Source organism: Mesorhizobium sp. ES1-3, from assembly GCF_020164795.1.
Lineage (GTDB): Bacteria > Pseudomonadota > Alphaproteobacteria > Rhizobiales > Rhizobiaceae > Mesorhizobium.
In genome coordinates, this window is record NZ_JAIUGW010000029.1 from 1 (window position 1) to 55807 (window position 55807).

General features: G+C 62.5%; 60 protein-coding genes and 1 tRNA gene (1 of these 61 cut by a window edge). 29 read left to right on the top strand and 32 right to left on the bottom strand.

Annotated elements, in window-relative coordinates; all coding sequences use genetic code 11:
• From LB536_RS27140 to LB536_RS27170, 7 genes are all read left to right on the top strand, one after another.
• Positions 1-102, top strand: a 102-nt coding sequence (locus LB536_RS27140; RefSeq protein ID WP_224595185.1) for a 2-oxo acid dehydrogenase subunit E2, incomplete at its 5' end; no start/stop codon positions are given.
• Positions 103-116: 14 nt separating this feature from the next.
• The gene (locus LB536_RS27145; protein WP_140758637.1) at positions 117-530 is read left to right on the top strand and encodes a hypothetical protein; all 414 of its coding nucleotides are present in this window, start codon (positions 117-119) and stop codon (positions 528-530) included.
• Between the two features lie 4 nt (positions 531-534).
• Complete coding sequence (locus LB536_RS27150) at positions 535-1170, top strand: SGNH/GDSL hydrolase family protein (RefSeq protein WP_140758638.1); 636 nt, start codon at positions 535-537, stop codon at positions 1168-1170.
• A gap of 17 nt (positions 1171-1187) precedes the next feature.
• On the top strand, positions 1188-2636 hold the full coding sequence (gene lpdA, locus LB536_RS27155) for a dihydrolipoyl dehydrogenase (protein ID WP_224598008.1): 1449 nt from the start codon (positions 1188-1190) through the stop codon (positions 2634-2636).
• Between the two features lie 99 nt (positions 2637-2735).
• Positions 2736-2993 (top strand): GlsB/YeaQ/YmgE family stress response membrane protein, encoded by a 258-nt coding sequence (locus tag LB536_RS27160; RefSeq protein ID WP_140758640.1) that lies wholly within the window; start codon positions 2736-2738, stop codon positions 2991-2993.
• A gap of 136 nt (positions 2994-3129) precedes the next feature.
• Complete coding sequence (lipA, locus tag LB536_RS27165; RefSeq protein ID WP_140758641.1) at positions 3130-4095, top strand: lipoyl synthase; 966 nt, start codon at positions 3130-3132, stop codon at positions 4093-4095.
• Between the two features lie 36 nt (positions 4096-4131).
• On the top strand, positions 4132-4590 hold the full coding sequence (locus LB536_RS27170; RefSeq protein ID WP_140758642.1) for a type II toxin-antitoxin system RatA family toxin: 459 nt from the start codon (positions 4132-4134) through the stop codon (positions 4588-4590).
• On the opposite strand, the gene LB536_RS27175 is transcribed toward LB536_RS27170, so the two are convergent.
• The gene (locus tag LB536_RS27175; RefSeq protein WP_224598009.1) at positions 4566-5075 is read right to left on the bottom strand and encodes a CinA family protein; all 510 of its coding nucleotides are present in this window, start codon (positions 5073-5075) and stop codon (positions 4566-4568) included. The genes LB536_RS27170 and LB536_RS27175 overlap by 25 nt on opposite strands.
• Positions 5072-6301 (bottom strand): bifunctional 2-C-methyl-D-erythritol 4-phosphate cytidylyltransferase/2-C-methyl-D-erythritol 2,4-cyclodiphosphate synthase, encoded by a 1230-nt coding sequence (locus LB536_RS27180; RefSeq protein WP_140758644.1) that lies wholly within the window; start codon positions 6299-6301, stop codon positions 5072-5074. Before LB536_RS27180 ends, LB536_RS27175 begins: the two co-directional genes overlap by 4 nt.
• A gap of 140 nt (positions 6302-6441) precedes the next feature.
• Between LB536_RS27180 and dusB the strand changes: the two genes are divergently transcribed.
• The 8 genes from dusB to hflX all read left to right on the top strand — a co-directional run bounded on the left by dusB (position 6442) and on the right by hflX (position 16577).
• Positions 6442-7470, top strand: a complete 1029-nt coding sequence (dusB, locus tag LB536_RS27185; protein WP_224598011.1) for a tRNA dihydrouridine synthase DusB — start codon at positions 6442-6444, stop codon at positions 7468-7470.
• Positions 7467-8609, top strand: a complete 1143-nt coding sequence (locus LB536_RS27190; protein ID WP_224598014.1) for a two-component system sensor histidine kinase NtrB — start codon at positions 7467-7469, stop codon at positions 8607-8609. Before dusB ends, LB536_RS27190 begins: the two co-directional genes overlap by 4 nt.
• A complete protein-coding gene (ntrC, locus tag LB536_RS27195; RefSeq protein ID WP_140758647.1) occupies positions 8606-10066 on the top strand; it encodes a nitrogen regulation protein NR(I) in 1461 nt (486 codons plus the stop codon). The genes LB536_RS27190 and ntrC overlap by 4 nt, the downstream gene beginning before the upstream one ends.
• 85 nt (positions 10067-10151) lie before the next feature.
• Positions 10152-12482, top strand: coding sequence for an ATP-binding protein (locus LB536_RS27200; RefSeq protein WP_411966597.1), 2331 nt, complete (start codon positions 10152-10154; stop codon positions 12480-12482).
• Entirely contained in the window at positions 12472-13833 is a 1362-nt protein-coding gene (locus LB536_RS27205; RefSeq protein ID WP_140758649.1) for a sigma-54-dependent transcriptional regulator, read from the top strand. Before LB536_RS27200 ends, LB536_RS27205 begins: the two co-directional genes overlap by 11 nt.
• 98 nt (positions 13834-13931) lie before the next feature.
• Positions 13932-14795 carry a D-amino-acid transaminase gene (locus LB536_RS27210; protein ID WP_224598016.1) on the top strand — a complete coding sequence of 288 codons (864 nt, stop codon included), beginning with the start codon at positions 13932-13934 and terminating at the stop codon, positions 14793-14795.
• Positions 14796-14939: 144 nt separating this feature from the next.
• The gene (gene hfq, locus LB536_RS27215; protein WP_006202172.1) at positions 14940-15185 is read left to right on the top strand and encodes an RNA chaperone Hfq; all 246 of its coding nucleotides are present in this window, start codon (positions 14940-14942) and stop codon (positions 15183-15185) included.
• On the top strand, positions 15186-16577 hold the full coding sequence (gene hflX, locus LB536_RS27220) for a GTPase HflX (RefSeq protein ID WP_224598018.1): 1392 nt from the start codon (positions 15186-15188) through the stop codon (positions 16575-16577).
• A gap of 24 nt (positions 16578-16601) precedes the next feature.
• Here the strand turns inward: hflX and mazG are convergent, their stop codons facing one another.
• A complete protein-coding gene (gene mazG / locus LB536_RS27225; RefSeq protein WP_224598021.1) occupies positions 16602-17426 on the bottom strand; it encodes a nucleoside triphosphate pyrophosphohydrolase in 825 nt (274 codons plus the stop codon).
• Positions 17427-17515: 89 nt separating this feature from the next.
• Positions 17516-18700, bottom strand: a complete 1185-nt coding sequence (locus LB536_RS27230; RefSeq protein ID WP_224598124.1) for an aromatic amino acid transaminase — start codon at positions 18698-18700, stop codon at positions 17516-17518.
• A 147-nt stretch (positions 18701-18847) separates the two neighbouring features.
• Here LB536_RS27230 and LB536_RS27235 point away from each other — a divergent pair, with 147 nt between their 5' ends.
• The 5 genes from LB536_RS27235 (at position 18848) to LB536_RS27255 (ending at position 22627) form a co-directional block, all read left to right on the top strand.
• On the top strand, positions 18848-19423 hold the full coding sequence (locus LB536_RS27235) for a histidine phosphatase family protein (RefSeq protein WP_411966598.1): 576 nt from the start codon (positions 18848-18850) through the stop codon (positions 19421-19423).
• An 87-nt stretch (positions 19424-19510) separates the two neighbouring features.
• Positions 19511-20029, top strand: coding sequence for a sigma-70 family RNA polymerase sigma factor (locus LB536_RS27240; protein ID WP_246682433.1), 519 nt, complete (start codon positions 19511-19513; stop codon positions 20027-20029).
• Entirely contained in the window at positions 20026-20799 is a 774-nt protein-coding gene (locus tag LB536_RS27245) for an anti-sigma factor family protein (RefSeq protein ID WP_224598026.1), read from the top strand. The genes LB536_RS27240 and LB536_RS27245 overlap by 4 nt, the downstream gene beginning before the upstream one ends.
• A 24-nt stretch (positions 20800-20823) precedes the next feature.
• Positions 20824-21540 (top strand): Bax inhibitor-1/YccA family protein, encoded by a 717-nt coding sequence (locus tag LB536_RS27250; protein ID WP_224598028.1) that lies wholly within the window; start codon positions 20824-20826, stop codon positions 21538-21540.
• A gap of 202 nt (positions 21541-21742) precedes the next feature.
• Positions 21743-22627, top strand: coding sequence for an aldose 1-epimerase family protein (locus tag LB536_RS27255; RefSeq protein WP_224598030.1), 885 nt, complete (start codon positions 21743-21745; stop codon positions 22625-22627).
• Between the two features lie 48 nt (positions 22628-22675).
• Here LB536_RS27255 and LB536_RS27260 read toward each other — a convergent pair whose 3' ends face one another.
• From LB536_RS27260 to LB536_RS27300, 9 genes are all read right to left on the bottom strand, one after another.
• A complete protein-coding gene (locus LB536_RS27260; protein WP_224598032.1) occupies positions 22676-23587 on the bottom strand; it encodes an agmatinase in 912 nt (303 codons plus the stop codon).
• 154 nt (positions 23588-23741) lie between these two features.
• Complete coding sequence (locus LB536_RS27265; protein ID WP_224598033.1) at positions 23742-24266, bottom strand: dihydrofolate reductase family protein; 525 nt, start codon at positions 24264-24266, stop codon at positions 23742-23744.
• Positions 24267-24608: 342 nt separating this feature from the next.
• The gene (locus LB536_RS27270; protein ID WP_224598034.1) at positions 24609-25430 is read right to left on the bottom strand and encodes an MBL fold metallo-hydrolase; all 822 of its coding nucleotides are present in this window, start codon (positions 25428-25430) and stop codon (positions 24609-24611) included.
• Positions 25427-26227: a TatD family hydrolase gene (locus LB536_RS27275; RefSeq protein ID WP_224598035.1), complete on the bottom strand. Its 801-nt coding sequence runs from the start codon at positions 26225-26227 to the stop codon at positions 25427-25429. Before LB536_RS27275 ends, LB536_RS27270 begins: the two co-directional genes overlap by 4 nt.
• Positions 26227-27780: a methionine--tRNA ligase gene (metG, locus tag LB536_RS27280; protein ID WP_224598036.1), complete on the bottom strand. Its 1554-nt coding sequence runs from the start codon at positions 27778-27780 to the stop codon at positions 26227-26229. The genes LB536_RS27275 and metG overlap by 1 nt, the downstream gene beginning before the upstream one ends.
• Positions 27781-27919: 139 nt before the next feature.
• Complete coding sequence (locus tag LB536_RS27285; protein ID WP_224598037.1) at positions 27920-28975, bottom strand: DNA polymerase III subunit delta'; 1056 nt, start codon at positions 28973-28975, stop codon at positions 27920-27922.
• Positions 28972-29646 carry a dTMP kinase gene (gene tmk, locus LB536_RS27290; RefSeq protein ID WP_181183048.1) on the bottom strand — a complete coding sequence of 225 codons (675 nt, stop codon included), beginning with the start codon at positions 29644-29646 and terminating at the stop codon, positions 28972-28974. Before tmk ends, LB536_RS27285 begins: the two co-directional genes overlap by 4 nt.
• 81 nt (positions 29647-29727) lie before the next feature.
• Positions 29728-30891, bottom strand: coding sequence for a D-alanyl-D-alanine carboxypeptidase family protein (locus LB536_RS27295; RefSeq protein WP_224598038.1), 1164 nt, complete (start codon positions 30889-30891; stop codon positions 29728-29730).
• A 94-nt stretch (positions 30892-30985) separates the two neighbouring features.
• On the bottom strand, positions 30986-32206 hold the full coding sequence (locus LB536_RS27300; RefSeq protein ID WP_224598039.1) for a septal ring lytic transglycosylase RlpA family protein: 1221 nt from the start codon (positions 32204-32206) through the stop codon (positions 30986-30988).
• Positions 32207-32473: 267 nt separating this feature from the next.
• Between LB536_RS27300 and LB536_RS27305 the strand changes: the two genes are divergently transcribed.
• Positions 32474-32563 (top strand) — tRNA-Ser (locus LB536_RS27305).
• A gap of 98 nt (positions 32564-32661) precedes the next feature.
• On the opposite strand, the gene LB536_RS27310 is transcribed toward LB536_RS27305, so the two are convergent.
• The 16 genes from LB536_RS27310 to LB536_RS27385 form a co-directional block, all read right to left on the bottom strand.
• Positions 32662-32874: a hypothetical protein gene (locus tag LB536_RS27310; protein WP_224598040.1), complete on the bottom strand. Its 213-nt coding sequence runs from the start codon at positions 32872-32874 to the stop codon at positions 32662-32664.
• On the bottom strand, positions 32871-33089 hold the full coding sequence (locus LB536_RS27315) for a hypothetical protein (protein WP_224598043.1): 219 nt from the start codon (positions 33087-33089) through the stop codon (positions 32871-32873). Before LB536_RS27315 ends, LB536_RS27310 begins: the two co-directional genes overlap by 4 nt.
• Positions 33082-33258: a hypothetical protein gene (locus LB536_RS27320; protein WP_224598047.1), complete on the bottom strand. Its 177-nt coding sequence runs from the start codon at positions 33256-33258 to the stop codon at positions 33082-33084. The genes LB536_RS27315 and LB536_RS27320 overlap by 8 nt, the downstream gene beginning before the upstream one ends.
• A gap of 194 nt (positions 33259-33452) precedes the next feature.
• Positions 33453-35876, bottom strand: coding sequence for a hypothetical protein (locus LB536_RS27325; protein WP_224598049.1), 2424 nt, complete (start codon positions 35874-35876; stop codon positions 33453-33455).
• Positions 35876-36262, bottom strand: coding sequence for a hypothetical protein (locus LB536_RS27330; protein ID WP_224598052.1), 387 nt, complete (start codon positions 36260-36262; stop codon positions 35876-35878). Before LB536_RS27330 ends, LB536_RS27325 begins: the two co-directional genes overlap by 1 nt.
• On the bottom strand, positions 36252-39482 hold the full coding sequence (locus LB536_RS27335) for a hypothetical protein (protein WP_224598055.1): 3231 nt from the start codon (positions 39480-39482) through the stop codon (positions 36252-36254). The genes LB536_RS27330 and LB536_RS27335 overlap by 11 nt, the downstream gene beginning before the upstream one ends.
• A gap of 111 nt (positions 39483-39593) precedes the next feature.
• Positions 39594-40307: a hypothetical protein gene (locus LB536_RS27340; RefSeq protein WP_224598057.1), complete on the bottom strand. Its 714-nt coding sequence runs from the start codon at positions 40305-40307 to the stop codon at positions 39594-39596.
• Positions 40308-40337: 30 nt separating this feature from the next.
• Positions 40338-41054, bottom strand: coding sequence for a hypothetical protein (locus tag LB536_RS27345; RefSeq protein ID WP_224598060.1), 717 nt, complete (start codon positions 41052-41054; stop codon positions 40338-40340).
• The gene (locus tag LB536_RS27350) at positions 41048-41794 is read right to left on the bottom strand and encodes a terminase large subunit domain-containing protein (protein ID WP_224598062.1); all 747 of its coding nucleotides are present in this window, start codon (positions 41792-41794) and stop codon (positions 41048-41050) included. Before LB536_RS27350 ends, LB536_RS27345 begins: the two co-directional genes overlap by 7 nt.
• The gene (locus LB536_RS27355; protein ID WP_224598064.1) at positions 41791-42279 is read right to left on the bottom strand and encodes a hypothetical protein; all 489 of its coding nucleotides are present in this window, start codon (positions 42277-42279) and stop codon (positions 41791-41793) included. Before LB536_RS27355 ends, LB536_RS27350 begins: the two co-directional genes overlap by 4 nt.
• Positions 42280-42758: 479 nt before the next feature.
• Positions 42759-43826, bottom strand: a complete 1068-nt coding sequence (locus tag LB536_RS27360; protein ID WP_224598066.1) for an AAA family ATPase — start codon at positions 43824-43826, stop codon at positions 42759-42761.
• Positions 43823-44029 (bottom strand): hypothetical protein, encoded by a 207-nt coding sequence (locus LB536_RS27365; RefSeq protein WP_224598068.1) that lies wholly within the window; start codon positions 44027-44029, stop codon positions 43823-43825. The genes LB536_RS27360 and LB536_RS27365 overlap by 4 nt, the downstream gene beginning before the upstream one ends.
• A gap of 154 nt (positions 44030-44183) precedes the next feature.
• Positions 44184-44687 carry a hypothetical protein gene (locus tag LB536_RS27370; protein WP_224598070.1) on the bottom strand — a complete coding sequence of 168 codons (504 nt, stop codon included), beginning with the start codon at positions 44685-44687 and terminating at the stop codon, positions 44184-44186.
• A complete protein-coding gene (locus tag LB536_RS27375; RefSeq protein ID WP_224598073.1) occupies positions 44687-44914 on the bottom strand; it encodes a helix-turn-helix transcriptional regulator in 228 nt (75 codons plus the stop codon). The genes LB536_RS27370 and LB536_RS27375 overlap by 1 nt, the downstream gene beginning before the upstream one ends.
• A gap of 97 nt (positions 44915-45011) precedes the next feature.
• A complete protein-coding gene (locus LB536_RS27380) occupies positions 45012-45545 on the bottom strand; it encodes a hypothetical protein (RefSeq protein WP_224598076.1) in 534 nt (177 codons plus the stop codon).
• Entirely contained in the window at positions 45542-46807 is a 1266-nt protein-coding gene (locus LB536_RS27385) for a tyrosine-type recombinase/integrase (protein WP_224598079.1), read from the bottom strand. Before LB536_RS27385 ends, LB536_RS27380 begins: the two co-directional genes overlap by 4 nt.
• 707 nt (positions 46808-47514) lie before the next feature.
• Between LB536_RS27385 and LB536_RS27390 the strand changes: the two genes are divergently transcribed.
• A complete protein-coding gene (locus tag LB536_RS27390; protein WP_224598082.1) occupies positions 47515-47691 on the top strand; it encodes a hypothetical protein in 177 nt (58 codons plus the stop codon).
• Between the two features lie 139 nt (positions 47692-47830).
• On the opposite strand, the gene LB536_RS27395 is transcribed toward LB536_RS27390, so the two are convergent.
• Entirely contained in the window at positions 47831-48682 is an 852-nt protein-coding gene (locus tag LB536_RS27395; RefSeq protein WP_224598084.1) for an SDR family NAD(P)-dependent oxidoreductase, read from the bottom strand.
• On the opposite strand from LB536_RS27395, the gene LB536_RS27400 reads away from it, so the two are divergent.
• The gene (locus LB536_RS27400; RefSeq protein WP_224598085.1) at positions 48681-49610 is read left to right on the top strand and encodes a LysR family transcriptional regulator; all 930 of its coding nucleotides are present in this window, start codon (positions 48681-48683) and stop codon (positions 49608-49610) included. The genes LB536_RS27395 and LB536_RS27400 overlap by 2 nt on opposite strands.
• 54 nt (positions 49611-49664) lie before the next feature.
• Here the strand turns inward: LB536_RS27400 and LB536_RS27405 are convergent, their stop codons facing one another.
• The gene (locus tag LB536_RS27405) at positions 49665-49898 is read right to left on the bottom strand and encodes a hypothetical protein (RefSeq protein WP_224598087.1); all 234 of its coding nucleotides are present in this window, start codon (positions 49896-49898) and stop codon (positions 49665-49667) included.
• Between the two features lie 322 nt (positions 49899-50220).
• Here LB536_RS27405 and LB536_RS27410 point away from each other — a divergent pair, with 322 nt between their 5' ends.
• From LB536_RS27410 to rimO, 6 genes are all read left to right on the top strand, one after another.
• Positions 50221-51087 (top strand): sterol desaturase family protein, encoded by an 867-nt coding sequence (locus tag LB536_RS27410; RefSeq protein ID WP_224598127.1) that lies wholly within the window; start codon positions 50221-50223, stop codon positions 51085-51087.
• A 121-nt stretch (positions 51088-51208) separates the two neighbouring features.
• Complete coding sequence (locus LB536_RS27415) at positions 51209-52015, top strand: alpha/beta fold hydrolase (RefSeq protein WP_224598089.1); 807 nt, start codon at positions 51209-51211, stop codon at positions 52013-52015.
• A 101-nt stretch (positions 52016-52116) separates the two neighbouring features.
• The gene (locus LB536_RS27420) at positions 52117-52830 is read left to right on the top strand and encodes a DUF2161 domain-containing phosphodiesterase (protein WP_224598091.1); all 714 of its coding nucleotides are present in this window, start codon (positions 52117-52119) and stop codon (positions 52828-52830) included.
• Between the two features lie 31 nt (positions 52831-52861).
• Complete coding sequence (locus LB536_RS27425; protein WP_041163455.1) at positions 52862-53269, top strand: DUF930 domain-containing protein; 408 nt, start codon at positions 52862-52864, stop codon at positions 53267-53269.
• A gap of 184 nt (positions 53270-53453) precedes the next feature.
• Complete coding sequence (locus LB536_RS27430) at positions 53454-54140, top strand: TerC family protein (RefSeq protein ID WP_140758675.1); 687 nt, start codon at positions 53454-53456, stop codon at positions 54138-54140.
• 158 nt (positions 54141-54298) lie between these two features.
• Entirely contained in the window at positions 54299-55612 is a 1314-nt protein-coding gene (gene rimO / locus LB536_RS27435; RefSeq protein WP_224598093.1) for a 30S ribosomal protein S12 methylthiotransferase RimO, read from the top strand.
• 78 nt (positions 55613-55690) lie between these two features.
• Here the strand turns inward: rimO and LB536_RS27440 are convergent, their stop codons facing one another.
• Positions 55691-55807: the 3' end of a BMP family ABC transporter substrate-binding protein gene (locus LB536_RS27440; protein WP_224598094.1), read on the bottom strand. The gene runs 951 nt beyond the window's last position; only the last 117 of its 1068 coding nucleotides appear in the window; its start codon lies off the right edge, out of view; it ends in the stop codon at positions 55691-55693.

Consider the following 55807-nt stretch of genomic DNA (forward strand, 5'->3'; position numbering starts at 1 on the left):
ACGCTGTCGACCGATCATCGCGCCGTCGACGGTGCGCTGGGGGCCGAACTGCTGGTCGCCTTCAAGAAGCTGATCGAGAACCCGATGGGCATGCTGGTGTAGGAAAGGAAAAGGCTGTGCGGATATTCTTCACCAGCCTTTTTGCCTTTCTCATTTCCGGGTTGGCCGGCGGGCTGATCGCGCAATGGTTGGCCGTCGCCACCGGCGCCGAGGAAGAATACATCATCGTCTTCATGTTCTCGGTGCTGGTGACTTTTGTCGTCACCTTCGTCTTCTTCGTCGCGCAATTGACGAACGATCCGGTCGCGGCCGTGGCGACGGCGGGAAAGTGGACGCTGATTGTATTTGTGGCGCTGCTTCTCCTCTTGGTCGCGCTGATCCTCTACAGCGACAGCAGCGCCGCAGTGGTCAGGAGAGACATGCCGGTGGTTGCCGGTCTTGGTCTGCCGGGCCTGGTGACGATCATCATCCATTGGTTGTTCGTGCGCTGGCGCGTGAAGCGCGGTGTGGCCGACACAAAAGCAGGTTGAACGGATGAAAACGGTTCTTTGTTACGGCGACTCCTTGACATGGGGCTACAATGCCGAAGGCGGGCGTCATGCGCTCGAGGATCGCTGGCCAAGCGTGCTGCAAGCTGGCCTTGGCGAACGCGTTCAGGTTATCGCCGACGGCCTCAACGGCCGCACCACCGCCTTCGACGATCATCTGGCCGGGGCCGACCGCAACGGTGCACGGCTGCTGCCGACGGTGCTGACGACGCATGCGCCGATCGACCTGATCGTCATCATGCTCGGCGCCAACGACATGAAGCCGTGGATCCATGGCAACCCGGTTGCGGCCAAGCAAGGTATCCAGCGGCTGATCGACATCGTGCGTGGCCACGATTATCCGTTCGACTGGCCGGCGCCGCGGATTCTGATCGTTTCGCCGCCTCTTGTCAGTCGCACCGAAAATGCCGACTTCAAGGAGATGTTCGCCGGCGGGGATGACGCCTCGAAGCAGCTTGCACCGCAATACGCAGCACTCGCCGACGAAGTCGGTTGCGGCTTCTTCGACGCTGGCACGGTGGCGCAAACAACACCTCTCGACGGTGTCCACCTCGACGCCGAAAACACGCGAAACATCGGCAAGGCGCTGACGTCGGTCGTGCGCGTCTTGCTGGAATTGTGATTGAAGGAGAAAAACCCGTGGCTGAGAACTACGACGTCATCATCATCGGCTCCGGTCCCGGCGGCTATGTCACTGCGGTGCGTTCCGCCCAGCTCGGCTTCAAGACGGCCATCGTCGAGCGCGAGCATCTGGGCGGCATCTGCCTGAACTGGGGCTGCATTCCGACCAAGGCGCTGCTGCGCTCGGCCGAGATCATGCACTATTCGGATCACCTGAAGGATTATGGCCTGAAGCTCGACGGCGGCAAGATCAGTGCCGATACCGCGGCCGTCGTCGATCGGTCGCGAAAAGTGTCGCTCAGGCTCAATGGCGGCGTCGCCTTCCTGATGAAGAAGAACAAGGTCGATGTCATCTGGGGCGAGGCCAAGTTGTCGAAGCCCGGCGAGATCGTGGTCTCCAAGACGGCCAAGAAGCCGATGGAGCCGCAGCCGCCGGTGCCGAAGGGCATCAAGGGCGAGGGCACCTACACCGCCAAGCACATCATCCTGGCGACTGGCGCGCGGCCGCGCGCGCTGCCCGGCATCGAGCCGGATGGCAAGCTGATCTGGACCTATTTCGAGGCCATGGTGCCCAAGGAGATGCCGAAATCTCTGCTGGTAATGGGCTCGGGCGCAATCGGTATCGAATTCGCCTCCTTCTACCGCACAATGGGCGCCGACGTGACCGTGGTCGAGCTGCTGCCGGCTGTGATGCCTGTCGAGGATGCCGAAGTCTCGAAATTCGCGCAAAAGCAGTTCGAGAAGCAAGGCATGAAGATCATCCTCGAGGCCAAGGTGACCAAGGTCGAGAAGGGGGCGAACTCGGTCACCGCGCATGTCGAGATGAAGGACGGCAAGGTCGAGAAGATATCAGCCGACCGCATGATTTCGGCCGTCGGCGTCCAGGGCAATATCGAGAATCTCGGCCTTGAGGCGCTCGGCGTGAAGACGGACCGTGGCTGCGTTGTCGTCGATGGTTACGGCAAGACCAATGTGCCTGGCATTTACGCCATCGGCGATGTCGCCGGCCCGCCGATGCTTGCCCACAAGGCCGAGCATGAGGGCGTCGTGTGCGTCGAGAAGATTGCGAACTTCCCCGGTGTTCACGCCATCGACAAGCTCAAGATCCCCGGTTGCACCTACTGCAATCCACAGGTCGCCTCGGTTGGCTTGACGGAAGCCAAGGCCAAGGCCGAAGGCTGGGATATTCGCGTCGGCCGCTTCCAGTTCGCGGCCAACGGCAAGGCCATCGCGCTTGGCGAAGACCAGGGCTTCATCAAGACCATCTTCGACAAGAAGACCGGTCAGTTGCTCGGCGCGCACATGGTCGGCGCCGAAGTCACCGAATTGATCCAGGGCTTTGTCGTGGCGATGAACCTCGAAACGACCGAGGAAGAGCTGATGCACACGATTTTCCCGCACCCGACGCTGTCGGAGATGATGAAGGAAAGCGTGCTCGACGCCTATGGCCGCGTCTTGAACGCATGATAGATTCGCCGCGGGAGACTCAGCTTCGAAAGCCGCATGGTCGCGACGGCGAGGCGGTTCGTTTCCGGATGCATTTTTACTGGCGCAAGGAGAAGGCATATGCACTTGAACGGCGTGGGCTGGATCGCAGCCATCATCATCGGCGGCCTGGCAGGCTGGTTGGCCGAAATGGTCATGAAGAGCAACACCGGCATATTCATGAACATTATCATGGGGATCCTTGGCGCTGTGGTGCTGAACGCCATCCTGCAGGCGCTCAACATCGGCGTGTTCGGCGTCGGCTGGACCGCCTATCTGATCACCGGCTTCATCGGTGCCTGCCTGTTGATCTGGGTCGGTCGTCTGGTGCGCCGCTAGTCGATATCGCTCCGGCTATGCGAAAACGGTTGTGGCGGCATGCGCCGCTGCAGCCTTTTTCTTTGAGCTGAAATGTCCTAGATGACGTGAAAGTGACGATCGCCGACGGCGGTCGCGAGAAAAAGCCAGGGTTCAGATGGTCACTGTCCTCGACACGATCGCCAACGCGCCGCGGCTGCGGCACCCCGAGAAAGCGCACAAGCCCGACCAGGAGGTGTTGCGCAAGCCGGACTGGATCCGCGTCAAGGCGCCGGTCTCGAAGGGCTATGCCGAGACGCGCGAGATCGTCAAATCCCACAAGCTGGTGACCGTGTGCGAAGAGGCCGGTTGCCCGAACATCGGTGAGTGCTGGGAAAAGAAGCACGCCACCTTCATGATAATGGGCGAGATCTGCACGCGCGCATGCGCCTTCTGCAATGTCGCCACCGGCATTCCGACCGCACTCGATCCCGATGAACCGGCCCGCGTCGCGCATGCCGTCAAGCAGATGGGCCTTACACATGTCGTCATCACCTCAGTCGACCGCGACGATCTCGCCGATGGCGGCGCGCAGCACTTCGCCGATGTCATCCGTGAGATTCGGGCGGCAACGCCTCTGACGACGATCGAAATCCTGACGCCGGATTTCCTGCGCAAGGACGGCGCGCTGGAGATCGTCGTGGCGGCCAGGCCCGACGTCTTCAACCACAATCTCGAAACCGTGCCGTCGAATTATCTGAAGGTCCGGCCGGGCGCCCGCTATTTCCACTCGATCCGGCTGCTGCAGCGGGTCAAGGAACTTGATCCGTCGATCTTCACCAAGTCCGGCATCATGGTGGGTCTGGGCGAAGAGCGGAACGAAATCCTGCAGTTGATGGATGATCTGCGCTCGGCCAATGTCGACTTCATGACCATCGGCCAATACCTGCAGCCATCGAAAAAGCACCATCCGGTGATCCGCTTCGTCACGCCCGAGGAGTTCAAGTCCTTCGAGACGATCGGCAAGACCAAGGGCTTCCTGCTGGTGGCGTCTAGCCCGCTGACGCGCTCGTCGCATCACGCCGGCGACGATTTCGCCAGGCTGCGCGCGGCGCGCGAAGCGCAGCTCGCGAAATCGCTCTGATGCGTCTTCGACGCGACGCGCTCTAGAGCCGGGTTCATGCCGAAATTCGAAGCCACCCGCCACGTTGCCCATACGCCTGAGCAAATGTTCGCGCTGGTCGCCGACATCGAGACTTATCCGCAATTCCTGCCGCTTTGCGAAGCGCTGACGGTCCGCTCGCGCAAGGAGCGTGACGGACGCACCATCCTCGTCGCCGACATGAGCATTGGCTACAAGGCGATCCGCGAGACCTTCACCACGCAGGTGCTGCTGAAGCCCGACGAGAACGCCATCGATGTGAAATACATCGATGGCCCGTTCAAATATCTGAGCAATGTCTGGCGTTTCGAGCCAGACGGTGCCGGCTGTGTCGTGCGCTTCTTCATCGACTACGAATTCAAGAGCCGCATCTTGGGCGCGCTGATGGGCACGATGTTCGACCGTGCCTTCCGAATGTTCGCCGAGGCTTTCGAAAAGCGCGCCGACGTCATCTACGGCAAGACACCGGCGGCCTGACTCTCGCCAAGCGTCTGCAAGCCGAGCTTGAGCGCATGGTCGACCGTTTCCCGGCGGATGAAGTCACGGCCATTGTCGGCAAACAGCTTGTATTCGGCCGTCACGGGCTGGCCGTTCACCGCAACGCCGAACCAGACCAGGCCGACAGGCTTTTCCGCAGAACCGCCACCTGGACCGGCAATGCCGGTAACGGCCAGGGTCAGCCCGGCGCGTGAACGGGTGAGCGCGCCCTTTGCCATCTCGATGGCTGTCTCGCGGGAAACCGCGCCATGCGCGTCGAGCGTGGTTCTTCGCACGCCGAGCATGTCCATCTTAGCTTCATTGGAATAGGTGATGAAGCCGCGATCGACCACGGCCGAAGAACCGGCGATGTCGGTCAGCGCGGCGATGATCATGCCGCCGGTGCAGCTTTCGGCGGTCGCCAGCATGATGCCGCGCTCGCGGCAGGCCTCGAGCAGGGCGATTGCCGGGCCGCTGTCGGTCATTCCGGAACCTCGCCGGGAAACACCACGCTGGCGGTGGCGATCGCCGCAATGCCTTCCTCGCGGCCGACGAAGCCGAGCTTCTCGTTGGTTGTCGCCTTGATCGAGATTCGGTCGGCGGAAATGCCCAGCATCAGGGAAAGAACCGCCGTCATCGCCTCGCGGTGCGGGCCGACACGCGGTGCCTCGCAGATCAGCGTGATGTCGGCATTGGCGATGCGCCCGCCGCGCTCCCGCACCAGTCTTGCCGCATGTTCGACGAATATCCGCGACGCAGCGCCTTTCCACTGCGGATCGGACGGCGGGAAGTGCGTGCCGATGTCGCCGGCCCCGCAGGTCGCTAGCAGCGCGTCGGTCAGGGCGTGCAGGCCGACATCGGCGTCGGAATGGCCCGACAATTTCCTGTCGTGCGGAATGGCGACGCCGCAGAGCGTGACATGGTCTCCCGGCTCGAAGGCATGGACGTCATAGCCGTTGCCGGTGCGGATATCGGGGAAGTGTGCCCGCTCGCTGGAAAGTCGCTGGTGCGCCATGGCGATGTCCCGTGCCCATGTGAGTTTGATATTGTCCGGCGAGCCGGGAACGAGCTTCACCGGCATTTGCATCCATTCGGCAATCGACGCGTCGTCGGTAAAGTCGGTTTTGCCTCGGTTATAGGCTTCTTCATGCATCGTCATGATCGCGAGGAAGGGAAAGCCTTGCGGCGTTTGCGCCGCGTGCAGCCCGTTTCTGGGGACTGTTTCGCCAACCATGCCGCTGGCCGATTCGCGTTTCAGCGTGTCGGCAACGGGCAGGGCGGGAAGCGCGCCTTCACGCTCGCCGATGGCCGCGATGGTGCGGTCGATGAGATCCATGTCGACAAAAGGGCGCGCGGCGTCGTGGATGAGGACCTTGTCCGGCGCGTAGCTTCTTAACGCGTGCAGCCCGAGCCGAACCGAATCCTGCCTAGTCGCGCCACCGGCGATTGCCGTCACCCGATCGGCATCGGTGCCCACCGCCTGCCGAAAAAGCTCCTGGTCCTCGGCATGAATGGCCACGACGATCCGGCCGATGAGCGGGTGCGCCAGAAAAATATCGATGACACGAGCGATGACGGCGCGGCCGGCAATTCGTTGATATTGCTTCGGGCCATCGGCCTGTCCGGCGCGCGCGCCGCGGCCGGCCGCGACGATAACCACCGCGACTTTGCCACCCGGATCCGAAGCCTGATTTTCAGTTGCGCCAATCATTCAGTCTGGTCCTAGTCGCGGCCAAGGCCGAAGGCCAGCATTTTCCCAATTGCGCCTTAATGTGGCGTCATTCCGCGTTGCACATTTCTCTCGATCTGGCTAGAGAATGTGCAGCGAATGGACATGCTTGGTTTTTGTGCATGGTTAACTTGATCAGATTGGCCGCGCCTCTCGACGTCGGCGGTGTGAGAATCCGCAACCGCGTCTTCCTCGCGCCGATGTCTGGGATTACCGACGAGGCGTTCAGGCAGCGCGCCCATGCGCATGGCGCCGGCCTAGTCGTGTCCGAAATGGTGGCCAGCGGCGAACTCGCCAAGGGCAGGGCCGGCTGCGACCTGCGCATACGTCATTCCGGCCTGCCCGTCCATATGGTGCAGCTTGCCGGCCGCGAGGCGATCCATATGGCCGAAGGCGCACGGATCGCCGCCGGCGAGGGCGCCGACATCATCGACATCAACATGGGCTGCCCGGCCAAGAAGGTCACCGGTGGCTATGCCGGTTCGGCATTGATGCTGGACCTCGACCACGCGCTCTCGCTGATCGAGGCCGTGGTCGGCGCGGTCAAGGTGCCGGTCACGGTCAAGATGCGGCTGGGTTGGGACGAGGCGGCACTCAACGCTCCCGTCCTGGCGCGCCGTGCCGAGCAGGCGGGCGTCAAGATGGTCACGGTCCATGGCCGCACACGCTGCCAGTTCTACCAAGGCAAGGCGGATTGGCGCGCCATCGCTCGCGTCAAGGAGGCCGTATCCATCCCGGTCGTCGCCAATGGCGATGTCTGCTCCCCAGCTGAAGCCTCGGTCATTCTCGAACAGTCCGGCGCCGACGCAGTGATGGTCGGCCGCGCCCACTATGGCGCGCCGTGGGTCGCCGGCAACATCGCTGCGGCTGCCGCCGGGGCATTTTCGCCCGGCATTCCCGAGACCCCGCAAGCACTCGCCGACTATGTCGTTGCCCATTACGAGGACATGCTGGCGCTTTACGGCACCGAGAGCGGCCTGCGCCAGGCCCGCAAGCATCTGGGCTGGTATCTCGATCGACATGCCGGGGGCGTCGCTGGCGACAGTAGAAAGGCGATAATGACCGCGTTCGAACCAGCCCGTGTCATCGCCTTACTGCGCGATGTGTTTTCGCGCGATCCGCAAACCATGAACCTGCGGAGTGCCGCATGACCGCCACCGCTAGCCAGAGCGTTGAAATGGCGGATGCCGCCCAGATCGTACTGAATACGATCCGCCGCCCGGTGATCATGATCAGCGAGGAAGGCTTCATCACCTTCGCCAACGCCGATGCTGAGGATTTCTTTCGCTCCAGCGCGACCATGCTGGCGCGCAACACCCTGTCCAAGCTCATACCCTTCGGCAGCCCGTTGCTGACGCTGGTCGACCAGGTGCGCGAGCGCCGCGCGCCCGTCAACGAGTATCGCGTCGACGTCTCGTCGCCCCGCCTCGGCATCGAGAAGGTCGTCGATCTCTATGTCGCGCCGGTGCCGGAGTTTCCGGGCTCCGTCGTGGTCATGTTTCAGGAGCGGTCGATGGCCGACAAGATCGACCGGCAGATGACGCATCGCGGCGCGGCGCGCTCGGTGACCGGCCTGGCGGCGATGCTGGCGCATGAGATCAAGAACCCGCTTTCCGGCATCAGGGGGGCGGCCCAACTGCTCGAACTGTCCGCCTCCGATGAGGATCGCGCGCTGACGCGGCTGATCACCGACGAAACGGACCGTATCGTGTCGCTGGTCGATCGTATGGAGGTGTTTTCCGACGAGCGGCCGATCGATCGCTATCCCGTCAACATCCACGTCGTGCTCGATCACGTGAAGGCAATCGCAAAGAACGGTTTCGCGAAGAAAATCAAGATATTGGAGGATTATGATCCATCATTGCCTCCAGTATTCGCGAACCGCGACCAACTGATCCAGGTGTTCCTCAACCTGATCAAGAACGCCGCCGAGGCAATCGGCAGCGATCCGCAGGGCGAAATCATGCTGTCCACCGCCTTCCGGCCCGGTATTCGGGTTTCGGTCCCGGGCACGCAGGATCGTGTATCGCTGCCGCTGGAGTTCTGCGTGCGCGACAATGGTTCCGGCGTCTCGGAAGATATCCTGCCGATCCTATTCGATCCCTTCATCACCACCAAGCCGAACGGCTCGGGTCTCGGGCTGGCGCTGGTCGCCAAGATCGTCGGTGAGCATGGCGGCATCATCGAGTGCGATTCGACGCCGCGCGCGACAACGTTCCGGGTCCTGATGCCGGCCTGGAAGGAAACGGCGCTGGGCGCCGATCAAGACGGCGAAGGAGACCGCAAATGACCGTTCGCGGCAATATTCTCGTCGCCGACGACGACGCGGCGATCCGCACCGTACTCAATCAGGCGCTGTCGCGTGTCGGTCACGAGGTGCGCGTGACCTCCAACGCCTCGACGCTGTGGCGCTGGGTGGCCGCCGGCGAGGGTGACCTCGTCATCACCGACGTCGTGATGCCGGACGAGAACGCTTTCGACATGCTGCCGCGCATCAAGAAGGCGCGGCCGGAACTGCCCGTCATCGTCATGAGCGCCCAGAATACGTTCATGACGGCGATCCGCGCTTCCGAAACCGGCGCCTACGAATATCTGCCGAAGCCTTTCGACCTCACCGAACTCCTCAACATCGTCAACCGAGCGCTGTCCGAGCCCCGGCGGCCCAAGATCGATGCCCGGCAGGAAGAGCAGCCCGAAACGATGCCGCTGGTCGGCCGTTCGGCGGCCATGCAGGACATCTACCGTATGCTGGCGCGCATGATGCAAACCGACCTGACGGTCATGATCTCGGGCGAATCGGGCACTGGCAAGGAACTGGTGGCGCGCGCGCTGCATGAATATGGACGCCGTCGTGGCGGTCCGTTCGTTGCCATCAACATGGCGGCGATCCCGCGCGACCTGATCGAATCGGAATTGTTCGGCCACGAGAAGGGCGCCTTCACCGGCGCGCAGAACCGCTCGACCGGCCGCTTCGAGCAGGCAGAGGGCGGCACGCTGTTCCTCGACGAGATCGGCGACATGCCGATGGAGGCGCAGACGCGCCTGCTGCGCGTCCTGCAGCAGGGCGAGTACACGACGGTTGGCGGCCGTACGCCGATTAAGACCGATGTGCGCATCGTCGCTGCCACCAACAAGGACCTGCGCACGCTGATCAACCAGGGTCTTTTCCGCGAGGACCTTTTCTACCGTCTCAACGTCGTACCGCTCAGGTTGCCGGCGCTGCGCGAGCGCTCCGAGGACGTGCCAGATCTGGTGCGCCATTTCTTCAAGCTTGGCGAGATGGAGGGGCTGCAGACCAAGCGTATCTCTTCCGGCGGCATCGAATTGATGAAGCGCTATCCATGGCCAGGCAATGTGCGCGAGCTGGAAAACCTCGTTCGCAGGCTCGCCGCGCTTTATTCGCAGGACGAGATTTCCGCTGAGATCATCGAGGCGGAGCTCAAGACAGGGGAACGCCCGGTGGTGCCAGGCGCCGGCAACCTCATTCCCGACGATCTTTCCATCGGCCAGGCGGTGGAGCACTTCCTGCAGCGCTATTTCGCCTCCTTTGCAGGCGAATTGCCGCCCGCTGGCCTCTACGAACGTATTCTATCCGAAGTCGAATACCCGTTGGTGCTGGCTTCGATGACGGCAACCCGCGGCAACCAGATCAAGGCCGCGGAGCTTTTGGGCCTCAACCGCAACACCTTGCGCAAGAAGATTCGCGAGTTGGGCGTCAACGTCTATAAGTCGTCCCGCCAGGCCTGAGCCGGCGCCGGGCACACGATCTTTTTAAGGGGACCGAACGGGGAAAGAGTCCCGTCGCTGTCACACTTGTTGCATAATCGCCACAATGCGTTGCATAGATCGGACGCAATCATTGGCTCTACACGGCGACATGGCTCCGCAGACACCTGTACCCAACCAACCGCTTTTCAGCGAACCAGGCGCGCGCGACGGACGCCGGCTGCTGGCGCTGCCGGGCGTGATCGCGGTCGTCGGCGCCCTGATCATGGCGGCTATCTCGTTCGCGATCCTGGTCGGTGCGACACCGATCGCGCCGGACGCCAAGGCGACGTGGGCGCTGATCGCTCTCAACGCCGCCTTCGTGCTCGTTCTCATCGCGCTGGTCGGGCGCGAGGTGCATCGCATCGTCATGGCCCGCCGCCACGGCAAGGCGGCTTCCCGGCTGCATGTGCGCATCGTTGCCATGTTCGCGCTGGTTGCCGCCATTCCCGCCATCATGGTGGCGATCATCGCCTCGATCACGCTCGATATCGGCCTTGATCGCTGGTTCGAGATTCGCACCAAGACGATCGTCAATTCTTCGTTGTCGATCGCCGACGCCTATGTCCAGGAAAACGCCCGTAACCTGCAGGGCACGACGTTGTCGATGGCCTACGATCTCGATGCCTCCCGCACGCTGTACGGCCTCGATCGCACCGGCTTTCTCGACCTCATGAACAAGGAAGCCGTGGGCCGCTCGCTGGCGCACGCCGCGCTGATCAAGCCCGACGGCTCCTTCGTCATGAGCGCCAAGACCGATGCCGATTTCGCCATGCCGGAACCGCCGGAAGGAGCGGTTGCCACCGCCACCGACGGTAAGCCGGTGCTGATCGAGCCGCGCACGCGCAACATCATGGGCGCCATCGTCAAGTTGCGCGAGATCGAGGGTCTCTATCTCTACACCATCCGTCTGGTCGACCCAGAGGTGATCAAGGCGCGGCAGATCGTCAGGTCCAACACCGACGAGTATCGCAATCTCGAGGACAACAGGCGCACTTCGCAAGTGGCATTTGCGCTGCCCTATCTGTCGCTGACCCTGATCATCATCCTGTCGGCAATCTGGACCGGCATAGCCGTTGCCGACCGACTGGTGCGACCAATCCGTCAGCTGATCGGCGCTGCCGATGAAGTCGCGACCGGCAATCTCGACGTCGCGGTGCCGGTGCGGCCATCCGATGGCGATGTCGCCTCGCTCGGCGATACGTTCAACAAGATGCTGCTGGAGCTCAAATCACAGCGCAACGAGATCCTGTCGGCGAAGGACCTGATCGACGAGAGGCGGCGTTTTTCGGAAGCCGTGCTTGCCGGTGTCACCGCCGGCGTCATCGGCGTCGACCCCTACGGCATCATCACTATCGTCAACCGCTCCGCCGAATCGATGCTGGCCATTTCCGCCAGCGCGGCACTCGGGCAGAACCTTTCCGCGATCCTGCCTCATGTCGGCCGGGTCTTCGAGATCGGCCGTAAGTCCGGCAAGCCGGTCTATCGCGAGCAGGTGACCTTCTATCGCGCCGGTGCCGAGCGGACCTTCAATGTGCAGGTCACCATCGAGGCCGGCGACGACGGCTCCGAGGAAAAGTCCTACGTCGTGACGGTGGATGACATTACCGACCTGGTTCAGGCCCAGCGTTCGTCCGCCTGGGCCGACGTGGCGCGGCGCATCGCCCACGAGATCAAGAATCCACTGACGCCGATCCAACTTTCCGCCGAGCGTATCAAGCGCCGCTACGGCAAGGTCATCACCGAGGACCGCGAAGTTTTCGACCAATGTACCGACACGATCATCCGGCAGGTGGAGGATATCGGCCGCATGGTCGACGAGTTCTCGGCCTTTGCGCGCATGCCAAAGCCCGAGATGAAGGCCATCGACCTGCGCGAATCGCTGCGCGAGGCTTCCTTCCTGGTCGAAGTCAGCCGTGCCGACATCACCTTCGAGCGGATATTCGGCAATGAGCCGCTCAAGGGCACTTTCGACAGCCGGTTGATGGCCCAGGCCTTCGGCAACGTGATCAAGAATGCCGCCGAGGCGATCGACGGGCTGGAACAGAACGACGGTTCGCACGGCATAATCCGGATTCAAGCCGGGCGCCAGAATGGCGCGATTCGCATCGACGTCATCGACAATGGCAAAGGCCTGCCGCGCGAAAATCGCCAGCGGTTGCTGGAGCCTTATATGACCACACGTGAAAAGGGCACCGGGCTTGGTCTCGCTATCGTCAAAAAGATCGTGGAGGACCATGGCGGCAGGCTGGAACTCCATGACGCGCCTGCGGACTTCCATGGCGGGCGCGGCGCGATGATCAGCATCATCCTGCCGCCCGCGGCCAGCACGCTGCCGCGGGGCGAAAGCAGGGCGGACCACGAAAGAGAAACTGAAAAGGTCGGTAATGGCGTCTGATATTCTCATCGTCGATGACGAGGAAGACATCCGTGAACTCGTCGCGGGCATCCTGAGTGACGAGGGTCACGAAACCCGTACGGCATTCGATGCCGACAGCGCCCTGGCGGCCATCGCCGATCGAGCGCCGAGGCTGATCTTCCTGGACATCTGGCTGCAAGGTTCGCGCCTGGACGGGTTGGCGTTGCTCGACGAGATCAAGACCATGCACCCGAACCTGCCCGTGGTGATGATTTCAGGCCACGGCAACATCGAAACCGCGGTTTCCGCCATCCGTCGCGGCGCTTATGACTTCATCGAGAAGCCGTTCAAGGCCGACAGGCTGATCCTCATCGCCGAACGTGCGCTCGAGACCTCGAAATTGCGCCGCGAGGTTTCCGATCTCAAGCTGCGTAGCGGCGAGACCTTCGACCTGATCGGCATGTCGTCGGCGATGAGCCAGTTGCGCCAGACCATCGAGCGTGTCGCGCCGACCAACAGCCGCGTGATGATCGTTGGGCCCTCCGGTTCGGGCAAGGAGCTGGCAGCGCGCGCCATCCATACGCTTTCGGCCCGCAAGGGCGCGCCGTTCGTGACGCTGAGCGCCGCCAACATCACGCCCGAACGCATGGAGATCGAACTGTTCGGCACCGAATCGAACGGAGTCGAACGCAAGGTGGGAGCGCTGGAGGAAGCCCATCGCGGTATTCTCTACATCGACGAAGTGGCCGACATGCCGCGCGAAACGCAGAACAAGATTTTGCGCGTGCTGGTCGAACAGCAGTTCGAGCGGGTGGGCGGTACAAAGCGGGTCAAGGTCGATGTCCGCATCATTTCCTCGACCTCGCAGAACCTGGAGGCGATGATCGCCGACGGGCGATTCCGCGAGGATCTTTACCATCGGCTCGCCGTGGTTCCGGTCATGGTGCCAGGGCTGGCCGAACGGCGCGAGGACATTCCCTATCTCGTCGACAATTTCATGAAGCAGATCGCCCGCCAAGCCGGCATCAAGCCGCGCCGCATCGGCGACGATGCGCTGGCCGTGCTGCAGGCGCACAACTGGCCGGGCAACGTGCGTCAGCTCCGCAACAACGTCGAGCGGCTGATGATCCTGGCGCGCGGCGAGGATGTCGACGCGCCGATCACCGCGGATCTGCTGCCGTCCGAAATCGGCGATGTCATGCCGCGCACGCCCAACCAGTCGGACCAGCACATCATGGCGCTTCCGCTGCGCGAGGCACGCGAACAGTTCGAAAAGGACTATCTGATCGCCCAGATCAACCGGTTCGGCGGCAACATCTCGAAGACGGCCGAGTTCATCGGCATGGAGCGCTCCGCTTTGCATCGCAAGCTGAAGTCGCTGGGCGTCTGACGCGCGGCGTCCATCGGCCGCGCCTGGGCCAAGCATTTGCCGGTTACGGCGGCGGCGGAATCGCATAAGAAGGCCCGAGAATTTTCCAGGGGTCGCCAATGCCGCGCATTGCCTATGTCAACGGGCGCTACGTCGCTCATGCGGACGCTTCCGTGCATATCGAGGATCGCGGCTATCAGTTCGCCGACGGCGTCTACGAGGTCTGCGAGGTGGCGCGCGGCTTCATCGTCGACATGCCCCGCCATCTTGCCCGGCTGAACCGCTCGCTGACCGAACTGTCGATCGCCTGGCCGGTGACGCGCAACGTGTTGCCGCTGATCCTGCGCGAAGTGGTCAACCGCAATCATGTCGCCAACGGCCTGGTCTATGTCCAGGTGACGCGCGGTGTCGCCAGCCGCGATTTCGTTTTTCCGTCGGCGGACACGAAGCCGGCTCTGGTGGTGACCGCCAAGAAGGCGGATCCTACCGCCGGCGCGAAACGGGCCGAGACGGGTATCGCGGTCATCACCGTGCCCGAGAACCGCTGGGATCGCGTCGACATCAAGACTGTCGGGCTGCTGCCCAATGTATTGGCCAAGCAGAAGGCCAGGGAAGCCGGTGCCCAGGAAGCCTGGTTCGTGGACACGGATGGCAACGTCAAGGAAGGTGGCTCGTCGAATGCCTGGATCGTTACCAGGGATGGCGTTCTGGTCACCAGGCCGGCCGAACATGGCATTCTGCGCGGCATCACGCGCACCACCATGTTCGAAGTCGCGGCAAAGCTCGGCCTGAAGATCGAGGAGCGTGGATTTTCCGTTGCCGAGGCCAAGGCGGCTCGCGAAGCATTCATCAGTTCGGCGACGACTATTGCCATGCCGATCGTGACCATTGACGGTGATCCCATAGCCAATGGACACCCCGGCTCAATAACACTTTCGTTGCGGCAGGCCTTTTTTGACATTGCGGAAAAAAGTCCAGCCTGATAACCGCACAGGTGGAATGAACATCAATATATCTCGTTCTGCTTGTCGTTACTGACGGCAAGAGGGTGTTTGCGCGCTTGACATGTGCCCGGTAATTTGGCGCATTGGCTGCAAACCGAAGGGGATCGGCGAAAGACAAAAACAATGGCGGAACGATCGCAAAACCTCCAGGACCTGTTCCTGAATTCAGTTCGCAAGAGCAAGAACCCGCTCACCATCTTCCTCATCAACGGCGTGAAGCTGACCGGCGTGGTCACCTCCTTCGACAATTTCTGCGTCCTGTTGCGCCGCGACGGCCACTCCCAGCTCGTCTACAAGCACGCCATTTCCACGATCATGCCGAGCCAGCCGGTTCAGATGTTCGATGGCGAGGAAAGCCAGGGCGCCTGATTGGCACGTGAGAGAGACGCGGACGGCACGGTTCGCGGAAAATCAGCGCATCATCCCGGGACGGAAGCGGAAGCCCCGACCCGGGCCGTTGTCATTGTGCCTGTGCTTTCCCGCCAACCGCGCAATGACGATGACACGAGCCGTCCCCGGCTGACACGCTCGGCCGAGGCGCGCCACGACGAAGCAGTCGGCCTTGCCCGCGCCATCGACCTTGATCTGATCCATACGGCGGTCGTCACCGTCAACGACCCGCGTCCGGCGACATTGCTGGGCAGCGGCAAGGTCGAGGAGTTCGCCGGGATCGTCAAGGAAGGGCATGCGGAAGTGGTCATCGTCGACCATCCGCTGACGCCGGTACAGCAGCGCAATCTCGAGAAGGAATTCAACGCCAAGGTGCTGGATCGCACGGGGCTGATCCTGGAGATTTTCGGCGAGCGGGCGCGCACCAAGGAAGGCACGCTGCAAGTCGAGCTTGCCCATCTCAACTACCAGAAGGGCCGCCTGGTGCGCAGCTGGACCCACCTGGAGCGTCAGCGTGGCGGTGCCGGCTTCCTCGGCGGCCCCGGTGAAACGCAGATCGAATCCGATCGGCGGCAGTTGCAGGAAAAGATCATAAAGCTGAAGCACGAGCTGGAAACGGTGCGCCGCACCCGCGACCTGCATCGCGCCAAGCGCAAGAAGGTGCCGTTTCCGGTGGTGGCGATCGTCGGCTACACCAACGCCGGGAAGTCGACGCTGTTCAACAAGCTGACCGGGGCAGGGGTGCTGGCGCAGGACATGCTGTTTGCCACGCTTGATCCGACACTGCGCCGCGTGCGGCTGTCGCATGGCACGCCGATCATTCTTTCCGACACGGTGGGCTTCATTTCGGACCTGCCGACGCATCTGATCGCGGCGTTCCGCGCGACCTTGGAAGAGGTCGTAGAGGCCGATCTCGTTATCCATCTGCGCGACATTTCCGATCCCGATACGGCGGCGCAGGCCGAAGATGTCGAACGCATCCTCGCCGACCTCGGCGTCGACGCCAGCGACACCAAGCGCGTGATCGAAGTCTGGAACAAGATCGACCTGCTGGACGAAGGCAACAGGCAACGGCTGCTCGCCGACGGCGCCGGCGGCGGCAAGGAGCCGCCAATCGCCGTATCGGCGGTATCGGGCGAAGGCATCGATGCGCTGAAGGCGATCATCGAAACGCGGATGGCCGGCGAGCTGCGAGATCTGACGGTGACGATCGAGCCGGCCCAGTTTGGCCTTCTCGATTGGCTTTACCGCAATGGCGATGTCGTTTCGCGAACCGACAATGACGACGGCAGCGCCACCATCTCGCTCCAGGCCACGCAAAGCGCCCGTGAAGAGATCGAAAGCCGATTGCGCCGCAAAAACAACGGTTAACGCGCAGCAATTCAGCAAGAAGTGCTACTTCGCGGTTTTTGCTTCCTGCCAGAGCGCTTCCATTTCCTCCAGGGTAGCTTCCTCCAGCGAGCCGCCGGCCTTTTCCAAGGCCTGCTCGACATAGTGGAAGCGTGAGCGGAATTTCTCGTTGGTGCCGCTCAGCGCCGCTTCCGAATCGAGCTTCAGGTGACGCCCAAGATTGACGACTGCAAACAACATGTCGCCGAACTCGTCCTTGATCTCGGCCGTTTCACCCTTGGCCAGAGCCTCGCGCAACTCCCCGATCTCTTCCTCGATCTTGTCCAGGATGGGAGCAGCCTCGCTCCAGTCGAAGCCGACACGGGCGGCCTTTTCCTGAAGTTTCAAGGCTCGCGTCAAGGCGGGCAGGGCGACCGGAACACTGTCCAGGAATCCCTTGCCATTGTCCTCGGGGTCGAGGCCACGCGCGAGGCGGGCTTGCCGCTTCTCGGCCTTCTCCTGCGCCTTGATCTTCTCCCACATGCCCTTGGCCATGCCGGCACTGCGAGCCTTCTCGTCGCCAAAGACGTGTGGATGGCGGCGGATCATCTTGGTGGTGATGGCCTGGACCACGTCAGGGAACGCGAATTCGCCGGCTTCCTGCGCCATCTGGGCGTGGTAGACGACCTGCAGCAGGAGGTCGCCAAGCTCGTCGCGCAGGTCGTCGAGATCGCCGCGCGCGATGGCGTCCGCCACCTCATAGGCCTCCTCGATCGTATAGGGAGCGATGGTGGAGAAATTCTGCTCGATGTCCCACAGGCAGCCGGTCTTCGGCGCGCGCAACGCCGCCATGATCTCGATCAGGCGTGAAATGTCTTTCGATGGCGTCATGCGGCGGATGCTATCGCGCGAACTGCCGCGCGGCCAACGCTGTCAGCCGGCGAGGGGGCCTTGTCCACAGTTGCACCGTACCCGCTTCGTCAGTCCAGCACGGAAACGATCGCCTTGGCGAGGTCATCCATGCCGTCCTCGGGCAGGCCGGCCACGTTGATGCGGCTGTCGCCGACCATGTAGACGGCGTGCTCGGCGCGCAGCCGTTCGACCTGCGCTTCCGTGAGGCCAAGCCGGGAGAACATGCCGCGATGGCTGGCAACGAAGTCGAAACGGTCGGAATTGGATTGCCGGCGCAGCGCTTCGGCGAACGCGACCCTGAGCCTCAGCATACGCAGGCGCATCTCTTCGAGCTCTGCCTCCCAGTCGGCACGCAGCGCGGCGTCTTCCAGCACGATGCGCACCGCGGCCGCGCCATGGTCCGGCGGCATCGAATACATGGCGCGTGCCGCCGACAGCATCTGGCTCATCGCGACGTCGGCCTGCGCGCCGTCCCTGGCCAGGACCATCGCCGCGCCGACACGGTCGCGGTAGACGGCGAAACTCTTCGAGCAGCTCGACGCGACGACCATTTCCGGGACTTTCGCGGCCAGCAGCCGCAAGCCGAGGGCGTCGGCCTCGAGACCGTCGCCAAAGCCCTGATAGGCGATGTCGACAAACGGCAGCAAGCCACGCTCGACGATCAGATCGGTGACGGCCTCCCACTGAGCTGCGTCCAGATTGGCGCCGGTCGGGTTGTGGCAGCAGCCATGCAGCAGCACCACGTCGCCGCGGTTGGCCGTCCGCAATACAGCCAGCATGTCGTCGAAACGAACGGCACCCGAGGCCGCATCGAAATAGGGGTATTCGCGAATCTGCAGGCCGGCGGCACGCATCACCGGCATATGGTTCGGCCAGGTCGGGTCGGAGACCCAGACCGTCGCGTCCGACCGTGTGCGCTTGAGCAGTTCCGCCACCAGCCGCAGCGCGCCGGACCCGCCAGGCGCCTGTGCCGCACGGATACGCGCCATGTCGGCACCCGGACCGAAGGCGAGCTTGGCCATCACGGTGTTGAAGCCGGTATCGCCGGCAAGGCCGAGATAGGTCTTGGTATCCTGTCCTTCCAGCAGCCGCTTTTCGGCCTCGCGCACGGCGCGCATGACCGGCGTCTTGCCGTCGCGATCCTTGTAGACGCCGACCCCGAGGTCGACCTTGCCAGGGCGTGGATCGGCGCGATAGAGGCCGATCAGCGCAAGAATCTTGTCGGCGGGAGCTGGCTGCAGGTGTTCGAACATCATTATGGTTCCGTTGGCGCGGCGGAGTGATACGCAAATTGGCCAGGTTTCACCAGCGGTTTCGGTGCGCCGACACGAAAAGCGGCACCTGTTGGTATAGCTTCCACCTACTCAGAGAAAGCATTCTCCATGCTCGTCCGTCTGACCATGATCTGCGCCGGCGCCACGGCGGCGACCCGGAAAGGATCGTTTCCTTCGGATGAACCGCTGGAGCCACGATCGCTGACATTGGCAAAGGCGATGCGCGGGATGCTGCGTCGCGCCGACCGTGTGTTGACGGGCCCGGCGCTTCGCGCCTGTCAGACCGCTGAGGCGCTATCGCTGGATGCGTCTGTCGATCCGACGCTGGCGGACCAGAATTGCGGACGATGGGCAGGCAAGAGCTTTGACGAGGTGCAGGCGCTACACCCGGATGAGATCGTCGCCTGGCGTACGAATCCGAATGCGGCCCCGCATGGCGGTGAATCGCTGGCCGAAATTGCCCAACGGGCCGCTGGTTTGATGGATCGATTGATCGCCGAACGTGGTCACACGATCGCCGTGACGCATGCCAGCGTCATCCGCGCCGCGATCCTGCATGTTCTCAGCGCGCCGCTTGCCGCCGGTTGGAAAATCGACATCGAGCCGCTGAGCATCACCGATTTTCGCAGCGACGGCCGCAGATGGGTGTTGCGCGCCTGCGGCGTGAGCGCTCCCAAACGGGCAAGTCCGCGTCGGGACTGAAGAGCAGCGCTGGATATCGGCGAAGAAAAAGACAGCCGCCGGGATTAGAATCCCCACATGCTCCGTAAACAGGGCATGAAACCGTCGATGCCACGCTTTGACATTATAGGACAACTCGGGTCGCTGCGGCGCTACGCGCGTTCGCTGACGCGCGACGGCGTCGAGGCCGAGGATCTCGTGCACGACGCGCTGGTGCGCGCCTATGAGCGTCGTGGCACCTTCCGCTCCGGCGGCAACCTGCGGGCATGGCTGCTGTCGATCGTCCACAATACCTTCATCGACCGCATGCGCTCGCGCCGCTCGGAAGCGGCTCGTCTCGAACAGGCCGGATATCTGGCGGACGGCAGCACGCCGGCGCCGCAGGAACATTCCGTGCGCCTGGCGCAGGTGCGCGAAGCCTTTTTCAGCCTGCCGGAAGAGCAGCGCTCGGCGCTGCATCTGGTCGCCATCGAGGGGCTCTCCTACCAGCAGGCGGCAAATGCCAGCGGCGTGCCGCTGGGCACGCTGATGTCGCGTATCGGCAGGGCGCGCGCGGCCCTGCGCCAGCTGGAAGAGGCGCCGGCGCGGGGCAAAAATCATCTCAGGATCGTGGGAGGTGACTCATGACCGCTCTTGTCGACCCGGTTACGGACGCAGATCTCGACGCCTATGTCGACGACCAGCTCGATGTCACCCGTCGCATCGAGGTCGAAGCTTTCCTGTCCGCGCGTCCGGAAGCGGCCGCGCGCGTGATGTCCGATCTGCGCACCCGCGACGAGTTGCGCGTGGCGCTGGCCGGCTCTGAGGGCATGGCGCGACCCGCGACGGCCGATGCCGCGCGGCGGCTGGAGAGGGGCCTTGGCCGGGGCCGCACCTTCGGCGTGCTGCAACGCGCGGCGGCGGTCGCCGCTTTCGTTGCCGCCGGCTGGCTGGCCAACGGCATCGTCGGGCCGATGTCGGTGACCAAGGTCGTCGCTTCGCCGCAGCCGCCCGCCTATGTCGACGAGGCGGTACAGGCACACAGGACGACGCTGCTGCGCGAAAACATGCCCTCGCAGACCGAGGCGCCCAATTACAATGCCGGCGAGATCCGCGCCGCCACCGCCATCGTCATGCCATCGCTGCCGAAGGACTGGAAAGTCCGCGACGTGCAGATCTATCCGTCGCGCTTCGGCCCGAGTGTCGAGATTGCGGTTGAAACGAAGGAGATGGGCCTGGTGTCGCTGTTCGCGATCCGGCCGGGCACTTTCGATGTGGTCAAACCGACCGTCGCGCCCTCCGGCGATATCTCCTCGGCCTACTTCCAGATCGGCGATGTCGCCTACGCGGTTGTCGCGAAGAGCGAGTTTCATGATCTCGACCGCGCCGCCGAAACGCTCGCCAGAACGCTCTACTGACCCATCCACAAAGGAGACCTGAAAATGAATACGCCCAATCTTGGATACCGCGTCGGCGCGGGCGCCCGGACCGGAGCCATCTATGACGAGGGCCTGCGCCAGCACATGCTGCGCGTCTACAATTATATGGGCCTCGGCCTGGTGGTTACCGGCCTTGTCGCCTTCCTGGTGTCGTCGACGCCCGCCCTCTATGTGCCGATCTTTTCCAGCCCGCTGAAATGGGTGGTGATGCTGGCGCCGCTCGCTTTCGTGCTGCTGTTCTCGTTCAAGATGCAGACCATGTCGGCGGCAAGCGCGCAGGCAATGTTCTGGGCCTTTTGTGCCGTCATGGGCCTGTCGCTGGCCTCGGTGTTCCTTGTCTTCACCGGCACCAGCATCGCGCGCACCTTCTTCATCGCAGCCACCATGTTCGGTGCCACCAGCCTCTATGGCTACACGACCAGGCGCGACCTGACCCAGTTATCGTCCTTCCTGATCATGGGCCTGATCGGCGTGGTGATCGCCAGCATTGTCAACATCTTCCTCGGCTCGACCGCGCTGCAGTTCGCCATTTCGGTGATCGGCATCGCCGTGTTCATTGGCCTGACCGCCTGGGATACGCAGACGATCAAGGAGCAGTATGCGGAGAACTTCGATGCGGAGTCGCGCCAGAAGCTCGCCGTCTTCGGCGCCTTCTCGCTCTATCTGAACTTCATCAACATCTTCCAGCTGCTGTTGAATTTCACCGGCGAGCGGGAATAGTCCGAACCGTAGCAGGCAACATCTGGCATCCTGCCGTGGCCGGAGGGAAACCTCCGGCCATTTTCATTCGAAAGGGCGCCTGGCCCTTGGCGCCATCGACGTTCATCGCGACTGTGTGAAATGCAAACGCCGTCCGCCGCCTTGAGTTCACGCCCGGCCATTTGCTAACCTGCCGGCCATGCCAGACAGACCACGAGGACAAATGGAACAGGACAGCCTGACGCTTCACGGCGACGGTATATCGGTAACCATTGCCGGGCAGGGCGCCGAACTGGTTTCGCTGAGGGATGCGCAAGGATTTGAGTTTCTGTGGCAGGCCGGACCAGCCTGGCGGCGCCATTCACCGGTGCTGTTTCCGATCGTCGGCCGGCTGAAGGGCGATCAACTGCGCCATCGCGGCCAGACCTATCCGATGACGCAGCACGGCTTCGCCCGCGATATGCCATTTGCCTGGGCGGAGAGGGGGCCTCGATCCTGCACGCTGGTGCTCGCCGATGACGCGGAAACCCGAACGCACTACCCGTTCGCATTCCGCCTGGCTGTGACCTATACGCTGGGCGAGGGTCAACTCGACATAGGATTAGAGATCACCAACACCGGCGACGAGCCGTTGCCGGCCTCGATCGGGGCGCATCCGGCATTCAACTGGCCACTTCTGCCCGGTGTGGCCAAAACGGATTATCGGCTGATCTTTTCCGATGACGAGCCAGCGCCGATCCGCCGGCTGAAGGATGGCCTGCTCACCGCGACGCCGCAGCCAACGCCTGTCAAAGGCAATATCCTCGAGCTCTCCGAAGGGCTTTTCGAGGACGACGCCGTGATCATGGACCGGCCGGCCAGCAACAGCATTCGCTACGGCGCCGGTCACGGTCCGGCGATTGAGGTCTCGTGGCAGGGACTTCAGGAACTGGGCATCTGGTCCAAACCCGGCGGCGCACCGTTCCTGTGCATCGAGCCTTGGCACGGCATTGCCAGCCCGCTGGATTTCGATGGAGAGTTCATCGACAAGCCGGGCCTGATGCTGATCGCGCCGGGCGCGAAGCGTTCGTTGAGTTACCGGATCAGGTTGGAGCAGGGGCCTCGGTAAAGTTTCCTGCAGACCGGACAGGGGGCATATTCGACCTCAGGTCGGGTTTCAAACCTGCCGGACCACGGCGCCGATCACATTGACGAGAAGGCGCGCGGCGATGAGCGCCGACAGGCCGTCAATGTCGGCTGGCGGATAGAACTCGACAAGATCGAATCCAGCGATCCTCGCCCGCTTGCCGAGGCCTGCGATGAGATCGATGACCTGCGTATAGGTGAGGCCGCCAGGCGTACGCGCGGCCACGCCAGGCATGAAGCCTGGGTCGAGACTGTCGCAGTCGAAGGTGACGACGACCCGCGCGCCTTCCGGAATATGGCTGAGCGCCGCTTCGACACCTTGGGCGTGGACCTCGCGGGCGGTGACGAAACGGCTGCCATAGTGCCGCGCCGCTTCGATCTCCGTGAGGCGTGCGCTGCCGACGCTGCGCAGTCCGACCTGCACCATGCCGGCGACATGCGCCATCTCGCTCGCCCGGCGCATCGGGCTGGAGTAGCCGTGGCGTTCGCCATGCACTTCGTCACGCCAGTCGATATGGGCGTCGATCTGCAGGATCCAGACAGGCCCGTGATCCGCGAAGCCGGCGAGGAAGGGACTGACCACGGAATCGTCCCCGCCGAGCAGGATGGGCACGGCGGGCAATGACAGGACTTCGCGCGTCTTCGCCTCGATCCGGGCGCGGTTGCCGGCATTGTCATGCATGATGGTCAGGATGTCGCCGGCGTCGACGCAGCAGATCGGCCTGCCGTCGAACAACGGGCCGCCGAGATCGAAATCCCAATGCTCGACGAGCGCAGCATCATCCTGGCTTGCAACACGGATGGCATCGGCGGCCAAGGCGTGGCCGCCGCTGTCTTTGCCGGGATAGGTGCTGCCGTGACCGGCACCGACGATCACCGCACGGGGCACCGTGCCATCGGCGAGGCGATCGGGCAGGCCGAGAAAGGAAGATCGAGTGGTCATTTCTGATGGCCTTGAATCCAGCCGAAGCCTGATGAGCAGTTTGGGGCAGGGTAATTGCTTCGCCGGTCGGATTCCATTGCCGAAATCGCCGTCCGGAGGGTTCCGTCGGTCTTGGCTTTGAGGCACCTTTTGGCTGGGACATTGAGGGCCCTGATCAGGCAGGAACGTATGTCAACCGGATCACGTCCTTGCCGATCCGGTCACTGGCCACGAGGTGGAGTGGTGGCCGGGGGCCGGCGAAGAACGCCTTGCCGCGACCGAGCACGACAGGATGGAAGTAGAGTCGATACTCATCGATGAAACCGGTCAGGCTTCGCGCCATGTCTGGTCCGGAAACCGAAATCTCGCCTGTCAGCTCATCTTTCAGCCTGCGTATTGCAGCCTCCGTGTCATCAGCGACAAGCGTGGCGTTAGGGCCGACCGACTTCAGCGAGCGCGAGACAACCCATTTCGGTTGCCGTCGCCATGCCGCCGCGAACTCGCGTAAATCCGGCGTCCACTCCGGATGGTCTTCATCCCAATAGCGCATGACCTCGTACATGCCGCGACCGTACACGCTGCCCGTCAGGCAGCGCACGTGCTCGATCCAATGACGGAAGAGCGTGGCATCAGGCCCAAATGCCTGGTGGTCGACGTAGCCATCTAGGGACAGGTTCATTCCGAAGACGAACTTCGCCATGCTGCAAAATCTCCATCCCAAGTTCCTTCAGCATACCCCAAGCCGCCAGAACTGTAAGTGAAGGTTTGGGCGCAATTTGAAAATTGCCAGAGGTATGCAGATTGCGTGCGGGGCGCGACGCAAGCGCGCGCGTGGCATCGCATTTCGCCATCCACCGACTTATGGCAGAAAGTCGCATAAGATAGATTATGGAACTAACGCATGGGGCGTAGCCCGGGATTTGCTGCGGTTTCGGCCAGTGGCGGCAAACATCGTGAACGGCACCATGCCGGCACTTCACGACCTCGAACCCATCGTCCAACGTTCGAGCGGCGACTGGAACAGCCGGCTGAGCTGCTGTCTCTATCGTTCTAACTCGTATGGGATTTCTATCACCATGCCATCATAGGCCGGTTCGACATTGTCAGGCGTCTCGGTCATCACGGCGGTGTAATCGAGCGGCACGTGCATGTGCGTCAGCACGGCGTTCCCAGGCGAAAGCGCCTCGATCCAGTCCAGCGCCTGGCCAAGCGAGAGATGGCTTGGATGCGTGTTGTATTGCAAAGCGTCGATGACCAGCATGTCGAGGCCTCGCAGCCGCTCGGCGGTGGTCTTGGGAAAGTCGCTGACATCGGGGCAGTAGGCGAGCCCGCCGATGCGGAAACCCAGCGAAATGATGTCGCCATGGATCTGGGGCAGCGGCTCGAAGGTGAGGGCACCCCCCTCTCCTTCGATCACAACCGGCCTGGCATGGTCGATGATGTGGGCGTCGACGATCGGCGGATAGGAGCTGCCTGGCGGCGTCTCGAAGCAATAGCCGAACGCCTCGCGCAGCCGCAGCATGGTCGGCTCGTCGGCATGGATGTCGATGCGATGCCGTTGTTCCAGCACATAGCCGCGCAAATCGTCGATGCCGTGGATGTGGTCGGCGTGCGGATGCGTGTAGATGACACCATCGATGCGCCTGACTGAAGCCATCAGCATCTGCTCGCGGAAATCCGGCCCGGTGTCGATGACGACCGTGGTGCGGCTGCCATTGGCGGCAATGCGCTCGACAAGCGCGGCCGTGCGCATGCGCCGGTTCCTCGGATTGGCGGGGTCGCAATTGCCCCAGTCGCCGGTGATGCGCGGCGTGCCTGGCGACGATCCAGAGCCGAGAATGGTCAGGCGCAGCCGGTCGCTCATGCCTCGGGTGCCCGCTGGTCCGGGCGTGGCATTTTTCCAAACAGTCGAAAGAAATTGTCGGTGGTCAACGCAGCGATTTCAGCCTCGGTGACGCCGATCGTCTCGGCCAACACCTTGGCGGTCTGCGCGACATAGGCAGGCTCGTTCCGCTTGCCCCGAAACGGGACCGGCGCAAGGTATGGCGCGTCGGTTTCGACCAGCAGCCGGTCGTGCGGCACGTCGGCGGCGATAGCACGCAATTCGACGGAGTTCTTGAAAGTCAGGATGCCCGAGAACGACACATAGCCGCCTAACGACACGCCGACCTCGGCGAGCCGCCGTCCCGACGAAAAACAATGCAGGATGAACGGGAAGGCACCCTTCCCTGTCTCGTCCTCGAGAATGGCGGCCATGTCGTCGTCGGCATCGCGCGAATGGATGACGAGAGGCAGCCCGGTTTCGCGGGCGGCGGCGATATGGGCGCGAAAGCCATGCGCCTGCGCCTCGCGTGGTGCCTTGTCGTAGAAATAATCGAGCCCCGCTTCGCCGATCGCCACCACCTTCGGATGAGTGGAAAGGCGGACAAGGTCGGCAGTGGTGATGTCGAGCTCCTCGGCGGCATTGTGCGGATGGGTGCCAACCGAGCAATAGACTTCGTCGAAAGTCTCTGCAATCTCAAGGATTTGCTGAAACCGCTTCACGCGCGTGGAGATCGTCACCATGCGGCCGATACCAGCCGCCTTGGCGCGGGCGACAATGGCCGCCCGCTCCTCGGCGAAGTCCGGAAAGTCCAGATGACAATGGCTGTCGACGAGCATCAGGCGTTCGCGTCCGTCTGTTCGACATAGCGCGGAAACACGCCCTCTGGCGCAGGCAGCGCCGTGCCGGACACAAGCGCATGGTCGGCGTGGACATGCACGAAATCGCGATCGTCCGCCGGCACCGCCAGCAGGTCGAGCAGCTTGCCGGCCGAGCCCGGAATGAAGGGCTGGCATAGAACCGCCACGCGCCGCACCACTTCGGCCGTCGTCCACAGCACCGTTTCCATGCGCTCCGGATTGGTCTTCTTGAGCGCCCAGGGTTCCTGTCCGGCGAAATACCGGTCGGCTTCCGCAACCACGCCGAAGATCGCCGCCAGTGCCAGATGGATGCCCTGTTCGGCCATTGCCTTGCGCGCTGTGGCGAGGGCGTCGACCGCTTGATCCAGGATCACCTTGTCGGCTTCCGCCAGATCGCCGCGCTTCGGCACGACGCCGCCGCAGTTCTTGGCGATCATCGACAGCGAGCGCTGCGCCAGATTGCCGAGACCATTGGCCAGATCCGCATTGGTGCGGTTGACGATCGCTTCATGGCTGTAGCTGCCGTCCTGCCCGAACGGCACTTCGCGCAGGAAGAAGTACCGCACCTGGTCGAGGCCGTAATGCTCGACCATGGTGAACGGGTCGATGACGTTGCCGACCGATTTCGACATCTTCTCGCCGCGGTTGAAAAGGAAGCCGTGGCCGAAGACGCGCTTCGGCAGCGGGATGCCGGCCGACATCAGGAAGGCGGGCCAATAGACCGCGTGGAAGCGTACAATGTCCTTGCCGATGATGTGCGCATCGGCCGGCCAAAACCGCCAATTGTCAGCTTTTTCATCGGGATAGCCGACGCCGGTAATGTAGTTGGTCAGCGCGTCGACCCACACATACATCACGTGCTTTTCGTCGCCAGGTACCGGCACGCCCCAGTCGAATGTGGTGCGCGAGATCGACAGGTCCTTCAGTCCCGACTTGACGAAGCTCATCACCTCGTTGCGTCGCTCGGCCGGACCGATGAAGTCGGGCTGGTTTTCATAAAGCGCGATGAGCTTGTCCTGGTAGGCCGACAGGCGGAAGAAATAGCTCTCTTCCTCGACCCATTCGACCGGCGTTCCCTGCGGCCCGTAGCGGATATTGTCGGGGCGGACCTCGGTCTCCTCCTCGCCGTAATAGGCTTCGTCGCGCACGGAGTACCAGCCGGCATAGCCGCCCTTGTAGACGTCGCCATTGGCGGCCATTGCCTTCCAGATCGCCTGCGAAGCCGCGTAATGCCGCTCCTCGGTGGTGCGGATGAAATCGTCGTTGGAGGCGTTGAGCGCGGTCGCCATGCGCTTGAACTCGGCCGAGTTGCGGTCGGCCAGGTCGTGCGCCGAAATGCCTTCCTTCTTCGCCGTCTGCAGCATCTTGATGCCGTGCTCGTCGGTGCCGGTGAGGAAGAAGACCTGCTTGCCGTCGAGTCGCTGGAAACGGGCAAGCGCGTCGGTGGCGATCAGCTCGTACGCATGGCCGATATGCGGCTTGCCGTTCGGATAGGAAATCGCGGTCGTGATGTAGAATGTGTCGCGTGACATGAATGAACCGTCATGAATGTCTGAATGGAAGCCGTGGCGGTGGATATCGCATCGGAATGGCGATTGCCATCCCGAGACCAATGCATGCCGCCCAAAAGTGGCCCCGGCATTGGGGCAACGGCATGCACCAAAAAGGCCGTCACATTCGCATTGCAGAATTCAGGCGGTCGATCATGGTCAGGGCGTGCTGCTTCTTGTCGAGATTGTAGGTGTCCGTCTCAGATATAGCGTCCAAGGCCTCATGCCAAGTATCGGAGAGCGTTTTGGCCCGCTTGAGATCGCCAGCCTGCGCTGCCTGGCTTGCCGCGTCCGACAGAAGGTCCAGCGCCCGGCGGTTGAAGATGTCGAACTGGATCGCCTGGTCCCTGCCCGCGACGGCCTCGGCCAGGCGGTAGGCACCGGCAATATCGCTCTTTCCCGTCGCCACCAGGCCATCGAGCGTCTGCGCGATTTCCAGCCCGCCATACTGCGTCAGCAGGATCGCGCTGCGCGCGCTTCCCCCTGCCCGCTCGACCAGCGCGGCTCGCGCGGCCGGATCGTCCGGTGGTGGCGGCTCCGCTGTCTCCAGCACCGCCATCAGTTCGTTGGCGTCGAGCGGCGTCAGCCGCACCACCTGGCAGCGCGAGCGGATCGTCGGCAGCAGACTGCCCGGCGCATGGACGATGAGAATGAACAGGGTCCGTGCCGGTGGTTCCTCGAGATTCTTCAGCAAGGCATTGGCCGCATTGGCATTCATGTCGTCGGCCGGATCGACGATCACCACCCGGTAGCTGCCGTCGTGCGAAGTCAGCGACAGGAAGCGGCTGACCTTGCGGATCTCGTCGACGGTGACGACGGTCTTGAAGCTCTTGGTCTTGTCGTTCAAGGGGCGGGTCAGATGCAGCACCCCGGGATGCGCCCCGGTGGCGATCTGGCGAAACAGCGGCGAGGCCGGATCGGGAACCGCAAGGTTTCCGGGCGCCTGGTCGAAGGCCGGATGCTTCAAAAGGTGATGGGCAAGATGGAAGGCGAGCGTCGCCTTGCCGATGCCGACCGGCCCGGCGAAGATCAGCGCATGCGGCAGCTTTCCCGCGCGATAGGCGGCGGCGAGCATGGTGGCGGCCTGCCCGTGCCCGACCAGACGCGGCGTTTCGGAGGGTTCCGGCACACCGTCCAGCGTATCATGTTGTTCCGGCGCGATGCGTTCGAAGATCATACCGGTGCGACCTGCCTGTTGCGCTCGGGCGCCCTTGCCTCCAATGCCGCAAACACGGTCGCCGTGACGACATCCTCCACCGTGTCCGGGTCGGCTGACGCGTCGACGACGATGCAGCGTTCCGGCTCTGCCGCGGCGATCGCCAGGAACGCTTCGCGGCGGGCCTGGTGGATGGCCAGCGTCTCCTTTTCGAAGCGGTCGGCGGCGGCATCGCTGCCACGCCGCAATGTCGCGCGCTTCAAACCCTCGGCCGGGTCGATATCGAAGATCAGTGTCATGTCGGGCATCATGCCGTTGATGGCGACCTGTTCCAGCATGGCCATGAATGCCGGATCGATCCCGCCCGTAACACCCTGATAGACACGCGAGGAATCCAGGAAGCGGTCACAAAGCACGATGGAGCCGCGCTCGACCGCCGGGCGGATGACCTGCTCGACATGGTCGGAACGCGCGGCAGCGAAGAGCAGCGCTTCCATCTTCGGCCCGAACGGTTCGGCGGCGCCCGAAAGCAGCACATGCCGGACTGCTTCGGCGCCCGGCGAGCCGCCCGGTTCACGCGTGCGCAGGACATCATACTTCTTGGCGCGCATCTTTGTGGCCAGCCGCTCGATCTGTGTCGACTTGCCTGCGCCTTCGCCGCCTTCGAAGGTGATGAAAAATCCGCGCGCCAACCGAGAGGCCTTTATTCCTGTTTGAGTGGATTGTTGCGCTCTAGATAGTCCGCGTTCGGGGAAACGTCCATGCCGTCGGTGCTATCGCAGCCAGCCGATCGCCAGTTCCTTGACGGCATCGAGCGCACGTTGCGGCAACGTGCCGACGCCGATCGACTCGGCTGCGAACAACGGTGTCTCCTGGCTCAGCGTGTCGCCGATCCAGACGCGCAGTGCGCCCACCGGCTGCCCCTCCTCCACCGGTGCGGCGACCGGGCCGGTATAGACGATCCTGGCCGTCAGCTTGTCGCGGTTGGTGATCGGCAGGAAGATGTCGATCGGACCTTTTGCCTTCAGCGTCACGCCCGATTTCGCACCGCCAAAGACCTGGGCCTCGCCGACCACCTCGTCCTTGGCGAAAATCTCGGTCTTCTCGAACGAACGAACGCCCCAGTCGAGCAGTTTGCGCGCCTCTTCTGCGCGCTCCTTGTCATTGGCCAGTCCACTCATCGCCGCGATCACCCGCGTGCCGTCGTGGCTGACCGAAGCGACGATGCCGAAGCCAGATGTCTCGCTGGCGCCGACAGCCAGGCCGTCGGCCCCGATGTCCATCGCCAGCAACGGGTTGCGGTTCCTCTGCGAGATCTTGTTCCAGGTGAAATCCTTCAGGCCATAGTAGCGATAGTAATCCGGGTATTCGCGCCACAGATGCAGGGCGAGCTGCGCCAACTCGCGCACATTTGTCTGCTGGCCATCGGCCGGCAGTCCGGTCGAATTGACGAAAGTCGATGTCTTGAGGCCGATCTGGCGCGCGCGTTCGGTCATCTCCCTGGCAAAATTGTCCTCGGATCCGGCCATGCCTTCGGCTATGATGATACAGCCGTCATTCGCGGCCTGCACGGTCACCCCCTGGATCAGGTCCTCGAGTCGGATCGCCGATTTGAGCTTGGCGAACATCGTCGAGGTCCCCGACGGCGCGCCACCTGTGCGCCAGGCGTTTTCGCTGACCACGAACGTATCGTCGAGTTTGAGGCGTCCGGACTTGAGGGCGTTGAAAACCACTTCCATCGTCATCAGCTTGGCCATCGAGGCCGGTGGAATGGGTTTGTCGGCATCTTTCGAAAACAGCACCGTGCCGGTGTCGGCATCGATCATGAAGGCCTGTGCGGCCTTGGTTTCGAAAAGCTGCGCTTGGGCCGGCGAAAGCGTAAGCAGGAGGCCGAGGAGAAAAAACCCGGCGAAAGGCTGTAGCAAGCGAAACTGCATGAAACGCGACCCATTGGCCGGCCCCTCCGGCGTGCCGAAACTATCGAGCTTTTTCGGCGAGGGATCAACTGCCGGCGGAAAGCCGGCTCCTGGATCAGTCGCGCACGACCAGCGCGTCGGGCGCGCCGTGCGACCAGGCCGCCTTCAACAACTCGTCCAGGCCGCCATGGCCGTCCGGATAGAGGTTGACCGCATACCAGTCATTGCCGTCGAGATCGGAGCGCTGGATTTCTATTCTGCCGAAGGGCTTCAGCGCCGAGGCCACACGTTCGGCTTGGGTGGCATCGTCGAACGTGCCGGCGGCGACATAGTCGGAGCTGGACGGCGCCGCTCGGGAGTTGGTCTTCTTCCACGACCGCAGGATTTCGGCGGGCGCCATGCCGCTTTCGTCCAGAGCGGCAAAGACATCCGCGCGATGGACGCGTTCATCGGCATAGGACAGCGAGGCCATGGCGAACGGCGATTGCGGCGGCAAGCCGATCTCCGGCCGTTCCGGCACGATCGGTCCGAAATCGGGCAGCGCGAGATCGCCGAAGACCGGCTGCGCGGACATCTGCCCCTCGACCGGGGTCGCGGCATCGGTCAGCTGACCTGGAAACGGCACGGCGGCCGCGCCCATCGGAAGGCTCGGCGAAGGCCCGTTCATGGCCACCATGACGCCCGTCGGCAGGCCATCCGATGGATCCGGTATGCGGTTGCCTGGATGATAAGAGGCCATCAGATACTGGTCGTCATTGCCGTCGAGCGGGGCGCGGCCGACATATTCGACCTTCACCTTTGCGGTGCCGACCTTGTCGTAGTCCAGCATCTGTGCGGCCCGCTCCGAGACGTCGATGATGCGGCCCTCATGGTATGGGCCGCGGTCATTGACGCGCACGATCACCGAACTGCCGGTTTCGAGGTTGGTGACGCGGGCATAGCTGGGCAGCGGCATGGTCGGATGCGCCGCCGTCAGATGCGCCATGTCGTAGACTTCGCCGTTGGCGGTCAGCCGGCCATGGAAGGCGTCACCATACCACGAGGCCAGACCCACCTTGGCGTACTTCTTGTCTTCCTTGGGATAATACCACTTGCCGCGTACCTGATAGGGCTTGCCAAGCTGATCGCGACCGCCACCGCGCCGCATGAAGGCAGCGCGCGGACTGGCCTTCACGCCATATTCGGTCTCGGCGAAATATTCCTTGGAGCGGGTCTTCTTGTAGACCATCCCCTTCGGCTCGGGCTGCGACGCGCAAGCGGCAAGCAATGCAGCGGACGCTGCAAGCAACGCAACCGTGGCAACGCGACGAAGACGCGGGTGCGTCACAGCCTGCATTCTTGATTGTTCCCTAAAGTCTCAACCAAAGACGTCGTATCCGACCATCAGAAGAGCCAAGCACTCACTCGACAATGCCAACGACGTCCCGGACCCCGATCCTTTGTGCGCAGGAATTGTTTATCACGGTATTAACCGATTGTGGCCGGAACCGGGCAAGATTGTGACGCCGCTCGTCTGGTCCCAGGGCGCCGGCAAAGGCCCGTTTCAGCCAAGCCGGTTGACAGGCCTTCGCCGGGCACACTAGAGCAGTGGCCGGCAGTCACTGGAGGGATGGCCGAGCGGTTTAAGGCACCGGTCTTGAAAACCGGCGTGGGCGCAAGTTCACCGTGGGTTCGAATCCCACTCCCTCCGCCATTTATAGCATTTAAAGCCATGTTTTTATTCACATTTTACGAAAAGCGCTGAAAGCGATATTCAAACCTACCCACAAACCTGTTCCGCAAGGGTACGGGCTAGTTCTGAGGCAAGGCTGCCAGCACGTCCCGCAGGATCTGCTCGGCTTCGAAATCGCCAGCCTCGCCCATGATGAAGGCGACGCTGCCGAGGATCATGGCTCGCGCAAGGTCCATCGCGGCCTCGGCGCCGCGCTCGTCGCTTGTCTGCCTGAGGACCGCGACGGTCTCGGCCACGTTTGATTCTGTGACGGTTCTGGGTTCTGTGGTCATGCTTCGGATTCCTGGCGCGGCCAGCACTGGGCCCGGAACAGCTCGGCGACGACCGAGTCGGCCCTCGCCTTGCCGGCGCGCGTCTCAATGAATAGCGCGCCAGCGACCATCTGCGAAATAGCGATTCGGATGGCCTCTGCACTGTCGGTCCGGTCCTCGATGACGGCGAGATCGGCCATCGCCTCAGCGACGGCGAACTTGTCCTGGTCACGCATCGGCCATCTCCTGCACCTTCTCTGCTGCACCATCGGCAAGCAGCGGCGACTTCGGCAGGCAGGATGGAACCGGCTCGGTTCCAAGATCACGCTCACCGCGCGCCAGGAATGCGGCAACGATCGGGTCGCGGGCGATCTTGGAAAGGCAGTATTCGGATTTGACCGTCATGGACTTATCTCCTTGTGCTTGACACTAGGAAATATAGTCCGTCGATCAGTCCAATGTAAATTCATCAAAAATGGTTACTTTGACACCATATTGGCACCATTATACTTCCGTGTAGCCAAATTGGTTACAAAGGCTGGTTTGCAACCAAATTGGTTGCGCTGATTTGAGGTCCCCCAATTCGGCGAGCGTCGGCATCATGCAGTCAGCGCTGGCAGGTCGGCCGGATCTTTGGCCGGGTATAGCTTGATCGAACGGATGTAGGCGTCGTCCAGGACGAATGTGTCGTCGCCGTCGTGACCGATGGTGATGGTGTTAACCGGCGAAAACGGTGCATAGGCGACCGTCTGCGTTACCGCAGTGGCGCCGTCAACCGAGACGGAATAATCGTAGTTGCCGGCGTTGTGGCGGCCGAGGGTAAAGGCCGATTTGTGGAGGCCGGTCCCGCTATAGGTGACCTCGCCGTGAAACCAGATATCAGCCTGGTCTTCCAGAACGTTGTTATGGCCGATGTTGACGTAGTTGGTCATCAGCGAGCGCGCCACGGCATCCATGATGCACATCAGGAAGCCATAGGGATCGGAGACGTGGTCGATCTCGAAGACGATGGTGCAACCTACTGCTAGGCCCGTTGCGATGTCCGAAGCCAGGGCGCCGATCGCGTTTGGCCGATTGGCGTTGCTGTTGTCGACATACATTCCGGACCCGGAGATCGACGTGGGATCAAAGCCGCCGCCAAGGAGATCGGCAACGGCTCGGGTAGAGCCGCCGGCATAATAGGACCCGCCAACGAAGTCGAGGGATGCGATCGAGCCATCGGGCAGCGGATCGCCCCACCCACCATCGCCCCCGCCACCATCGCCCGGGTCTTCATCGTCTGACCCGAAATCGCCATCAAATGTCAGGTCTTCCGGCGTATAGCCGGCGAGGAACATCACTTTTGTCAGAAGCCACCGCAACGATACTGCGCCTGGGATCGTGTTCGGCAACCGATACTCGGTCCAGTGATCGTCGCCGAAGCCGTTGAAGATGGAAAACCGGAACAGATCGTAAATCGGATAGCTGGCCGACTGACCCGTTATGTCGGTGACATCCGCCATTAGACTTGCGGTGCCCGCGGCAACATTGATGAGCCACACTTCGGCGCCGTCGATAGCCTGGAAAAGCGCAAAGCCGGGCTTCGGGAAAACCCGCCCCTGAGACGACTGGCCGCCGCCGAGAGTGAAAAGCTGCTTTGGAAGCGTGAATTGGCTGACGACAGTCGCGGTTTCGGGATTCACCAGTCGGATATAGGAAACGCTGCTCTCAATCTCCGAGACCACGAGATAGTCGGTCTGTGGATCGTAGTGGATGCCGTTTATGGTGCCGGCCTGGGTGTAGGCTAGCGAGTGTGTCCAGAGATCGCCATCGAACCTGTATTCATAAATTCCATCGGTCCCAGAAGCATCGAAGCCAAAGTATGAGATCGAGCCGACAAGTGTGCGGCCGCGACACTGGATCGCGTCGCTGATGTTGATGGTGTCGCGCGTCACTGAGATCGTCGAGAACGCCAGATCGACGACTGCCTGCCCGGCAAGGAAGCCGCCACCGCTGTTCAGGTCGCAGCCCACCGTTACCCATTTCTGACCGAATTGCATCGGAGGCAGCCAGTTGATCGAGTCCGTCGCGGCGTCCTCGTTCCATTCGGCAATAACGGCTCCCGTGGTGGCATTGTAAACGCGCAGCGGGCGGTCTGCAGAGCCGTTCGCCATTCTGACGAGGATGTAGCCAGATCCCGGCATCGCGCGAGGCTGTACGGTGCCGTTGACGTAGGCCTGGCTGTCGGCCAGCGGTACGCGGTAGAGCTCGAGGTGGGTCTGGACATCGAGCGCGGCGAGGTAGACCTGCGTTAGGCCTGGCACCTGATAGCTCGTCAAGGCCTGATAAATGATCCCGTCGGCGATGTCGTAGGCGGCACTCGGGGTGTCGTCAGACAAGAAACTGCTATTCCCTAGCCTGACCACATCGTTGGTGATCCAAGCGATCTCATGTGTGCCGCCACTGTCGGTGGCCGCATTGGAAATCACGCATTTTACCGTGGGCTCGCTATCGGCCGCAAAACCGTCGATGTAGATCATCGCGAAGTGCCGCCATGCGCCAGCCTTCTCGCCGATGACGCCTTTGGCGATCGGATCGACCTCGGTATGGTTGCCACCATAGAAGCGGAAGTTTTCCGAGGCGCCGATGCCGTTCTCCGCGTCGAAAACGACCTTGTTATTGATCTCGACCCGGATGAGCTTGTAGCCCGAACCGAAGGGATCATAGGCAAGGAGATAGCCGAGGGTGGCGACCTGCTTTGTCGTGCTGATCGGCGGGTCGACCGGCGGATTGCCGCCAAAGTTGAAAAGGCTGCCGCCCGGAGGCGTTCCCCCGGTCACGACGGTGATGGTTTTCGACCCACCGATGACAGGGATGCCATCGACCTTGCCGGTTCCAACGACGATCGGGATCGGTCGGCCGATGACGTTGGAGACGTTGAACGCCGACACCGGCTCGACAGGTTTTGCCGTTTCCGTCGGGGTCGGCCCAAAGGTCAGGCCGGCGCCGTTGGCGGCCTGGCCCGGAGTGGCAAACCAGACCATCAGGCGGCACCTTTCGTGATCAGGCGCTCCCACATCCACATGCGCCCATCTGCCTCGCGAAAGCCAATGACCTTGTGGATGGCGTCGATGTGAGCGCGAGGAATCGGGCCGACCCAGACAGGATTGAGCGTCATCACGCTGATGGCTGTCTCCTCTTGCGCGGCGAGTATTTTAATCAGCGCCGCGTCGCCTGCGCGCACACGCGCGGGAAGCCTGGCATCGTCCGACGCGTCGGGATGCAGCCAGATCCCCACGATGTCGCCAATCTCGGCCAAATGCACGGTAGACAGGACGCACGCCACGTCGTCAGGAACGACGTCGCCAAGGCAGTTGCCGATGTTTCGCGTGAAATAGATCGACGATCGCGCCCAAGTTTTATCGACCACGGGTGGACCTCTGAGCATCCATGAAGCCGAGCGCCGTTGCACGGCGAACCGCAGCAAGGCTGTCCCTTGAAGGCGGTTTGTCGCCGTTCCAATGGTTGACCTGGCTGAACGCAATCGGGCGCCCGGCGGAACCCGCATCGCTCGGCGTCTTTGGCTGTGGGCGCGCATCGGTGAACTGGTCAGGCCTCGCGATGATGACGCGTTCCTCGGGGCTCTTGAAGAACTCGATCTTTTGCGTGTCGCCGTTGCCCGGACCCATTATGCCGCCGGTGTCGAAGCCATGCGCCTTGTTCGAGGCGGCAAGCGCTTGCGCATAGACCTGCGCATATCTCGGATCGGTCGGGCTGATGCCGTTGAGCATGGCATTGTAGGGATCGCCACCACGAAGGGCGGTGGGAGCGGCACCGATCGACGAACCACCGCTCGGATAGCCAACCGGTGACTGGCCGCCAGAAATGATGGCGCGGGCGATCTGCTCTGGGGTTGCGCCCAAGCCCGTGGAGCCATAGCCGATGTTGCCACCGCCGACGATGCCGGCGGCGCGGAAGTTCGATTTGACATCGGCAAGCACGCTGAGGAACTGAGCGGTGGCAGGGTCGACGCTGGAGGTGGAGGAGGTATCGGCGCCACTGCTGGAGGAACTGCCCAATCCGCTGAAGCTGCCGCTGGTCTTGATGTCGTCGAGCAGCTGCGCGGTTTTGCGCGTGTTGGCCTCGATGTTCATCCAGACGGTCCATGCGCGATTGTCGTTGGCCGTCGGCTGACGTCCGGTGAAGCCCGACTGCGGATCCGCGAGCGCCTGCATCTGGCCCGGCGTGAAGATGCCGACCGTTTCAGCCGGGCTCTTGAAGAACGAGACTTGCTGGGTATCGCCGGGATGGATCATGCCGCCTGTGGCGAAGCGGGTCACATTGACGGTGCCGGTGCTGGAATCGCCATACCCGCCCATGCTGCCATAGCCGGTGCTCGGCACGGTGTTGGCGGTGATCGACGGGCCGGACTGCTGGCCGGGAATGCCGCCATAGCGCGTCACGCCGACCGTTGTCGAGCCGCCAGTCGTCTCGCTCGGCACGCTGTATTGCGATTGCGTGCCGGACCCGACCTGCTGGGTGCGCACGGTGATCGTCACCGTCTTGTTGGGAATGTTGCGGATGCTGTCGGAAAGGCCGACGACATCGGACTTCAACTGGCGCACCTTGATTTCGCCGCTGACGATGCTGTCGAAGAAGGCATTGATCGCGACCGGATCGCCGCCCATCTGGAGCAGGGTTTGCCGAAGCAGGTCGATGCCGTCATTCAGCGACTTGGCACTTCCATTGCCGTGGTCATAGGCGGCAAAGAGCTTGTCGACCGCTGTTGCGGTGCGCTCAATCGCGGTCCTGGCTTGATTGGCGTTGCCGAAAAAGCCTTTGCCGAAGACCTGCTCAATCTCGGCGTGCGGGGCCGCGTTCAGGTCGTCCTGGATCTTCTTGATCTGCGCCTGCGTGGAATGCAGGTTGGTGATGGTCTGCTGGAGGTCGCCCAGTTGAGCCAGCTTGGCATCCTGAAACGCGCGAGAGACGTTGATGATCTGCTGCGACATGCCGCCGAATTCGACGCTCACGCCGTTCGCCGCCTTGCCAATGCCGCCGACCGCCGAGGAAAAGCCATTGGCGCTTGAGGTCGCCGTGCCGAAACTGATCTTCGACAGGTCGCCGAGACCCTCCAGCGCATGATTGGTCTGGATCTGGTCGACCACATCGCTTGCGAAGGTACGCAGCGGATGTGATGCCATAATCCGATCGACCTCAGCATTGCGATCCTCGATCGCCTTGGTCAATTGCGCTTTGAGTTTCGACGTGTCGAAGCCCTTAATCAGTTCGTCCGGCGCGTTGATCGGCGCGATGTCGATCCCAGGGATCTTGTTGAATGCCTCTATGATTGCATCGACAGCATCCGACGACTTCTTCACCAGGAAGTTGATCGGCTCAATGGCCATATTGGCGGCTTCGCCAAAGATCAGACCGAGTTGCGCGGGGAAACTTTGCCATCCTGCAACGATGTCATAGCCGGCCGCATGGAAGGCATTGATCACCAATTCGGCGATATCGACCGCTGCCGAGCCGAGCTTCTGGAAAGCGTATTTGGCGCCAGTGTAGATCGTGTCGAAGATGGACCCGACCGCCGAACCCCTGAGATCATTACCGATTGTCTGGAAGATCGCATGAAACGTCTCGCCAAAGCCGATCGAGCGGTGCTCGGCCTCGCTCGCCCGGTCGCGGATGGCCTCGAAGCCGAGACTTGCCGCGATGGCCGCCACGCCAAGCGAACGCAGGATGGTGCTGCCCGCAACAAGGCTGGTGATCTTGCTGAAGGTGGAGGTTGCGACGCTGCCGAGCACGCTCAGCGTCGGAACAACGCCGCCGCCTTGACCCAGGATGGACCCGATCCTGGTCGCCTCGAAGCTGAGTGCCTGCATGGCACTGCCGCCAGCCAGCATCGTCCCTGCCGTGGCACGCACGACGTGGCCCAACTCGGCGATCTGAACGCTGGAGAGGCCAGCAGCCTTGCCGGTCTCATTGAGCGCGCCGGAATGGCCTTTCAGCACCGCGATGCTGGCAAGGGTAGCGGTGCGCTCGCGCGACAAGGCGTCCGATGCCTCACCTTCCGAAATCGCGCCGAGTTTTGTGGCGATGCGCAGTTCTTCCTTCAGCGTCAGATACTCACGCGTCACCCGGAACAGCGGGTTGTATTTCGCCCTGATATCATCGAGGGCGGCGCCATAAGCCTGGATGTCTTCGGCCCGTGCTTGGGTGCCATCCGCCATGCGCAGGTTGGATGCTGCGAACTGGCCATTGGCGGTGACGGCGCGCTGGATGCTGGCGGTAACCGTGTCAGCCTGGGTGCCGAGCCGGCCGATCGATGCGGTGGCAGCGGTCGAACTCGCCTTCACGTCGTCGATCGAGGTGCTGGCTTTTTCGGACTCGGCGGCAAGCTTGGTCATGCCGCCGCTGGACGTGGCAGCAACCCCCGCCATCTTGCTCAACAGCGCATTGGTCTGTTCGACCGCAGCCGCGATCTTGGCAAGCCCGGCCTCGGTTGCTGAGGATCCGCTCAGTTTGCGCGACACCTCGGCATCGAACGCATCGGCCATCTGCCTGGCCTTGGCCAATGCCTGTTCGAACGGCGCAATGTTGCCGCGAATGTCGATCCACACTGATGCGGCTGGTTCGTCAGTCATGATCCCTTCCTCTCCTTAGTGTTGCAGGACCGGATGGAAACCAGCCTGGAGCCCAGCCGGTCCTGCTTCGGCCGCGCCCGCGGCTGATCGAACGGGCGCACCTTTTCCATGTCAGGCGACCTTCGCCAGAATTCGAGGTTCCCAAATCACTCCGCCATCTGCTCCCGGGCGGCTCGACAGCTGCGCGCGCTGGCCGACCATGCGCTCCGCTGCGGCGACGGCATCGTGGAGCGCTATCTTAGCCTTGAGCAGTTGTTGCTGCTCGCTGGCCGAGCTTGGAAACATCTGCAATTGGGCCCGCGCCAAGAACTGCGTTTTCTGCTCGTCGTCTATGCCGCTCAGAAAGGCGGGCGCCGCGCTAACGGCTGCCACAACGCGCTGATCGGCCATCACTTTCTGCTTGTACAAATAATTGACGGGATCATTGCCTGATCCGTGTTGGCTGCGGATGAAAGCGCGGATCTCGGCGGCCAGCATCACATCCGCAATGTCGTTCGACACCTCGGGCAAGGTGATGGCGGTGCTTACATGAGCCACGCGCCTATCAATTTCACGATCGGCAGCGGCGACTTCGGCACCAGCGATCCCCGCATCGATAGCAGCGAGACCGATCTGTGCGATCGCTTTCAACCTGCCGGCGTCGGAGAGGTCGTGGTTACCCTCCTGCTGCGCGATGGCGATGTCGACCAGCCGCACGCCGGCCCGGATCGCGGCCATTGCCTCGTGGCTTTTTCGCCACCAAATGCTCACATCCGAAGATGGCCATCGGGCCTCCTCGGCGCCGATCATACCAAGCTGAGCATCAGAAATTTTCGCTGTCGCCATAGTTTTTCTCCTTGAGAGGTTTGGCCATAGTCAAATCAACCCATCAAATCCCGTTGTGGTGGACGGTCCATGTCGCGCAGACACGGCCCGCCACAGCGCGATCGCCACCGCGAGAACGAGATCATCATGCCTGCCGGTCCTCGCCGCATAGGTCGCCCGCCCCGCCGCCGTGACATGGCGCTGAAAATCCTTCAGTTCCTCGGCCATCGCCGCGCCGTCCGACAGGGCTGCCGCAAAGCGGAGTTGCGCAGAATGCAGCCGCGCGTCCAATGTCGACACAAGTAGGGCCTTCGGAACGCCCCATCGCCGCGGGCCAAGGCCGGTCACCTCGTTGCCGGCGGTGATCTGCACCTTCACCGGCGCCAGGCCGGACGCGTCGAACATATCGCCGACCGCGCGTCCGACGCCGGTCTCGTCAATGACGAAATCGCAGCCATCGCGCAGCGGCGGCCGAGCGAGAATTGTCATGCAATGTTGGACAATCTCAGGGTAGCTCACGCCCAGGGCGACGCGCTCCAGGTGGCGAACGTCGAAGGTCACGGTCGCGCGTTGGCGGGTCACCTTGTCCTTCTGGATGATTTCCCAATCGTCACGCGGTTCGATGCGATGGTGCAGGATGCAGATTGCCGTTGGGTCAACGGACTGCCCCAGGTCGACGCCCATCACAAACCGATCGACCGGCACAACGTGCTTGCGGCGCCACGACACGCCGCGCAGGTCGAAGCGTTCTTCCCGGGTCTCTACCATAGGGTCGAGACCTCCGGAGTGAACGCGGCGTCAATTATGGCGGTGGGGAATGCGGCCTCCTGGTCGTCGTAGAACTCGAGCTGGTACTCCTCGCCGTAGCGCGTCGGCCCCAACTCGCGCAGCTCTTCGGCAAGGAAATCGGCGCTGATTCGGGGACAGTCGGTCGCCGGCACGCGGACGCGCGCCCATGTGTCATCACCATGCCAGGCGTCGAAAAACCAGCCGCGTTTGCCGGCCGGTGTCGTCAGGGCCATCATGCGCGCGTCCGGCCTGGTCGCCATCATCGGTCGACCAGCCGTCATCAACTCGTCGGGGATGCGCGCTGCCTCGTCGGCAATGAGCAGGTCGACGCCAGCGATGCCGCGCACGGTTCGCTCCGAGCCGGGCAATGCAAGGATGCGCGAACCATTCGACAGTTCGGCCCGAAGCGCGCTTTCCGCAGTGAGCTCGGGCGCGCCCTCGAGCTTCTGGTGACATAGCATCAGCCGCCGGAACAGTTCGCCCGATTGCCGCTGCGAGGGCGACAGGATGACGACCAGCGATGGCGCCGCATAGATGGCCGTATGCAGGCCCTTGGCGATGGCAACCTCGGTCTTGCCGCTCTGGCGCGAGCACAACAGGAGCGCGCGGCGAGGATCCTGCCGCAACACGTCAGCCTGCCAGCGGTCGGCGATGACGCCATAGTCCTGCATCATCAGCACCGGGTCGAAGGCCCGCGCCATGTCCCGAGCGAGGCTCATGCTGGCACCGCAAAGGGTTGCCGCACCATGGTCTCTGCCGCGTCGTGTTCGACCGTGTGAAGCACTGCGGCAACGGCCTGCCGCGCCTCGGGGAACGGCGCCAGAGCGCGGACCAGTTCGACGCGAAGGTGAACATACTGAGGCAGCACCGTCACATTGGTGATGGTCGTCCCCGTCGCCAGGTCGCCGAGCAGCCGGCCCGTCAGCTCCAGGTTCTTGTGAATCTGCCCGGCGACGCGCGCGGCCATGCTGCTGTCGCCTGCCTCTTCGGCGACGTCCATCGAGGCGAACAGGCGATGACGCAGCGCAATGAGGTTTGCCAGGAGGGATTGGCTTTCGGTTTCCTTCAGCCGGTCTATGTCGATCGCGGTGTCAGGTCCGGCCAGAAGCTTGGCGCGCAGTTGCGGCGGCAGGTGCGCGCGCTGGTGGCGATAGATCGCGTCCGTCGACACCTTGTACCGGCGATGCAAGGCGGTGACGCTCACGCCGCGCGCCAAGGCGAGGTCGATCGCCGCTCGCTCGCGGTGCGCGCAGATGCTGCACTGTGGTCCTCGGGTGCCCATCCGAACCTATCTCGCCAAATCGCGGTGCACGTTGCCATCGTGTTGCCACGCCGTTGTTTCCGGCTTCATTTCGGGTCCCATCTCTGCCTGCAAAAACGTTGGTTGATTCGTGGGTAGAATGCTCTCGCAGCCTTGAAAGTCAACGTTTCCGGACTTGATTGGCGGAGATATCCTCCGCCATGTGGGGCCTGCCAGGAAAAAGACGAGTGGCTGACTGCGAAAACGCGCGTCGGCGGCTAGGAAACGCCGCGGCCGGAAATCGATGGCGCGGGAATAGTTACCGGTCCTGTAGCGCGTAGCACTCTGTAGCACTCGCGTAGCACTGTTCCGGCAGTAAGGGCGTAGCACTCTGTAGCACCCCCCTTTACAGGGTGCTACAGTGCTACACCTGCCCCCTAGCTCTACGCTGCCCATACCCATCCGTCCCGCTCGCCTATGAGATTTCGAGCCTTGAGCTGGTCACGAAGCCGGCGGAAGTCCTGGCGGGGATTGGCGCCGCCGCTGTCCAGATCGCCCCGGCGGAACAGTTCATCTCGCCAGTGATCGGCTTGCACGGTGACGATGCCGGCCGGGAGGTTGAAGGCGGGAGGCGCCGGCGTTCCTTGTGAAGCGACGACGTTGTGAAGGGCAGTGATGGCGTTGCGCTGCTTGGCGCTCATTTGTTGCTTGGGAGCTATGGCGGGCGCGGCGTCTGCTTCCTCGATCGCGCATGAGGTGATGGCGCGGCCTTCCTCGTCCTGGCCTATCTCGACTGGCACGAGTTTGAAGGCGAAGGCATCGCCGCTGGCGTGGTCGCGCTGCTTGGTCGTGGTCGCCACCACGATGCCCGACTCGGACTTGACGACCTCGACCTCGGTGTCGGCCGCGGCTCTCAGCAGGCTGTGGCCGCGCGCTCCGCGTCCATCGTCCTTTCCGGCGTGATGGATTGCGGCGAGGTGCGCGCCTGTGGCGATGCGGATCTGGTCGCAATGGCGGACAAAGCGGCCCATATCGTCGGGCGAGTTTTCGTTGCCACCGGCCATCGCGCGCGACAGCGTGTCGACGACGATCATCTCCAGCGGCGGATCAGATGGAAGGGCAGCGAGGCGCTGCAGAAGCAGCTTGGCGTCGGTATCCGAGCGACACAAATCGATCGGCTCGGGAATGACGTAGAAGGGCACGCCGGCCGGATCGATGCCGTGATGGATGCTGAAGGCGGTCAACCGCTCCTCGATGCCCAGGCCGCCCTCGCAGGCGACATAGGCGACAGTGCCCGCGCGGACCGTGCGCCCTCTCCAATCGCGCGCCAGGGCGACATGAAGGCCGGCATCGAGGACGAAAGCGGTCTTCCCCGAACCGGACGCGCCATAGACGACCGACATGCTGCCCCGATCGAAGAGGCCGCGCATGAGCGGCTGGCGCCGCGGCAGGCAATGAATGTCGTCCCAGCGGACAGGCACCAGGCGCGGTGGGCGTTGAGGATGCGTCATGCTGCACGCCGCCCGCGTTCGCGCCGGTCGCGCTCCTGGCGCCACTCGACGGCGGCCTCTGCCACCCAAGCGGGGACAGCCGGCGCATTTATAGGAGGCGTGCGGCCGGCCCAGAGCGACAAGAGGCGGCTGGTGTGGTCGACAATCGCGTTGAGACGCTCATCAAGCAGCTCGTGCTCATCAAGACGGAATTGGGCACCCATCAGGAAGCCCCTCGCCACCCCGACACGCGCGCGGACATCAACCGGGATCGGCGGCGCCTTGCCCGTGTCGGCTTGCTCTGGTAGGCTTTGTGGGTCCGCTTGCCGAAGGACACTTTCTTGAGAGCCGGTCCTGCCAGGGGCCGGTTTTCGCATTTCAGTTGCTGGCATTCGCGCCTCCCGCCAGGTGCGCTCGAGCGCCCCACAAGGCGATGAGGGCGGCCTCGGCGGCGCCGTGGTCGCATTTGCGCCGGAACAGGAGGTCGGCATGCGCCGGCCACGTTTCGATCGCCCGCGCCCGTGCGGCCTCTTTTGCGGCCGGGAGGTTAAAGTGTCTCTTCCACACGCCGCTGGCGACGAACAAGAGCGGGATTTCCGCAGCGCCGACAACCCCTTCGAGGATACCGGCCGCCTTGCCGAACCGAAACATCGACGATACGCCCTGCCCAGGCATGGCGCCGACCCGCTCAATGATACAGAGCTCCGGCCGGTACCTGCGTAGCAAAGCTGCTATCAGCGGCGCAGCAAGCATCCGCCGGGTGCCGTCGCCGGAGGTCGGCAACTCGCCTGCCGCGACGAGCCGGCCGAGAGAGTCACACACGCCGAAGCCGCCGCTGATGCCCGGATCGAAGGCAATGATACGGCCGATGTCGGCGGTCATCATGCCGCCTCGGCCGCATGGTCGCGCTGGGCGATCTTGGCTTCCTGCCAGGCGATCACCTCATCCTCGATCCATCCGACCGTGCGCGGCGAGAGATTTATCGGCTTAGGAAACTCGCCCTTTTGCATGAGCTCGTACAGGGTCGACGTCGGGAGCCCTGTGAAATCCTGAACATCTGATCTGCGCAAGAACCGCTTGGCGCGGCCGCCGTCACTGGCTTTGAGCATTTCGCAATCTCCTTTTCCGCGGTTGTTTGGAACCTGACGGAATTGAGATACCGGCGATCAGATCATCCTGTCATACCGTCAAATGCGAGCCGGGTTTTCACTCTACCCGCCACTTGCGAAAGAGCGCGTCAGGATCCCTTTGTAGGAGAACGTTGTCCTGATAATGCACTGTCTTTCGCCATGCGCCGATTGTCGCCTCAGCCGATTTCTGAGCGTCCTTGCCGACGTGGCGTGGAAAGCTTCCCGATTCGCGAACGTGTTTGGCCACGGCGTAGAGCGTAGTAGCGCCAGGGGGCCGGCTGGCCTCGAAGGCGATCGCCGCCTTATAGGCCGCCTCGCTGTCTCTGCGCACTGGCGCGGTGCTGGCAGGCGGGGCATGCGGAGCCGGTTTAAGTAATTCATCAATAAGGCGATAGGCCTCGTACGAGGGCGCCGCCTTCGCATCAACATAGGCTCCGATCAGCCAGACCGCGGCGGCCTTGATCGTGGGTTTTGGATATCCGTTGGCAGGTCCGCGAGACCGGATGTTGCGCAGATGATGCCATAGCCCCTTCGCATAGGCGTGCAGCTTTTCCGGATCGTGCTCGACAATCAGAAAATCCGGATCGACCGGCGGCAGCGCGGCCTTCATCGCCTTGCCGCCATATCGAGAACCTTCGCGCTCTCGGGCGTCCTGTCGGCACAGTATTTAGCCCATGCGGTCATCAACCGGCGCCGCTTCTCAAGCAGGTCGCCGCGCTGATAGGCCTCCTCAGTTTTGTCCTTTAGAGCGTGGGCGAGTGCTGCCTCGGCAATCTCGCGCGGAAAGTTCGACAGCTCAGCGACCCAATCTCGGAATGTCGATCGGAACCCGTGCACGGTCAAATCCTCCATGCCCTCCATACCCTGCAGGAATTCCAGCATGGCCATGTTCGACAGCGACTTGCCTTTGCGGGCGCCGGGGAAGATGTAGGCGCTGTTGGCCTCCCTTGGCGTGCTCTTCAATATCTCGATCGCTCGATCGGAAAGTGGGACGCGATGCAACTTGCCGGACTTCATCCGCGCGGCGGGGATGGTCCATAGCTTGTTCTGGAAATCGAATTCACTGTCGGTCGCGCCGATGGCCTCGCCAGTTCGTACCGCGGTCAAGATGGTGAATTCCAGCGCCTTGGCCGAAATGCTCGACATGGCGCGCAAGCGGCCCATGAAGGCCCTCACCTGGCCGTAGGGCATGGCGGCATGGTGCTGCACCTTCTTGACCTTCGACGGCTTGGGAAGGGTCTTGTCGAGATGCCCGCGCCAGCGAGCCGGGTTTTCACTGTGCTGCGGCCGGAAGCCCCTCACCCGTGCCCAATCTAGAACGCTCTCAATCCTTCCCCGCACGCGAGTGGCCGTCTCATTCTTTGTGGTCCAGATCGGATCGAGTATCTGGCTGATGTGGCCGTCCTCGACCTTCGCAACGTCCAGATCGCCAATGACCGGCCACGCATAGGTTTCCAGCGTGTTCTTCCACTGGCTGCCATGCTTGTCGTTCTTCCATCCTGCCTGCTGCGCGGCGATATAGCGTTCCGACGCCTGCTTGAACGAGACGCGCTTGGCGTCGTCGGCCCGCAGAGTGGCCTTCTTTTCCTTCCGGACTTCGATAGGGTCTATGCCATCCGAGACTTTCTGGCGGGCGTCACGGGCTCTTTCCCGCGCCTCTTTCAGGGAGAAGGTGTTGACGTCGCCAAGCCCCATGTATCGAGCCTTGCCGGCGAGCATGAAGCGGAATATCCACGATTTTGTCACCTCCCCGTCCGCAGCGGTCTTGGATGTCCGCTTGGCGACCTGCAGGTAAAGGCCGCCGCCGTCGGCATACATGCCCGGCTCATTGATCTTCGAAATCAGGCCTAACTTGTTTATTGTCCGCGCCATGTTCCCACATTCCTACCCACAAATCGTTGTCGGAACGTATCGGAACTTGCTGGCATTGTCCATACTGGAAAGAGGCTAAAACCCTTATTTTGTGCGGGTTTGCGGAACTACCCGGAAGGTGTCGGAACATAGGCGGAGGGACACTCCCTCCGCCACAACGTCAATGAATCAGATATTTGGGCAAACTTTGCCTGCCGACGAAACGCAAAAATTGTGGAAAGTGATGGATAACGGATGACGCCCAACCGGCGAAATCGTCACGATTAACGGATCGTTGACCGCGCTGTCCTATTCTGAGACAGCGCGGTCAGATCCCAACCGGACTGCGCAGGCGGCTTCGGCAACCAGCACCCGCCCGCATTGTCGGAGCCGCCGCTACACTCTGGAATAAATACCAGCAATGGTTGAATCAACCGTTACTGCAGTTGTTGAAATTAGAACGAATATCCGCCGTCTTGCTGCCATCCACCACCGGCGCCCCGGTTCAAAAATGGCAAGCTTCTCGCTGTAAGAGAGCCGTACCTTCTATACCGCAACCATTGTCATCCAGCAGGATGACAACAGCAGTGACGGCGGATCGCCTTCCAGCCCGGCTCCATGCAGCAGCGAAAGGCAGGGAGCCGGGTTGACCTTGTCGAATCTAGATGCGCTCGGCCTCCGGCAGGCGTACGATGAACTCGCGGGAGGGCATCTGGGAGGAGCCCTTTATGTTCGAGGTGCGGAGCTTTGTCGCCAAGATGGTGAAACGCGAGCGCATGGCTGCCGAGCAGCGCGTGACGCTGCCGATAGTGAAAACACTCGCCGACCGGCCGGTTCACATCAAACCCCGGCCCGCCAAGAACAGACCGGCTCCGCCGCAGCATCACGCCGCCAGCAACATGTAGGCTTTCAGACGCCTGCACTTTCCGCACAGGACCGAGCTTGAGGATTGAGCGCCGACGCTCGATCCTTTCGCCCTCTTTCTCCGGAACCCTGGTGCGGTGCCGGGGATATTTGCGACGTACCGGGACTGGCGGGCCTATATCACCAGGGGACGGTGCGGCCGAGGTAGTCGACATAGGTCAACCCTGGGGTTCCTCGCTTGGCAAGCAAGATGTTCACGAGGCTCGGCACACTCTCCTCGATGCTCAGCCGCCCATCCGGCCCTCCCAACTTCGTACGGACCCAGCCGGGCGCCATCAGCACCATGGCACGCGGTGTTGCGGCATGGCGGGCCGCGAAGCTTCGCATGAACATGTTCAGCGCTGCCTTGCTGCCGCGGTAAACCTCACGTTGACCCGTCTCATTGTTGGAGATGCTACCCTGCCCGGATGACATCACGCCGATCAGGCCGGTCGCCGGGACAAATGGCTCCAGGCTCTCGAGGACCCGCATCGGGCCGAGTGCATTTGTGACCATTACCCGCACGAACTCGTCGGTCGCCACATCGGCGATCGTTTCAGCCGGGTTATTTGTCACGCCGGCATTGACGAACACTATGTCGAACACCCTGCCCGACAGCCGGTCGCGCAAGGCCGCGACCTGATCGGGCTCGCAGATGTCGACCGTCTCGATTTCGAGCCGGCCTTCGAACTCGTCTGTGAGGTCGTGCAACTTGGTCTGGCCGCTGCCTTTCCGGATCGTGCCGACGACGTTCCAGCCTTTCCTGAGGAACTCGGCCGCCATTGCGTGGCCGAGGCCGCGCGATGCGCCGACGATGAGGATAGTATTTGACTGGGTGTTCAAGGCGCTCGTGGACATTGGGAAATCTTTTTCGTTGGCTGGGATGACCGCAGATATGGGCAACCGGAGGTCATGCGCCAGACGCGCCGAATTCAAACTATGGTTGCATCCGACGCTATATCCGCCAAAACAGCTGGGATAAGGCTGTGCCATGGACAATGTGGACCTGAACCTTCTCGTGGCGCTGGACGTCTTGCTTGCCGAAGGCAGCGTGACAGGGGCGGCCCGACGGCTCGGCTTGAGCACCTCGGCGATGAGCCGGACGCTCACACGACTTCGCGCAGCCACCGGCGACCCGCTGCTCGTCCGGGCCGGACGCGGGCTCGTGCCCACACCGCACGCCACGGAATTGCGCGACCGCGTCCATGAACTTACCCGGGATGTGCGATCGGTTCTGCGGCCGCAAAACATGCGCGTGGACCTGGCCACACTCGAATTGACATTCACCATTCGCGCCAGCGAAGCATTCCTGGAGTTCCTTTCCGGCCCGGTCGTGATTGCGGTTACCCGTGCGGCGCCCCGTGTCCGACTGCGCTTCGCGCCCAAGCCCGACAAGGACGCGCGTCCGCTTCGGGAAGGTCTCATCGATCTGGAGATCGGGTTGCTTGGAACGTCCGCGCCCGAGATACGCACCCAGTTCCTGTTCCACGACAAATATGTCGGCGTGGCCCGGGCCGGACATCCGCTTCTGACGGGCGCTGGTGTCACGCCCGAACGCTACGCCGCCTGTAAGCATGTGGTGGCATCCCGGGAAGGAAATGTCGTCGAGCCGATCGATGGAGCGTTGGTGAAGCTTGGCCTTCGACGCACCGTCGTGGTTGTCGTGCCCGGCTACCCCGATGCAATGCGGATCGTGCGCCAGTCGGATCTGGTAGCGACCGTGCCGCGCTCGTGTTTCGGCAACGCTGGCGCAAGCGACCACGCCGTCGCGACGGGTCTCGAGAGCTTCGAGCTCCCGCTTCCTGTTGCGGAGTTCAAAATATCGGCGATGTGGCATCCTCGCATGGACGCCGACCCGGCCCATCGTTGGCTGCGCGATACCGTGATGTCGGTCTGCCGGGCGGCCTATCCCCGGCGATGAAGGCGTGATTGCGCAGCGATCGCAAGCTCACCCAACGCCAAGGCGCTGATTTGCTCAGTCCGGCTGCTGTGTGCGCTCCGCGATGGCAAATGCCTGCAGGTTCCTGGCCTTGCCGATGTCATGATCGGCGTTTGCGATGATCGAGAAGAAGGCTGCTCTGGCAATATCCTTCTTCGAGGCCTTGGGGTGCGCTTTCCGGGCGGCTTTGACAAGCTGCTTGGGAGACATGTCGGGCGTGACGATCCTCATGAGAGTGTCGCCGATCGCACTCATTTCGCTTGCGTCCATGATGGGCGTCCCTGTGCTGACCGCAGCGGCACAATAGCAAGGACAACTCGCGACCGGCAATATGGTTCTGGAAATGAAAAACCCCGCCGGCAGGGACCGGAGGGGTTAGTCCTGGAAGGACGCGCGTTGCGCTGCGTTCGACAAGCGCGCGCCGACCAAGTAGCGCCAGGTTGCGACATGGGTGTGACACCGGCGAGTGCATGACAAGCCGGGAGCACGACAGCGGCGGCCGGCATCAAGCCTTTGGAAAGGAGAAATGTGGTTCTGTTCGGAAGCTGAAGCGCGGCTGGCGCTGGCCAAAGGCAAGGCGATAAGCGGTCGAATGGATATCTTTGGCACCAAGGGGCTGTTGATCTGCGCGCTGATCTTCATTCCGTTCGAGCATCTGTTCGCCGAGCGACCGCAAAAAATCCTGCGCAAGGGCCTGGGTGTCGACCTGATCTATGTGCTGTTCAACGGCCTCGTCGTAAAGGCGGTAATAATCCTGATAGCGGCCAACACGCTCGAAGCCGCTGCAATGCTGGTCCCGCAATCGGTAACGCACGCGGTCGGCGGCCAGCCCATCTGGCTGCAGATCGCCGAAATCATCCTGATTACCGATATAGGCGTCTACTGGGCACACCGTGCGTTTCACGAAATCCCCGCGCTTTGGAAGTTCCATGCAGTTCATCACGGCATCGAGGAACTGGATTGGCTGGGGGCATTCCACTCTCATCCCGTCGACGCCATAGTCACGAAGGCAATTTCGCTGACACCGATCTTTTTTCTCGGATTCTCCGAGGCCTCCATCGCCGTCTTTTCCGTCATCTACTTCTGGCACACGCTGCTTGTTCATTCGAACTTGCGGATTCCGTTCGGCCCCTTGAAGTGGCTCATCGCCGGCCCGCAATTCCATCGCTGGCACCATGCCAATCAGCGCGAAGCCTACGACAAGAACTTCGCCGGACAGTTGCCCTTCCTCGACGTGGTGTTCGGCACGTACAATGCGACTGGCAGCAAAGTGCCTGAGAAATACGGCGTCGATGATCCGATCCCCTCCAGCTACTTCGGACAGATCGGCTATCCGCTGCTGCGCCGCAGGAAACGATCGAACCGGGCAGTGCAGAATGGCGAAGCCCTCGACGAAAATCAGCCGGCGCGAAACAGCGAGGATCGGGCGCAAACAGGTGCGGTCAATATCGGCCGTTAGGCAATACAATCTCCCCTGTCGTGTCGCCTGAGGGCAGCAGAAATTTCCTCGTGGGTTGGTCTCTGCGGATGCCAGCGATAAATGTAGGTCCTGCGCAATTTGCCACGAGGCTGTTTTCGGCATGGACTATTGCGACGACGATCTCACGAAATTCGAAGCGCATGGCACCGCTCCTTTGCCGGCCGCGGCGGACGAAGGCCAGGTTGAGCATGAGGGTGCAAAAATCTGGTACGCGACGTTTGGGACGGGGTTTCCCGTGATCTTGTTGCATGGCGGCCTTGGCCATAGCGGCAATTGGGGATTTCAGGTCCCGACATTGGTCGAGCACGGCTATCAGGTCGTCACCATCGACAGCCGTGGCCATGGACGCAGCACGCGCGACGAACGGCCGTACAAATACGAGCTGATGGCCTCGGATGTCCTGGCGGTGATGGATCGCCTGCACTTGAACAAGGCTATCGCAGTGGGTTGGAGCGATGGCGCCTGCGTTGCCCTGATCCTTGGCATGAAGGCCGCCGATCGCATCGCGGGCGTGTTCTTCTTCGGCTGCAATATGGATCCCAGCGGTACGAAGGAATTCGAGGCCAATCCCGTCATCGAGCGGTGTTTCAGCCGGCACAAAAAGGACTATGCCGAGCTGTCGGCCACGCCGGATCAATTCGATGCGTTTGTCAACGCCGTGGGCCTGATGATGAAAAGCGAACCCAATTATGGCGTGGCCGAACTGGGAGAGATCGGCGTGCCCGTGGCGGTCGTCCAAAGCGAGCACGACGAGTTTATCAAGGACGAGCACGCGACCTATCTGGCCCGCAGCATACTGGGATCGGAATTGGTCATGCTGCCCGACGTCAGTCATTTCGCGCCCTTGCAGCGTCCCGACCGGTTCAACCGCGTGCTATTGGCTTTCCTCAAAAAAATTCGTCCTTGAGCCCTGTCGCACCGCTTCCGGAATCCCAGCTCTGGGTCAGGCACGCGGGACGCCATCTCGCCTGCGAGGCTTTTCACGTCGAATCGGCTAAGCCTTGCGGTATGAACGAGACCTCACTCTATGCGCCGGTGAAGCGTTTCCTCGAAAACCTCGACTTCGTCGTGAAAGGGGAAATCGGCGGCTGCGACATCGTCGCGCTGCGCGAGGGGGAGCCGCCGATCGTCGTCATCTGCGAGCTGAAGCTGCAGTTCAATCTCGAACTGGTTCTGCAAGGCGTCGACCGCGCGGCTGCTTGCGATGAAGTGTGGCTGGCCGCGCGCATGTCGGCGCGGGGCAAGGGACGTGAAAGCGACGCCCGGTTCCGCAACCTTTGCCGCCGGCTCGGCTTCGGCCTGATTGGTGTGACGGCGAACGACCGCGTCGAGGTGCTCCTGAGCCCCGTCACCGTTACGCCGCGCAAGAATCCGCGTCGCCGCTCGCGTCTGGTCGATGAACATCGGCGCCGTCGCGGCGATCCTGTCGCGGGCGGCGGATCGCGCAATCCGATCATGACCGCTTACCGCCAAAGCGCCCTCGCCTGCGCCGCGGCGTTGGCGGACGGGCCCAAGCGCCCACGCGACCTGAAGGCGCTGACGCCGCTTGCGCCAAAGATCCTGCTGCACAATGTCTATGGCTGGTTCGCGCGCGTCGACCGCGGCGTCTACGATCTCACCGACGCCGGCCGTGCCTCGCTGATCCGATGGCCGCATTCGTCCGACGATGAAACACGACACGGGGTTTTGAATGCGCCGACCCGCCTGAACACGGAAACCTGAGAGGCCTGTTGGTTGATTTTTCAGACAAAACATGCTGCTTGTCCCGCCCATGAAGACACTCTGCATGATGGCAATTGCGTCCCTGACGCTGGCTTTTCCGGCCAGTGCGATGGACAACGCTTTGCGCGCCGGGCTGATGAAACTCGATCCGCAGACCCGCCTCGAGCAGCGTTGCGATGCCGAAATCCTGGACCGGATCACCCACGACGATCGCAAGTTCAAGGCCGACCGCGTCGTCGCATACGCCTTCGCGACGCCGGAGATGAGCGCCGACGCCATCCGGAGCCCCGGTGCGGCGTTCCGCAGCAAGGGACAGTGGTACCGGCTGAAATTCAAATGCCAGACGGGACCGGACCATATGGAAGTTCTCCAGCTCCGCTATCGGATCGGAGATGAGATTCCGGAAGCCGATTGGGCGAAGTACAATCTCTACGATTAGTTTCTCGCGGGCTTGCGCCGGCATTGGCTTGCCGCCGGCGGTTGCTGAGTATCTTCTGTAAATCCACGGCCACGAAAATGGTTTTCCAGCGTTGTCCGGCGCTGCGACTTGACGCCAGCGGACCATGCCTTTAGGCCCGTTCGGACGATCGCCGACGAACACTCGACGAAGGGCTTCCAGGTCGATGGAAATATTTACCGCCGCGGGCTTTTCGGCTCTCCTTCAGGTCATCGCCATCGACCTTGCGCTCGCGGGCGACAATGCCATCGTCATCGGCCTCGCCGCGGCCGGCCTGCCGGTCAGCCAACGCAAGCGAGCCATTCTTGTCGGCATCGCGGCTGCCACCGTTCTTCGAATTTTCTTCGCCCTGATCACGCAATGGCTGCTGACCATTGGTCCCATGCTGCTTATCGGCGGCGGCCTGCTTTTGCTGTGGGTTTGCTGGAAGATGTGGCGCGAATTGCGTGTCAGCCACGATGACGAGCGCGACGCCACCGAAGCGCTGTCGAACGGCGATTTCGACAAGGATGGGGTCATTGCCGGCAAGGGGCCACGCAAGACCTTCTCACAGGCCGCCTGGCAGATCGTCATTGCCGACGTCTCGATGTCGCTCGACAATGTCCTTGCCGTGGCGGGCGCGGCCATGAACCATCCGACGGTGCTGATTGTCGGACTGGCGCTGTCGATCGCGTTGATGGGCTTTGCGGCGTCGTTCGTCGCGCGCCTGCTGCACAAATACCGCTGGATTGCCTATGTCGGCCTGGTCATCATCCTCTATGTCGCGGTCAAGATGCTGCTTGATGGGGCCGTGCAGCAATTCCCCGATCATTTCGCCTTCCTGTCACCATGGTTCGGGTCAGGCGGGCACTGACGCACAGGCCTGGGCCTAGTGCTCCGTTTGCCTGATTGAGGAAGCCGTGCTATTGCGCCGCCCGAATTGAGCTCCTGCCGGGAGCCATGCAAACCGTTATATGTCGAGACTGCGGGCCGGATCGGTGTTTCCGGTTCGTGTCCATTGGAAAATCGCCCATGTCCGCCCCGCGCGTCAGCTTCGTCAGTCTCGGATGTCCCAAGGCCCTTGTCGATTCCGAACGCATCATCACGCGTCTGCGGGCCGAGGGCTACGAGATCGCCCGCAAGCATGATGGCGCCGATCTCGTTGTCGTCAACACCTGTGGTTTCCTTGATTCCGCCCGCGACGAGTCGCTCAACGCCATTGGCTCCGCGCTTTCGGAAAACGGCAGAGTCATCGTCACCGGCTGTCTGGGCGCCGAGCCGGACGTGATCCGCGAGAAGCACCCCAACGTGCTGGCGATCACCGGGCCGCAGGCCTATGAGAGCGTGATGGCGGCCGTCCATGAGGCTGCCCCTCCCTCGCACGATCCCTACATCGACCTCCTGCCGCCGCAGGGCGTCAAGCTGACGCCGCGCCACTATGCCTATTTGAAGATTTCGGAAGGCTGCAACAACCGTTGCACCTTCTGCATCATCCCGGCACTTCGTGGCGATCTCGTCTCGCGGCCGGCTGCCGATGTGCTGCGCGAAGCCGAAAAACTGGCCAAGGCCGGCGTCAAGGAACTCCTCGTCATCTCGCAGGACACCAGCGCCTACGGCATCGACATCAAGTACCAGACGTCCATGTTCGGCGACCGCGAAGTGCGCGCGAAATTCCTCGATCTCTCGGAGGAACTGGGCAAGCTCGGCATCTGGGTGCGCATGCATTACGTCTACCCCTACCCGCATGTCGCCGACGTCATCCCGCTGATGGCCGAGGGAAAAATCCTTCCCTATCTGGACATCCCCTTCCAGCATGCCTCGCCGCAGGTGCTGAAGAACATGCGCCGGCCCGCCCACGGCGAAAAGACGCTCGAGCGCATTCGCGGCTGGCGCGACGTATGCCCGGATCTCGCCATCCGCTCGACCTTCATCGTCGGCTTCCCCGGCGAAACGGACGACGATTTCGAGATGCTGCTCGATTGGCTGGATGAAGCGAAAATCGATCGCGCCGGCTGCTTCAAATATGAACCGGTCAGAGGCGCCCGCTCCAACGAGCTAGGGCTGGAGCAGGTGCCGCAGGAGATCAAGGAAGCGCGCTGGCATCGCTTCATGCAGCGCCAGCAGAAGATTTCGGCAACGCAGCTTGCCAGGAAGGTCGGCAAGCGCCTGCCGGTGCTGATCGACGAAGCGCACGGCATGTCGGCAAAAGGCCGCACCAAATACGACGCGCCCGAGATCGACGGTTCGGTCCACATCCAGTCGCGCCGCCCGATGCGCGCCGGCGACATCGTCACCGTCAAGATCGAGCGTGCGGACGCTTACGACCTCTACGGCTCGGCTGTCTGAGCCCCTCCCGTCAGGTTCTCCATCCAAATGAAAAGGGCGCCTCGCGGCGCCCTCTCCATATCGAATGTGATCCGCCGCTTATTGCGGCAGCTTGTCGTCGACGCCCTTGACGTAGAAATTCATGCCGAGCAGCGTGCCGTCGTCGGCGACCTCGCCGTCCTTCAGCCATGCCGAGCCGTCCTGCTTGGCGATCGG

Bases quoted from the DNA above. Each gene is read 5' to 3' on its own strand.
- LB536_RS27235 (WP_411966598.1), top strand. From the start codon at position 18,848: ATGATCTGCGCCGGCGCCACGGCGGCGACCCGGAAAGGATCGTTTCCT.
- LB536_RS27210 (WP_224598016.1), top strand. From the start codon at position 13,932: ATGCCGCGCATTGCCTATGTCAACGGGCGCTACGTCGCTCATGCGGAC.
- LB536_RS27420 (WP_224598091.1), top strand. From the start codon at position 52,117: ATGAACGAGACCTCACTCTATGCGCCGGTGAAGCGTTTCCTCGAAAAC.
- hfq (WP_006202172.1), top strand. From the start codon at position 14,940: ATGGCGGAACGATCGCAAAACCTCCAGGACCTGTTCCTGAATTCAGTT.
- LB536_RS27265 (WP_224598033.1), bottom strand. From the start codon at position 24,266: ATGGCGAAGTTCGTCTTCGGAATGAACCTGTCCCTAGATGGCTACGTC.
- LB536_RS27360 (WP_224598066.1), bottom strand. From the start codon at position 43,826: ATGACGCATCCTCAACGCCCACCGCGCCTGGTGCCTGTCCGCTGGGAC.
- LB536_RS27300 (WP_224598039.1), bottom strand. From the start codon at position 32,206: ATGCAGGCTGTGACGCACCCGCGTCTTCGTCGCGTTGCCACGGTTGCG.
- LB536_RS27395 (WP_224598084.1), bottom strand. From the start codon at position 48,682: ATGGCACAGCCTTATCCCAGCTGTTTTGGCGGATATAGCGTCGGATGC.
- LB536_RS27385 (WP_224598079.1), bottom strand. From the start codon at position 46,807: ATGGCGCGGACAATAAACAAGTTAGGCCTGATTTCGAAGATCAATGAG.
- lipA (WP_140758641.1), top strand. From the start codon at position 3,130: ATGGTCACTGTCCTCGACACGATCGCCAACGCGCCGCGGCTGCGGCAC.
- LB536_RS27365 (WP_224598068.1), bottom strand. From the start codon at position 44,029: ATGGGTGCCCAATTCCGTCTTGATGAGCACGAGCTGCTTGATGAGCGT.
- LB536_RS27230 (WP_224598124.1), bottom strand. From the start codon at position 18,700: ATGTTCGAACACCTGCAGCCAGCTCCCGCCGACAAGATTCTTGCGCTG.
- LB536_RS27380 (WP_224598076.1), bottom strand. From the start codon at position 45,545: ATGAAGGCCGCGCTGCCGCCGGTCGATCCGGATTTTCTGATTGTCGAG.
- LB536_RS27400 (WP_224598085.1), top strand. From the start codon at position 48,681: ATGGACAATGTGGACCTGAACCTTCTCGTGGCGCTGGACGTCTTGCTT.
- LB536_RS27410 (WP_224598127.1), top strand. From the start codon at position 50,221: ATGGATATCTTTGGCACCAAGGGGCTGTTGATCTGCGCGCTGATCTTC.
- LB536_RS27320 (WP_224598047.1), bottom strand. From the start codon at position 33,258: ATGACGGTCAAATCCGAATACTGCCTTTCCAAGATCGCCCGCGACCCG.
- LB536_RS27270 (WP_224598034.1), bottom strand. From the start codon at position 25,430: ATGAGCGACCGGCTGCGCCTGACCATTCTCGGCTCTGGATCGTCGCCA.
- LB536_RS27175 (WP_224598009.1), bottom strand. From the start codon at position 5,075: ATGACCGACAGCGGCCCGGCAATCGCCCTGCTCGAGGCCTGCCGCGAG.
- LB536_RS27170 (WP_140758642.1), top strand. From the start codon at position 4,132: ATGCCGAAATTCGAAGCCACCCGCCACGTTGCCCATACGCCTGAGCAA.
- rimO (WP_224598093.1), top strand. From the start codon at position 54,299: ATGTCCGCCCCGCGCGTCAGCTTCGTCAGTCTCGGATGTCCCAAGGCC.
- LB536_RS27335 (WP_224598055.1), bottom strand. From the start codon at position 39,482: ATGACTGACGAACCAGCCGCATCAGTGTGGATCGACATTCGCGGCAAC.
- LB536_RS27150 (WP_140758638.1), top strand. From the start codon at position 535: ATGAAAACGGTTCTTTGTTACGGCGACTCCTTGACATGGGGCTACAAT.
- LB536_RS27295 (WP_224598038.1), bottom strand. From the start codon at position 30,891: ATGCAGTTTCGCTTGCTACAGCCTTTCGCCGGGTTTTTTCTCCTCGGC.
- LB536_RS27160 (WP_140758640.1), top strand. From the start codon at position 2,736: ATGCACTTGAACGGCGTGGGCTGGATCGCAGCCATCATCATCGGCGGC.
- LB536_RS27180 (WP_140758644.1), bottom strand. From the start codon at position 6,301: ATGATTGGCGCAACTGAAAATCAGGCTTCGGATCCGGGTGGCAAAGTC.
- LB536_RS27370 (WP_224598070.1), bottom strand. From the start codon at position 44,687: ATGACCGCCGACATCGGCCGTATCATTGCCTTCGATCCGGGCATCAGC.
- LB536_RS27310 (WP_224598040.1), bottom strand. From the start codon at position 32,874: ATGACCACAGAACCCAGAACCGTCACAGAATCAAACGTGGCCGAGACC.
- LB536_RS27415 (WP_224598089.1), top strand. From the start codon at position 51,209: ATGGACTATTGCGACGACGATCTCACGAAATTCGAAGCGCATGGCACC.
- LB536_RS27430 (WP_140758675.1), top strand. From the start codon at position 53,454: ATGGAAATATTTACCGCCGCGGGCTTTTCGGCTCTCCTTCAGGTCATC.
- LB536_RS27340 (WP_224598057.1), bottom strand. From the start codon at position 40,307: ATGGCGACAGCGAAAATTTCTGATGCTCAGCTTGGTATGATCGGCGCC.
- LB536_RS27245 (WP_224598026.1), top strand. From the start codon at position 20,026: ATGACCGCTCTTGTCGACCCGGTTACGGACGCAGATCTCGACGCCTAT.
- LB536_RS27260 (WP_224598032.1), bottom strand. From the start codon at position 23,587: ATGACCACTCGATCTTCCTTTCTCGGCCTGCCCGATCGCCTCGCCGAT.
- LB536_RS27240 (WP_246682433.1), top strand. From the start codon at position 19,511: ATGCCACGCTTTGACATTATAGGACAACTCGGGTCGCTGCGGCGCTAC.
- LB536_RS27345 (WP_224598060.1), bottom strand. From the start codon at position 41,054: ATGGTAGAGACCCGGGAAGAACGCTTCGACCTGCGCGGCGTGTCGTGG.
- LB536_RS27190 (WP_224598014.1), top strand. From the start codon at position 7,467: ATGACCGCCACCGCTAGCCAGAGCGTTGAAATGGCGGATGCCGCCCAG.
- mazG (WP_224598021.1), bottom strand. From the start codon at position 17,426: ATGACGCCATCGAAAGACATTTCACGCCTGATCGAGATCATGGCGGCG.
- LB536_RS27375 (WP_224598073.1), bottom strand. From the start codon at position 44,914: ATGCTCAAAGCCAGTGACGGCGGCCGCGCCAAGCGGTTCTTGCGCAGA.
- LB536_RS27325 (WP_224598049.1), bottom strand. From the start codon at position 35,876: ATGGTCTGGTTTGCCACTCCGGGCCAGGCCGCCAACGGCGCCGGCCTG.
- LB536_RS27275 (WP_224598035.1), bottom strand. From the start codon at position 26,227: ATGCTCGTCGACAGCCATTGTCATCTGGACTTTCCGGACTTCGCCGAG.
- dusB (WP_224598011.1), top strand. From the start codon at position 6,442: ATGGTTAACTTGATCAGATTGGCCGCGCCTCTCGACGTCGGCGGTGTG.
- LB536_RS27390 (WP_224598082.1), top strand. From the start codon at position 47,515: ATGTTCGAGGTGCGGAGCTTTGTCGCCAAGATGGTGAAACGCGAGCGC.
- LB536_RS27285 (WP_224598037.1), bottom strand. From the start codon at position 28,975: ATGATCTTCGAACGCATCGCGCCGGAACAACATGATACGCTGGACGGT.
- LB536_RS27315 (WP_224598043.1), bottom strand. From the start codon at position 33,089: ATGCGTGACCAGGACAAGTTCGCCGTCGCTGAGGCGATGGCCGATCTC.
- metG (WP_224598036.1), bottom strand. From the start codon at position 27,780: ATGTCACGCGACACATTCTACATCACGACCGCGATTTCCTATCCGAAC.
- LB536_RS27350 (WP_224598062.1), bottom strand. From the start codon at position 41,794: ATGAGCCTCGCTCGGGACATGGCGCGGGCCTTCGACCCGGTGCTGATG.
- LB536_RS27425 (WP_041163455.1), top strand. From the start codon at position 52,862: ATGCTGCTTGTCCCGCCCATGAAGACACTCTGCATGATGGCAATTGCG.
- LB536_RS27205 (WP_140758649.1), top strand. From the start codon at position 12,472: ATGGCGTCTGATATTCTCATCGTCGATGACGAGGAAGACATCCGTGAA.
- LB536_RS27200 (WP_411966597.1), top strand. From the start codon at position 10,152: ATGCGTTGCATAGATCGGACGCAATCATTGGCTCTACACGGCGACATG.
- LB536_RS27255 (WP_224598030.1), top strand. From the start codon at position 21,743: ATGGAACAGGACAGCCTGACGCTTCACGGCGACGGTATATCGGTAACC.
- LB536_RS27250 (WP_224598028.1), top strand. From the start codon at position 20,824: ATGAATACGCCCAATCTTGGATACCGCGTCGGCGCGGGCGCCCGGACC.
- LB536_RS27405 (WP_224598087.1), bottom strand. From the start codon at position 49,898: ATGGACGCAAGCGAAATGAGTGCGATCGGCGACACTCTCATGAGGATC.
- ntrC (WP_140758647.1), top strand. From the start codon at position 8,606: ATGACCGTTCGCGGCAATATTCTCGTCGCCGACGACGACGCGGCGATC.